The organism is Rhodococcus sp. 06-462-5 (assembly GCF_002258315.1).
Lineage (GTDB): Bacteria > Actinomycetota > Actinomycetes > Mycobacteriales > Mycobacteriaceae > Rhodococcoides.
In genome coordinates, this window is the sequence record NZ_NOYD01000037.1 from 1 (window position 1) to 57,671 (window position 57,671).

The 57,671-nt window shown below is 63.8% G+C and carries 43 protein-coding genes (1 of these 43 running past the window's edge); 18 read left to right on the plus strand and 25 right to left on the minus strand.

From position 1 onward, the window contains the following. Nucleotides 1–36: 36 nt before the first annotated feature. A complete protein-coding gene (locus tag CH251_RS16805; protein WP_218828311.1) occupies nt 37–8,637 on the plus strand; it encodes a non-ribosomal peptide synthetase in 8,601 nt (2,866 codons plus the stop codon). After that, entirely contained in the window at nt 8,634–8,870 is a 237-nt protein-coding gene (locus CH251_RS16810) for a phosphopantetheine-binding protein (protein WP_032403517.1), read from the plus strand. Before CH251_RS16805 ends, CH251_RS16810 begins: the two co-directional genes overlap by 4 nt. On the opposite strand, the gene CH251_RS16815 is transcribed toward CH251_RS16810, so the two are convergent. Further along, a complete protein-coding gene (locus CH251_RS16815) occupies nt 8,864–10,681 on the minus strand; it encodes a siderophore-interacting protein (protein ID WP_094614165.1) in 1,818 nt (605 codons plus the stop codon). The two genes, CH251_RS16810 and CH251_RS16815, sit on opposite strands and share 7 nt — an antisense overlap. A 129-nt stretch (nt 10,682–10,810) precedes the next feature. Here CH251_RS16815 and CH251_RS16820 point away from each other — a divergent pair, with 129 nt between their 5' ends. Both CH251_RS16820 and CH251_RS16825 read left to right on the plus strand, forming a co-directional pair. Beyond that, entirely contained in the window at nt 10,811–11,860 is a 1,050-nt protein-coding gene (locus CH251_RS16820; protein ID WP_094614166.1) for an iron chelate uptake ABC transporter family permease subunit, read from the plus strand. Nucleotides 11,861–11,862: 2 nt separating this feature from the next. Then, on the plus strand, nt 11,863–12,936 hold the full coding sequence (locus CH251_RS16825; protein WP_094614227.1) for an iron chelate uptake ABC transporter family permease subunit: 1,074 nt from the start codon (nt 11,863–11,865) through the stop codon (nt 12,934–12,936). A gap of 1,017 nt (nt 12,937–13,953) precedes the next feature. On the opposite strand, the gene CH251_RS16830 is transcribed toward CH251_RS16825, so the two are convergent. The 9 genes from CH251_RS16830 to CH251_RS16870 all read right to left on the minus strand — a co-directional run bounded on the left by CH251_RS16830 (nt 13,954) and on the right by CH251_RS16870 (nt 24,191). Then, nucleotides 13,954–15,231, minus strand: coding sequence for a diguanylate cyclase (locus CH251_RS16830; protein ID WP_094614167.1), 1,278 nt, complete (start codon nt 15,229–15,231; stop codon nt 13,954–13,956). Between the two features lie 665 nt (nt 15,232–15,896). After that, nucleotides 15,897–16,724 carry an alpha/beta fold hydrolase gene (locus CH251_RS16835; RefSeq protein WP_094614168.1) on the minus strand — a complete coding sequence of 276 codons (828 nt, stop codon included), beginning with the start codon at nt 16,722–16,724 and terminating at the stop codon, nt 15,897–15,899. A gap of 124 nt (nt 16,725–16,848) precedes the next feature. Beyond that, nucleotides 16,849–18,312 (minus strand): benzaldehyde dehydrogenase, encoded by a 1,464-nt coding sequence (locus CH251_RS16840; protein ID WP_094614169.1) that lies wholly within the window; start codon nt 18,310–18,312, stop codon nt 16,849–16,851. A gap of 50 nt (nt 18,313–18,362) precedes the next feature. Beyond that, nucleotides 18,363–19,871 carry a GMC family oxidoreductase gene (locus tag CH251_RS16845; RefSeq protein ID WP_094614170.1) on the minus strand — a complete coding sequence of 503 codons (1,509 nt, stop codon included), beginning with the start codon at nt 19,869–19,871 and terminating at the stop codon, nt 18,363–18,365. Nucleotides 19,872–20,031: 160 nt separating this feature from the next. Continuing rightward, the gene (locus CH251_RS16850) at nt 20,032–20,964 is read right to left on the minus strand and encodes a helix-turn-helix domain-containing protein (RefSeq protein ID WP_094614171.1); all 933 of its coding nucleotides are present in this window, start codon (nt 20,962–20,964) and stop codon (nt 20,032–20,034) included. A 3-nt stretch (nt 20,965–20,967) separates the two neighbouring features. Further along, complete coding sequence (gene catC, locus CH251_RS16855) at nt 20,968–21,252, minus strand: muconolactone Delta-isomerase (RefSeq protein ID WP_094614172.1); 285 nt, start codon at nt 21,250–21,252, stop codon at nt 20,968–20,970. A gap of 5 nt (nt 21,253–21,257) precedes the next feature. Further along, nucleotides 21,258–22,124 (minus strand): catechol 1,2-dioxygenase, encoded by an 867-nt coding sequence (gene catA / locus CH251_RS16860; protein WP_094614173.1) that lies wholly within the window; start codon nt 22,122–22,124, stop codon nt 21,258–21,260. Between the two features lie 40 nt (nt 22,125–22,164). After that, entirely contained in the window at nt 22,165–23,268 is a 1,104-nt protein-coding gene (locus CH251_RS16865; RefSeq protein WP_094614174.1) for a mandelate racemase/muconate lactonizing enzyme family protein, read from the minus strand. Next, the gene (locus tag CH251_RS16870; RefSeq protein WP_094614175.1) at nt 23,265–24,191 is read right to left on the minus strand and encodes a LysR family transcriptional regulator; all 927 of its coding nucleotides are present in this window, start codon (nt 24,189–24,191) and stop codon (nt 23,265–23,267) included. Before CH251_RS16870 ends, CH251_RS16865 begins: the two co-directional genes overlap by 4 nt. Nucleotides 24,192–24,399: 208 nt before the next feature. Here CH251_RS16870 and benA point away from each other — a divergent pair, with 208 nt between their 5' ends. The 7 genes from benA (at nt 24,400) to CH251_RS16905 (ending at nt 35,262) form a co-directional block, all read left to right on the plus strand. Next, entirely contained in the window at nt 24,400–25,785 is a 1,386-nt protein-coding gene (gene benA / locus CH251_RS16875; RefSeq protein WP_094614176.1) for a benzoate 1,2-dioxygenase large subunit, read from the plus strand. Between the two features lies 1 nt (nt 25,786). Next, nucleotides 25,787–26,326 (plus strand): benzoate 1,2-dioxygenase small subunit, encoded by a 540-nt coding sequence (benB, locus tag CH251_RS16880; RefSeq protein WP_094614177.1) that lies wholly within the window; start codon nt 25,787–25,789, stop codon nt 26,324–26,326. 31 nt (nt 26,327–26,357) lie between these two features. After that, on the plus strand, nt 26,358–29,075 hold the full coding sequence (benC, locus tag CH251_RS16885) for a benzoate 1,2-dioxygenase electron transfer component BenC (protein WP_094614178.1): 2,718 nt from the start codon (nt 26,358–26,360) through the stop codon (nt 29,073–29,075). Nucleotides 29,076–29,135: 60 nt separating this feature from the next. Continuing rightward, entirely contained in the window at nt 29,136–31,838 is a 2,703-nt protein-coding gene (locus CH251_RS16890; RefSeq protein ID WP_094614228.1) for a LuxR family transcriptional regulator, read from the plus strand. Between the two features lie 152 nt (nt 31,839–31,990). Then, nucleotides 31,991–33,340 (plus strand): aromatic acid/H+ symport family MFS transporter, encoded by a 1,350-nt coding sequence (locus CH251_RS16895; RefSeq protein WP_094614179.1) that lies wholly within the window; start codon nt 31,991–31,993, stop codon nt 33,338–33,340. Then, entirely contained in the window at nt 33,337–34,584 is a 1,248-nt protein-coding gene (locus CH251_RS16900) for a benzoate/H(+) symporter BenE family transporter (RefSeq protein ID WP_094614180.1), read from the plus strand. The genes CH251_RS16895 and CH251_RS16900 overlap by 4 nt, the downstream gene beginning before the upstream one ends. Before the next feature lie 255 nt (nt 34,585–34,839). Then, complete coding sequence (locus tag CH251_RS16905; RefSeq protein ID WP_094614181.1) at nt 34,840–35,262, plus strand: phosphate acetyltransferase; 423 nt, start codon at nt 34,840–34,842, stop codon at nt 35,260–35,262. Between the two features lie 56 nt (nt 35,263–35,318). Here the strand turns inward: CH251_RS16905 and hydA are convergent, their stop codons facing one another. Genes hydA through CH251_RS16925 form a run of 4 tightly spaced genes read right to left on the minus strand, consistent with a single transcriptional unit; the run spans nt 35,319 to nt 39,204 of the window. Further along, a complete protein-coding gene (gene hydA, locus CH251_RS16910; RefSeq protein WP_094614182.1) occupies nt 35,319–36,707 on the minus strand; it encodes a dihydropyrimidinase in 1,389 nt (462 codons plus the stop codon). Continuing rightward, complete coding sequence (locus CH251_RS16915) at nt 36,704–37,090, minus strand: gamma-glutamylcyclotransferase (RefSeq protein ID WP_094614183.1); 387 nt, start codon at nt 37,088–37,090, stop codon at nt 36,704–36,706. Before CH251_RS16915 ends, hydA begins: the two co-directional genes overlap by 4 nt. Before the next feature lie 13 nt (nt 37,091–37,103). Beyond that, nucleotides 37,104–38,252, minus strand: a complete 1,149-nt coding sequence (locus CH251_RS16920; RefSeq protein WP_094614184.1) for an FAD-binding oxidoreductase — start codon at nt 38,250–38,252, stop codon at nt 37,104–37,106. Then, nucleotides 38,242–39,204 (minus strand): dihydrodipicolinate synthase family protein, encoded by a 963-nt coding sequence (locus CH251_RS16925; protein WP_094614185.1) that lies wholly within the window; start codon nt 39,202–39,204, stop codon nt 38,242–38,244. The genes CH251_RS16920 and CH251_RS16925 overlap by 11 nt, the downstream gene beginning before the upstream one ends. A 172-nt stretch (nt 39,205–39,376) precedes the next feature. Here CH251_RS16925 and CH251_RS16930 point away from each other — a divergent pair, with 172 nt between their 5' ends. The 5 genes from CH251_RS16930 (at nt 39,377) to CH251_RS16950 (ending at nt 45,126) form a co-directional block, all read left to right on the plus strand. Beyond that, nucleotides 39,377–40,381 (plus strand): LacI family DNA-binding transcriptional regulator, encoded by a 1,005-nt coding sequence (locus tag CH251_RS16930; RefSeq protein ID WP_094614229.1) that lies wholly within the window; start codon nt 39,377–39,379, stop codon nt 40,379–40,381. Nucleotides 40,382–40,588: 207 nt separating this feature from the next. Continuing rightward, nucleotides 40,589–41,449, plus strand: a complete 861-nt coding sequence (locus CH251_RS16935) for an ABC transporter substrate-binding protein (protein ID WP_094614186.1) — start codon at nt 40,589–40,591, stop codon at nt 41,447–41,449. A gap of 27 nt (nt 41,450–41,476) precedes the next feature. Continuing rightward, the gene (locus CH251_RS16940) at nt 41,477–42,217 is read left to right on the plus strand and encodes an amino acid ABC transporter permease (protein ID WP_094614187.1); all 741 of its coding nucleotides are present in this window, start codon (nt 41,477–41,479) and stop codon (nt 42,215–42,217) included. Next, nucleotides 42,214–43,002 (plus strand): amino acid ABC transporter ATP-binding protein, encoded by a 789-nt coding sequence (locus CH251_RS16945; RefSeq protein ID WP_306436847.1) that lies wholly within the window; start codon nt 42,214–42,216, stop codon nt 43,000–43,002. Before CH251_RS16940 ends, CH251_RS16945 begins: the two co-directional genes overlap by 4 nt. 132 nt (nt 43,003–43,134) lie before the next feature. Continuing rightward, the gene (locus CH251_RS16950) at nt 43,135–45,126 is read left to right on the plus strand and encodes a TerD family protein (protein ID WP_094614188.1); all 1,992 of its coding nucleotides are present in this window, start codon (nt 43,135–43,137) and stop codon (nt 45,124–45,126) included. A 58-nt stretch (nt 45,127–45,184) separates the two neighbouring features. On the opposite strand, the gene CH251_RS16955 is transcribed toward CH251_RS16950, so the two are convergent. Then, complete coding sequence (locus CH251_RS16955; RefSeq protein WP_094614231.1) at nt 45,185–45,595, minus strand: RidA family protein; 411 nt, start codon at nt 45,593–45,595, stop codon at nt 45,185–45,187. Between the two features lie 111 nt (nt 45,596–45,706). Between CH251_RS16955 and CH251_RS16960 the strand changes: the two genes are divergently transcribed. Both CH251_RS16960 and CH251_RS16965 read left to right on the plus strand, forming a co-directional pair. Then, nucleotides 45,707–46,039, plus strand: a complete 333-nt coding sequence (locus CH251_RS16960; protein ID WP_256979138.1) for a helix-turn-helix domain-containing protein — start codon at nt 45,707–45,709, stop codon at nt 46,037–46,039. A 92-nt stretch (nt 46,040–46,131) separates the two neighbouring features. Further along, nucleotides 46,132–46,596 (plus strand): SRPBCC family protein, encoded by a 465-nt coding sequence (locus tag CH251_RS16965; RefSeq protein WP_094614190.1) that lies wholly within the window; start codon nt 46,132–46,134, stop codon nt 46,594–46,596. A gap of 21 nt (nt 46,597–46,617) precedes the next feature. Here CH251_RS16965 and CH251_RS16970 read toward each other — a convergent pair whose 3' ends face one another. The 10 genes from CH251_RS16970 to CH251_RS17010 form a co-directional block, all read right to left on the minus strand. Further along, nucleotides 46,618–47,124 carry a hypothetical protein gene (locus CH251_RS16970; protein ID WP_094614191.1) on the minus strand — a complete coding sequence of 169 codons (507 nt, stop codon included), beginning with the start codon at nt 47,122–47,124 and terminating at the stop codon, nt 46,618–46,620. A gap of 65 nt (nt 47,125–47,189) precedes the next feature. Next, nucleotides 47,190–49,037: a DEAD/DEAH box helicase gene (locus tag CH251_RS16975; RefSeq protein WP_094614232.1), complete on the minus strand. Its 1,848-nt coding sequence runs from the start codon at nt 49,035–49,037 to the stop codon at nt 47,190–47,192. A gap of 155 nt (nt 49,038–49,192) precedes the next feature. Continuing rightward, entirely contained in the window at nt 49,193–50,011 is an 819-nt protein-coding gene (locus tag CH251_RS16980; protein ID WP_094614192.1) for an Fpg/Nei family DNA glycosylase, read from the minus strand. 50 nt (nt 50,012–50,061) lie between these two features. Next, a complete protein-coding gene (locus CH251_RS16985; RefSeq protein ID WP_094614193.1) occupies nt 50,062–50,508 on the minus strand; it encodes a carboxymuconolactone decarboxylase family protein in 447 nt (148 codons plus the stop codon). 80 nt (nt 50,509–50,588) lie between these two features. Continuing rightward, the gene (locus CH251_RS16990) at nt 50,589–50,816 is read right to left on the minus strand and encodes a hypothetical protein (RefSeq protein WP_094614194.1); all 228 of its coding nucleotides are present in this window, start codon (nt 50,814–50,816) and stop codon (nt 50,589–50,591) included. 513 nt (nt 50,817–51,329) lie between these two features. Then, nucleotides 51,330–51,680, minus strand: coding sequence for a hypothetical protein (locus CH251_RS28290; RefSeq protein ID WP_179273399.1), 351 nt, complete (start codon nt 51,678–51,680; stop codon nt 51,330–51,332). Further along, the gene (locus tag CH251_RS16995) at nt 51,575–53,638 is read right to left on the minus strand and encodes an AMP-binding protein (RefSeq protein WP_094614233.1); all 2,064 of its coding nucleotides are present in this window, start codon (nt 53,636–53,638) and stop codon (nt 51,575–51,577) included. Before CH251_RS16995 ends, CH251_RS28290 begins: the two co-directional genes overlap by 106 nt. Before the next feature lie 186 nt (nt 53,639–53,824). Then, nucleotides 53,825–55,429, minus strand: coding sequence for a DASS family sodium-coupled anion symporter (locus CH251_RS17000; protein ID WP_094614195.1), 1,605 nt, complete (start codon nt 55,427–55,429; stop codon nt 53,825–53,827). Nucleotides 55,430–55,516: 87 nt separating this feature from the next. Continuing rightward, complete coding sequence (locus CH251_RS17005; RefSeq protein WP_094614196.1) at nt 55,517–56,983, minus strand: sodium:alanine symporter family protein; 1,467 nt, start codon at nt 56,981–56,983, stop codon at nt 55,517–55,519. Nucleotides 56,984–57,091: 108 nt separating this feature from the next. Continuing rightward, nucleotides 57,092–57,671: the final stretch of an NAD(P)/FAD-dependent oxidoreductase gene (locus CH251_RS17010; protein ID WP_094614234.1), read on the minus strand. The gene runs 755 nt beyond the window's last position; 580 of the gene's 1,335 nt are visible here — the last part of the coding sequence; the start codon falls outside the window, past its right edge; its stop codon occupies nt 57,092–57,094.

The following is a 57,671-nucleotide window of genomic DNA, read 5'->3' on the forward strand; positions in this document are numbered from 1 at the left end:
CGACTGTGGCCGAACGGTCCGGAGGACTACGCGGCATTGCCGCAGTTGAACGTCAAGGCCTTCGATTACGACTACGGCTTCGGGTCGATCGCCGGCCGCCAGGAAACGGTCACGAGTGGACCGGCCGGCCGACTGGACCTGATGGTGTATCGCGATCGGGTGCACGGGTTCGCGGTGGACCTGACATCGAGCGACACTGCGGCAACTCCCGAATCGGTCACCGACACCGCGGCTGCATTCGTCGACTTTCTCGGCAGACTGTCCGAGGACCCCGATGCGAGGGTGGCGACGTTCGATGCACTGAACGCCGACGACCGAATCAGGGCAGAGGAATGGTCGCGCGGTGTCGAGGTGCACGCGGATGACGCGACGCTGGATTCGCTCGTCCGCCTGCAGATGTCGAGAACGCCGGACGCAGTGGCGATCGTCGATCACACCGGTGCGGAGTTCAGTTTCTCCGAGATCGCCACCCGCGTCGAGGCGATGGCCGCGCAGTTGAGCGCCCGCGGTGTGACGCGAGGCGACCGCGTGGCAGTCATGCTCGCGCGTTCGGTGGATCTCGTGGTGACCCTGCTTGCCGTCGTGCGCACCGGTGCCGCGTACGTTCCGATCGACCCGGAACACCCGTCCGAACGCATCGGTCACATCCTCGACGACGCCTCGGCCGCGGCGACGGTCACGGACGTGGCTGGAGCGGACCACCCCGCCGTACTCGAAACCGTTGTCCTGGTCGATGCGCTGGATCCACCGGATTCGATCGTTGCTCCGGTGCCTCCGACACCGTCGGACATCGCATACGTCATTTTCACCTCCGGAACCACGGGACGACCCAAGGGGGTCATGGTCTCCCATCGCGCAATCGTCAACAGGTTGCTCTGGGGCGAGACGGTCCATCCGGTCGCCGGGGAGCGCGTCCTCGTCAAGACGCCCGCGACGTTCGATGTGTCGGTCCCGGAGATATTCGGACCCCTCGCCTTCGGCGGCACCCTGGTCCTGGCGACCGGCGACGGCCATCGCGACCCGAGGTATCTCAGCGACGCGATCCGCAGACACCGCGTCTCGCGGGTGAACTTCGTACCCGCCATGGCCCAGGCCTTCGTCGAGGCCGAGCTGGGCTCCCATGACACCCTCCGCTTGACTGCGCTTGCAGGAGAGGCATTTCCGACGTCTCTCGGCACTGCCCTCTCGGGCGTCGTATCCGGCGACATCGCCAACGTGTACGGCCCTACCGAAACCGGAGAGATCACCTTCCACCGTGTCGATCCGACAGCGATCGACAACTACGGTGCGACGGTCCCCATCGGCGCGCCCGTCGCGAACACTCGCGCCATCGTTCTCGACACGTGGCTGCGCCCGGTGCCCGCCGGTGTGGTCGGTGAACTGTACTTGGGTGGAGCCCAGCTTGCCGATGGATACATCGGACGCCCCGAGCTGACCGCAGCACGATTCGTCGCCGATCCGCGAACCGGCCTGCGGCTGTACCGCACCGGAGACCTGGTGCGGTGGAACGATTCCGGATCGCTGGAGTACATGGGCCGCACCGACGACCAGATCAAGATTCGCGGAATACGCATCGAACTCGACGACATTCGCGTCGCAATCGAACGCCACCCCGCCGTCTCCGCAGCCGTCGTCGTCGCTGTCGAGCATCCCGCAGGCGGGCACTACCTCGCCGCCTACCACACCGGCGCAGCCGTGGACGGCGATGATCTCCGCGACTTCGTGGGAACGCAGGTTCCGGACTACATGGTCCCCACGGTCTTCTCGGCCTTGGACTCGATCCCGACCACCGTCAACGGAAAGGTCGATCGCCGAGCCCTGCCTCGTCCCGACTTGGCGGCTGCGAGCACGCCGACCGGCCGCGCACCCCGGACGAACACCGAACATGCGCTGGCGCAGATCTTCTGCGAGGTACTGAACCTGCCGGGCGACATGACTCTGTCGGTGGACGACGACTTCTTCCGACTCGGTGGACACTCTCTGTCAGCGGCTCGCATGGCGGCACGAATCGGCGCGGCGACGGGCGGGGTGCTGACACTGCGTGATGTGTTCGGCGCACCGTCGCTCGGAGGGCTGGCAGCATGCGTCGACGCCGCCAGGAGTGGGGCCTGCGGAATGACCTCGGTGCGCAGCGAGTCCACCTCGACGTCGATGTCGGTCACCGACATCGAGCGGACCGACGCCGTGCCGGCGTCGTACGGGCAGCAGGCACTGTGGATCAGCGAGCACATCGACTCCGAGAGCTTCTATCGCACGGGTGAAATTCTGCGCGTCGTCGGGCAATTCGATGTCGCTGCGCTGCAACGAGCTGTCGCCGAGTTGGTACACCGGCACGAGATCCTCAGGACCACGTTCTCGCCGGACGAGAACGGCGAGCTCCTTCAGATCGTCCACCCGGTGCCGAGCCCGGTCCGGATCGTGGATGCGAGCCCATCCGAGACGACGTCGCTGATCGAACAGCTGCTCGACGAACAGCTCGATCTTGCAACAGATTTCGGTATGCGGTTCACCGTCGTCGCGTCGGGCGACTCCGGGTTCGTGGTGTTTCAACGCCACCACATGGTGACCGACGACAGGTCCAATTCCATCCTCCTGCGCGATCTCGGTGCGCTCTATCGACAAGAACTCGGCCTCGGCCGCGCCGATCTACCCGAGCTCGCAGTCCAGTACGGCGACTTCGCGCTGTGGAACCGCATCTCGCTCGGAACGGAAGCCGACCCGCATTCGCAGTACCGACGCGAACTCGACTACTGGAAGAACACCCTCGACGGATGCCCTGCCGAGACGCGTCTACCGATCGATGCCGACCGTTCCACGGTCACGACACGAACGCGACGGTCCGTCACACTCGCGTTGTCGGACAACGATTCCGCGGACGTCGCGACGTTCCTGAACACCTCGGCATCGACACCTCTGCAGGCGATCATCGTGGCGGCGGCGCTGGCCCTGTGGCACGAGGGTGCGGGAACGTCCATCCCGATCGGTTCGCCCATCGACCTCAGGGACGATCCTGCCCTGGCCGACCTGATCGGGTACTTCATCAACACGGTCGTCATCCGCACCGACCTCGACGAGTCAACAGGATTCGGGGCCGCGCTCCGACGTGCGCGCGAGCGGGTCCTCGATGCGCAGGAGCACAAGCACGTTCCGTTCGACAGCGTGGTCGATCACGTCCTGACCGGTAGGCGGTCGCAGGCTTCCCCTCTGTTCCAGGTCATGGCGGTGTACACCCCCGCCGATGCCGACACACCGGACACGGACCGGCGGTTCGAGATTCACGACCCCTGGGCGTCCGAGTCCGACTCCGAGGACGACACCGTCGCAGCCTTGTTCGATCTCGTCGTCGGCATCGAACAGCGACCGGACGGGCGATTCTCCATCGGGGTGGACGCCGTCGACGAGCTGTTCGAGGTGGCGACGGTCGGACGGCTCGCACACGAGATTCGCGCGTTTCTGGTGTGGGGCAGCCGATACCCGGACGCCCCCATTCCGGCGCTGTCTCGATTCGCTGCCACCGACGTTCCCTCCGCGGCCTTCCCGAGCACGACGCCGGGCGCAGTCCTCCGCACAGCCCTGCCGTCGGTCGACGCACGTCGAGGAGATCTACAGCGCATGAGCGTCGATCAGGTCGCCGTGTCGCTGTTCGGTCAGGACCACCACGACCGGCTACGCATCGAGAACACGGGGGACCAGGCCTGGCTGGTCGCGTCCGACGTGGCGGAGCCGCACTGGCTCGACGCGATCGCCGCGGTGATCGAGCAACTCGTCGACGGGTACGCGGACGGAATCACGTTGACGCTCAAAGCACGTGAGACACCGCCGCGTGACACCGATGCACCGGATGACCTGTCGCAGCTGCTCGACGACCCGTTCTGGGAGGACTGGGTCGACTCGCTCGCCGATCTCGATGTCGCCGATCCACGAGCCCGTGATTCCAGTGGTCCCACCCGAGGGGCGGCGAGCGCCCGGTGCCGAATCCTGGGCGATGTCGACGAGCCGTCGCGTACCCGTGCCGTTCTCCTGGCTGCGCTTGCTCGCGCGTACGCCGACCCCGATCCCGACGGCGCACTGATCGTCGAGTTCGAGGAGTCCTTCGGGGATGGGGCGTCGACGTTCCTCACTGCGATAGACGCGGACGTGCTGGCCCTCGCCGCCGAAGGCGACGCCGCGATCGTCGATCGGTTGGCGGCCGCCGCCGAATGGGACCCTCGGCGCAGGCACGAGTACGAGCTGATATCCGCAAGTCCCACTCACCGCCGGTTCTTCGACGACCTCCCCGATCCGGCGGTCACCGTGTCGGTACGCCGAACGGATTGCGAAGCAGTCGAATTGCCGAACCAGGCAGGAGCGAATCGGATCCACGTGAGTCTGTGGGTCGATCGCCGCACTGCAGACGACTGCGTTGCAGTGCGTGTACATGTCGGAGTCGGCGACCGACTCGAACTCGACGCCGAGCAGTTGGCTCGCGGCATCGCCGGAGTGCTCGAAGAATCCGGAGTTGCGCTCAGCGGGTTGAACTTCGAGAGCCGTCTCTCGGCTGCGCGCCTGGACCGGATATCGCTACCGCCGGCCGAGGTTGCGCGCATTGCGCAACGGTACGGGCCCGGTGTGGAGATACTGCCGCTGTCGCCGCTCCAGAGCGGCCTGCTCTATCACATCATTCGAGCCCGCGAAGCCGACGATCACAACGCCTACATCTCGCAGATCACCTACGACCTGACCGGTGACGTCGACCCGGACAGGATGAGGTCGGCCATCGCCACTGCCCTCGACCGCTATCCCAACGTGCGGGCGGGGTTCGTCTCCACGGCCGACGGTGAGGTTCAGGTCATCCCGTCGCGCACCGAGCTCCCGTATCGCGTGGTGACCGCGCGCGAGTGGGCGGAGGAACACGGAACGGCCGCCGAACTGCTCGACGCCGAACGCGACGCGCCGTTCGATCACGAACGGCCACCGCTGCTCCGATTCGTTCTGGTCGAACTCGATTCCGAGCTGTGGACACTGTGCATGACCACCGAACACATCCTGATGGACGGCTGGTCGCTCTATGCATTTCTCGGGGAAATCCTCGACATCTACACCGATCCCGGGTACGCGGACCGCGTCGCGCCTGCGTCGTTCCGCGACTACCTCGACTGGGTTGCGCACCGAGACCACGACGTTGCGGCATCGGCGTGGTCCGACTACCTGGCCGACCTGGCCGGACCGTCCATCGTGTGGCCGGGTGGAGGCGACCTCATCGGTAGTCGGGTGGATACCGCGGACATACACCTCGACCTCGACCCTGCCGTCGCACGCGCCGTACACGAGATCGCACGCGAGGTGGGGGTGACCGTCTCGACTGTTCTGCAGGCGTCATGGGCGCTGACTCTCGGCCGGCTGCTCGGGACGTTCGATGTGGTGATCGGCAACAACGTGTCGGGCAGGCCGCCGGAACTGGTCGATGCCGACCGCATCATCGGACTGTTGTTCAACACGTTGCCGTTTCGGGTGCGCTCGAGCCCGTTCGAGTCGGTGGCGACGATGCTGCAGCGCGTTCAAGCCGAGCAGCTCGACGTGATGGAGCACTCCTACGTCGCACTGAGCGACATTCAGGAACGCGCGGGATCGGGAGCGTTGTTCGACACGCTCTTCGTCGTCCAGAACTTCGGGTACGAGGACTCGGGCCCGGGGGAGGACGCGGAGATCGACGTCCAGTCCGGATCGTCCACCGACGCCACTCACTATCCGCTGACCTTCGCAGTCAGTCCGTCTGCGGACGACGGCAATCACGCTGTGCACGTGCGACTGTCGTACCGACGAGATGCGTTCGGCGACGACGAGGCCCAGCGCGTTCTCGGTCGGTACGTGTCGATCCTGACGAACATGGTCTCGGACACCGCCCGGCCGGTGAGCCGGATCCCGGCGTCGCTGCCCGGTGAGGAAGCGCTCGTCTGCGTCAGCGGTGAGAACCGTGTCGTGGTGGACGAGACGGTCAACGATCTTCTGCGCCGACAGGTGTCGCGGACGCCGCAGGCAACTGCTCTGGTGTCGGGGCACCGCGAGTACTCGTTCGCCGAGTTCTTCGCGCGGGTCAACCAGTACGCGCGGCTGCTGCTGGCACACGGTGTGCGGCCGGAACACCGGGTGGCTCTCCTGCTGCCGAGGGACGAGCGAATGGTGATTTCGATGTTCGCCGTGTTCGCAGTGGGCGCAGCCTACGTACCGATCGACGCCGAACACCCGGACGATCGGATCGACTACATGCTGGGCGCTGCGGAACCGACCGTCACTCTCGTCACCTCGCGAGACCGGTCACGGATCGGCCACGTCGCCGGGATCGTCGTCGATCTGGACGAGGTCGGCGTGATCGCCGACATCGACGGTCGAGACGCGGCGGCGATCACCGACCACGAACGCGGTGGGGCCATCCGGCCGGACAACCTTGCCTATCTCATCTTCACCTCCGGCTCGACCGGCAGGCCCAAAGGCGTTGCGGTCGGGTATCGGGGACTGACCAACATGTACGTCAACCACGTGGCCAAGATCTTCGACCGTGTCGTCGCGCACCAGGGTGGACGGACGATGCGGATCGCACACACCACCTCGTTCGCCTTCGACGCCTCCTGGGAGCAACTGTTCTGGATGCTCGACGGGCACACCGTCGACGTCATCGACGAGGAACTGCGACGCGAACCCGGTCGGCTTCTGGCGTACTACGATTCGGCTCGCGTCGACGGCTTCGACGTCACACCGTCCTACGGTCAGCTTCTGGTCGACGAGGGTCTACTGGACCGGGACCGACCGTCGGGACGCTCGGTGGACGCGGACGCGGCCGGTGTGGTGTTCGTATCGCTGGGCGGAGAGGCTGTGCCCGAACGACTCTGGCAGCAGTTGCGGAACGCACCGGGAGTCGAGGCCTACAACCTGTACGGCCCGACCGAATACACGATCAACGCTCTGGGAGCCGATCTGGCCGACAGTGAGACCTCCTCGGTGGGAACGCCGATCTGCAACACCCGTGCGTACATCCTCGACCACAGCCTGCAGCCGACGTTGCCGGGCGTGGCAGGCGAGCTCTACCTGGCCGGTTCCGGTGTGGCACGCGGTTATTGGGGTAGGCCCGACGCGTCGGCCGAGCGCTTCTGCGCATGTCCGTGGGAGATCGGAGCTCGGATGTATCGCACCGGGGATCTCGTGCGGCGTACCCCCGAGGGGACGATCGAATATCTCGGTCGCGCAGACGATCAGGTCAAGATTCGCGGGTATCGCATCGAACCGAGCGAGGTCGCCGATGTCCTTGCCGACGATCCGTCGGTCGCACGGGCAGCGGTCGTGGCGCGTCCCTCGCCGTCCGGGGCCGTAGCGCTGTACGGCTACGTGGTTCCTGCGCCGGGCACGGTGGTCGATCTCGAAGACGTGCGCGCTCGCGCGAGAGGCATTCTGCCCGACTACATGGTCCCCTCGGGACTGTCTGTGCTCGAGTCGATTCCGCTGACGGTCAACGGAAAGGTCGACGCGCGTGCGCTTCCCGAGATCGTCGGTGCGGACGACGTCCACGTCGCCCCTGACACCGCCGAAGAACTTCTCGTCGAGGCTGCGGTAGCGGATCTCTTGGGACTGGAACGGGTTTCGACCACCGCGAACTTCTTCGAGTCGGGCGGGAACTCACTGATCGCGATGCGTCTGATCGCGCGCTTGCATCGAGACACCGGCCGCGACCTCAGGGTGAAGGACATCTTCGCCCGGCAGACGATCGGCGAGATCGCGCGGCTGTTGGAGGAGGATTCGCGCGAGGTACCGCCGTCGGAGGCGATCACGGTGCCGTTGCGTCCTGGTACGAGCGGCAGAACCCTGTTCTGCATTCACGAGTACAACGGGTTCGCGACCATCTACTCGCAACTGCTCGACGGCGTACCGTCCGAGTGGGCGGTGGTGGGCATGCAGGATCCCGTCCACGGCGGAAGTCTGGTCGTCGCAGACGGTTTCGATGCCCTCTGCGACGTCTACGTCGATGCCGTCCTTGCTCGACAGCCCGACGGGCCGTACGACATCCTGGGCTGGTCCTACGGCGGACACCTGGCTCTCGGCGTCGTCCGGCGGTTGGTCGACCGAGGTCACGACGTCGCCACGTTGACTATCCTCGACGCCGTTCCCACCGTCGACGGAAGGCTGCTCGACGGATCGCTGCGTGACGACGACGAAATCATGCCCGAGGGTGTCTCCGCCTATGACATGGTGCACGACACCGACGTGCAGGACGAGTTCATGGCGCGATTCGCGCGGCGGGAAGAGGGCATCGGCAACATGTCGCCCGGGGAGATCGACACGCTCAGTCCCAGCCAGAAACGTACGTGGGCGACTGCGGGAATGCGGGCCGAATTCATGCAGAGACAACCTACTCGAGGTCGATTCGACGGGCCGACGCTCCTGGTCACCGCCAGCGCAGGCAAGCCCGTCGGGCACTCCGGTCGGGTGGCCGAGATGTGGCGTGATTTCGTACCGGAACTCGTTGTCGTCGATGTCGATTCGACACATTCGGGAATGCTCGACGACGCCCGCCCCCGACGAGAATGGCTGCCTGCGTTGAGCCGCCATCTCGTGACCGACCGCGCCATGGTGACCACCACGGCGACTTCCCAGGAAGAAGGACGATGATCGTTACCGAGGAACAAGCACTGACCGATATCGCGGAGATCCTCTACGTCGACGTGGCCGAGCTCGAACGCGACGTGGATCTGCGAGACCAGGGTATGGACTCGGTCCGCATCATGGCCCTCGTGCAACAGTGGCGGCAGGCGGGATTGCCGGAGGTGGACTTCATCGCACTCGCCGAGGACCAGCGGATAGAGCACTGGCTGACGGTGCTGAAGACACTGCAGAATCAGTAGTTCGGCGCGAGCCGGAACACCACTTCTCCCCAGCCGATCGTCACTCGTTCCAGCACCCGCAGATCGGCGCGTCCGAACAGGTCGTCGTACTCGGCGTTGGTTCTGCTTCCACCACCGGTGAGTGCGAAGTGGAGCAGATCGTCTTCGTACTCGTAGTCCTCGGCGGTGGCGTGTTCGAGCGGCGCCGCGAACACGAAGACGGACCCGCCGGCACCGACGCTTCGGCCGGCGCGGTCGAGTACGTGGACCGCGTCCTCGTCGGGCATCAGATCGAGTAGGTTCGCCAGCAGCACGCCGTCCGGTGAATCCGAGCGGGTCTCGAGCATGCTGGACGCTTCGAGAACCACGCGAGGCCGATCACCCTGCAGGAGGCGGATTCCGGCGAGTTCGCTCGGGTGCCCCGCGACGGTCACGGTGACGTCCGCGCGGGCGTCGACGAAGGCACCCGCGAAGCGCCCGGCTCCGCGTCCGGCGATCACCAGCGTGCGTACGTCGGAGAACAACTCGGATTTGGCCAGAGTGTCGGCGATGACGTCGGCTTCGTCCTCGTCGGCTTCGAGTGCTGCCGGTTCGGATCGAAGGAGTTCGCGGAAAGAGGTACCGAACCAGGACTCGTAGTCGCCCTTGCCCGTTCGGACCGCAGCGAGCAGTGCGAGTACTCCGAGCTCGCGGCGCGCGGGGATGCCGCCCAAGTCGAATTCGGTCGTGTGCCACTCGTCGGTGAGTTCGAGTCCGGCTGCGGTGAGGCGGTAGGTGTCGCCGTGGCCCGGTTCCAGAGCGCCGGCCGCGGCGAGGTAGCGCACCAGCTTGCCCAGCCCCTGTTCGTGTGTCTGCGTGGCGGCCGCCATGGCCGGGATCGTCAGTGGGCCTCGTTCGAGAGCGTCGAACAGTCCGACGGTGACGCCGACACGAACGGCGAACGGAGGCAACAGGTCAAGTCGGTCGTGAAGATCGTCGTGCTCGTGCTCGGACGGTTCCGAGTCGGCGACATCCGGCTCGTCCACGCTTCGGCGCCAGTATCCGACCACGTCGAGATGGTCCTTCGGTACGTTCCTGTTCTCACGCAACCATCGGCGGATCGGGGTGAGGGACGTCGCTTCTCCTGCGACCCAGACGAATACGGACCCGTCCCACCACGGCGCTGCGCGGATGGCGTCGAAGAGCAGCGGCGTCGAACCGGCAGGTGCGCCGTCGCGGCTCAGCCACGTCACCGTGATCCCGTTACGGACGGGCAGTTCCTGCCGATGCGCGGGCTCGGCGACCTCGACGAATACCTGTGCCCGCAGTCCTGCAGGACTTTCCTCGATCCATCTCCCGATCGCAGGCAACGCGGTCTCGTCTCCGGCGATCAGCGCCCAGTCGACACCCTCGGGGTAGCTTCTCGACATCTTGGGCCCCGCCACGTGCACTCGTTCGCCCGGTGTCGCCCGGTAGGCCCAGCTGGTGGCCGGTCCACTGCCGTGCCTGACGAAGTCGATGTCGGCTTCACCGGCGACCGGGTCCCAGCGTCTGATCGTGTAGGTGCGGGTGATCGATCGTGGATCGCGTGGCCACGCGAGAGCGCCGTCCCCCTGCGTGGGAACGAGCGGTTCGTCCAGATTTGGATGGCAGAACACGATCTTGAGGTTGTCGTCGAAGCCCGAGGATCGGAATTCGGCCACCGGATATCCACTGTCGGAGCGAAAGGCGCGGAGTTGCTCGCCGCCGAGGGTCACCCGTCGCATTCCGGGTGTGACGTCCTCGACGCGAAGGACCTCCAGAGCACGGGTGGTGATGGGGTGGACGTCGTTCGTCCTGGTGCTGCGCGCCACTGTTCCTCCGTCGATTGCCGCCTTAGTGAGGCCAGCCTAGCCTGATAGGCTCCCTCGGTCGGACGCCTCGTCCGGCAGCCGGGTAGCGATCGAGGCCCGGCCGAGGAGACCCACGGAAGGCCGATACCGGTGAGTGCACCTGCCGTCGACGCGACGCTTCCGGATACCGAAGTCGGTCGGACGAGTTCCGGTCGCCGAGCTCTCGGACTCGTGGTGTTCCTCGCGCTGCTGGCGGGTGCCGTCCTGGTCAGCTTCATGTTCGGCTCGAATCCGCTACCGCTCGGCGAGGTGTGGCGAGTCCTGTGGGACAGGGACAACTCGGAGGCGTCCAGCATCGTCTGGACGCTGCGTATGCCGCGCACCGTGATCGGGATCGTCGCAGGCGCGGCGTTCGCCGTGGCAGGCGCGCTGATTCAGGCCTTGACTCGAAACCCGTTGGCGGACTCCGGACTTCTCGGAGTGAACGCGGGTGCGATCTTCGCCGTCACCCTGGGCGTCGCCGTCTTCGGGGTGGCGTCGATCTCCGGGTACATCTGGTTCGCATTCGTCGGTGCGGCGGCGGCCACGGTGCTCGTGTTCTTCATCGGGGCGGCCGGGGGCGGTACCGCATCGCCGGTGCGGCTGATCCTGGCGGGCGTCGCCCTCGGTGCGGTGCTGCACGGCATCACGACGTTCATGCAGTTGATCGACCCCGACACGTTCGAGCGGATCCGGCGGTGGGGCGTCGGGTCGACGGCGGCGACGTCGCTGGAGCAGATGCGGACGGTGTTGCCGTTCCTGGTGCTCGGCTTCGTGCTCGCCGTCGCGATCAGCAGACAGCTCGACGCGGTCGCCCTCGGAGATGACCTCGCGTCGTCCCTCGGGGTCAAGGTGATGCGAGTTCGGATCGTTGGTCTGGTCGCCATGACGCTCCTGGCAGGTGGCGCCACGGCGTTGACCGGTGGACTGGCGTTCGTCGGATTGATGATCCCGCACATCGTGCGCTGGTTCGTCGGACCGAACCAGCGGTGGATCTTCGCGTATTCACTGATCGCGGGTCCGATCATGGTCCTGCTCGCGGACGTGATCGGGCGCGTACTCGGACGACCGGGCGAGATCGAGGCAGGCGTCATGTGCGCGGTGATCGGTGCCCCGGTCCTCATCGTCCTGGTGCGGCGCCGGAAAGCGAGTGGACTGTGACGATCGAGGCAGAGACGACGAAGTCGGAGATCGACTACGGCTACCCTGCCGTCACTGCACGAACGAAGCACTTCACCGGACGGTTCCAGGTCCGCGCGCTCGTCGTGTGCGCAGTTCTGGGGGTCCTGTCCGTGGTGTTGGCGATAGCCACGTTGGGGATGGGGCAGTACCCGATCGGTTTCGGGGAGGCGCTCGACATCCTGTTCGGCGGTGGGGGCGAGGAATTTCGCCGAATGATCGTGCTCGAGTGGCGGTTGCCGGTGATCCTCGCAGCGCTGGTCCTCGGTGCGCTTCTGGGCATCGGTGGAGCAATCTTCCAGTCGTTGACCCGAAATCCGTTGGGCAGCCCCGACATCATCGGATTCGACGCCGGGTCCTATACGGCGGTCGTGGTGGTGATGCTCGTGGTCAACACTCGCAACTACAGCGTGGTCGCAGCGGCCTCGCTGATCGGCGGACTGCTGACCGCCTTCGTCGTCTACCTGCTTGCATGGCGGGGCGGCGTTCAGGGTTTCCGGCTGATCATCGTCGGCATCGCCGTCTCGGCCATTCTCGGTTCGGTGAACTCGTACCTGATCACCCGCGCCAACGTGCGTGACGCGATCTCCGTCGGCTTCTGGGGGGCCGGGTCGATCGCGCGCGTTCGCTGGGACTGGTTGCTGCCGACGATCGGGGTTCTCGTCGTCGTCATCGTGTGTTGCGCACTTCTCTCGTCCTCTCTGAGACTCCTCGAACTCGGAGACGACGCAGCGAAAGCGTTGGGCGTCAACGTCAATCGCTCCAGGCTGCTGCTCATCGTGCTCGGTGTGTCGACCACTGCCGTCGTCACCGCGGTGGCGGGCCCCATCGGTTTCGTCGCGCTCGCGGCACCACAGTTGGCGCAGCGTCTGATCAGAAGTCCGGGAGTGTCGATGGCGTCGGCGGCGTTCATGGGAGCGGCGCTGCTGATGGTCGCGCACTTCGCCGCCCTGACGATCGAATCGTTCTATCGCGCAATTCCAGTGGGATTGGTGACCGTCTGCATCGGTGGAATCTACTTCATCTACCTACTCGTACGTGGCGCGCGGAGCTCGTGACCGATAGTTCGACAATACGAACGATGGCCTCGTCACACGCGTACAGACGATCGAGGTGTTTCCCAGATCGGACACCGGGTTCAGGTAGGTAGGGGATCGGACATCGTGGTCCGAGTGTGTCCAATCGACTGTTCCCGTTGACCCGACAGTGACACAAGTCGGTACGGATCGGTATCGAACGGTGAGTATCCGAATCTACGAAAACTGTTGTGAAGCATGAAAATATGGATTCGCGGGCGTCCGTCGGAATCATCCTCCGGAATTGAGATCCGTCGCTCGAGGAGTCGGACATGATCCGTCAGGTAGTCCGGGCTCGAAGCCCGATACCGCCTTGGGCGAGAGGGTCACACATTCGCGAGGTGTCCCTGGTGTCCGGGTGTCGAGCCGTCGAGGGGCGATCGTTCAGTCGCTTTTGCGTCGGTGGACGTTCGTGGAGTGTCGGGCGGCTCGCTGGATCCACGAAAAGCAATCCGTATTCGAGCGAGTCGCGAGCGCGTCACTACTCGGTGGATCTGGGGGTGGATTGACGTGGACCGGTTCGGACGAAGCCACCTGGTCAGGAGCTGTGCGGTGGGTCCGGGTGAGACCATCGAAAGTTTGTCGATCCAGCTTTCGGTCAAGGGGTCGCAGGTTCAATTCCTGTTAGCCCGACACATAGATCCAGTTCAGAGGCGGTTTCGGAGATCCGGAGGCACCTTTTTTCGTCTGCCTGCTGCGGGAGTGTCACTACTCGGTACTCACACGATCGAACGGAAGAAGGCCTGACCGCAGTGCCCCGCACAAGGACGAGGCCGCGGACGTCTGGATTTGCGGGGAGTCCGACGACTTCTTCCGATGTTTCGACGGTCAGCCCCGTGGAGGATGACGCTGCGATACAACGGAAGGCGTGGGGTCTGTACGACCCTTGGGTGGCGAGGCATTGCTTCGCCCATCCGGACATATCCACCTTGACTGCGATCCGATCACAGTGATCCGTTGAACAGGTGTCGGAGGGGTCTGATCCGTTTCCGTCAGCGGTCAGTGCTGAGGCTTTGTCGGGCGAGGGACGTCGATGTGGGAGATGTTGGTTTTGTGTTCGTACAGAGCGAGGTCGGCTCGGGTGAGCATGTCCTCGAGCGTCGACTCGCCCGCGTTGTGTGCGATTCCGACGCTCAATTCGATCGAGAGGGTGGAGTCGTTCAAGTCGATGGGTGCGCGGGCTGCACGGCGTAGTCGTCGGCTGAGTTGTTCGGGCTCGTTCGTCGTCTTCAGTGGTTCGTCGTCGTCGAACATCGCTATGACGAATTCGTCGCCCCCGATCCGGCCGAGGACGGTGTTGGAATTGCACAGGTCGGCAAGTCGGGCGGCGGTGATACGTAGAACGTGATCGCCGACGAGATGGCCGTGGGTGTCGTTGATGGTCTTGAAGTTGTCGACGTCGATGAACAATATTGCTGTGGGGAGCGATATTTCGGCGCTGACCCTCTCGATTCGTTCGAACAGTGCAGAGCGGTTCAGCACCCCTGTGAGGTCGTCGAGTCGGGATTTGGCGAGAAGTTCCCGGTATGCGTCGAGCAGTCGTGTGGCTCTGTGAACTGCATCGGTGACGTTGCGGAAACTGACTGCGACGACGTCCTCGACGTAGTTGGCGGTCACCTCCATGATCGTGTCGGGGCGAAAGAGTGCGGGTCCTTCGATGCTGACCTCTCCTCGGGTGAGCAACGCGTCGCGGTGAAGGTCGTCGAAGTACGAGCCCTGGGTAGCGGGGAGCGCGTCGTGCAGATGTCGTCCGATGAGCTGATCCCGGCCGATGCCGAGGTGCCGTTCGGTTTGTGTGTTGACGTAACGGATGATCATGTCGCGGTCGAGAATCGCGAAACCCAGCGAGACGGAGTCCAGAACTGTACCGAGGCGTTCGCTCGTACCGATATGCGGTCGGACCTGCGAAACTACTCCGGTCAGAACCGTCGGATGGCCATCGGGCGCGGTTTCTACGGCGACACTTCGAGTGAGAATGTGGCGAACGGTGCCGTCGGAGAGAACAACCCGGTAGATACACTCCGCACCGACGTCGGCGCTTGCGTCCTCGTAGAGTTGGACCAGCAGGTGCGCGTCTTCCGGGTGCACACGCTCGTGCCAGATTTCGATCGCCGGCCGGGGATCGAGGCCCGCATCGAAGATGTCGGCGGCACGGGCATCCCATTCGAGCCGTCCGGTGTCGATGAAATAGCGGGTGATGCCTATCGATGCATTCGGCGTCTCGATGCTCGAAACGTGATCGGGCGCCAGGTGGTCCTCTCGATGTCGATCGCCCACGACAGCACGTCCGTTCCAGCTGCAACTGATCCGATAGGGAGTCTGCTCCTTTCTTCCCGATCGCGCCCGAGCTTTCGAGCGATCGGCCTTAGCCAGAGCTCGGACGCTGGACACGGAGGTTGTAGCTTTGCCCGTTGAGCGGGGTGTCCCCGCTGTCTTGGTACGAGGCCGTGGTCGGGTCGGTCGTTCGATCACTTTTCGCAGCGGTGTACCGGTGTGTTGCGTGCGGGCCTTCGGTGGATCCGCATGTAGCAATCGGTGTTCCAGCGTGCCGCGAGCGTGTCACTACTCGGTTCGACCGAGGGCGGATTGACCTGGACCGATTCGGACGAGAACACCTGGTCAGCAGCTGTGTGTTGCGTCCGGGTGGGTCCATCGAAGTATGGTCGATCCAGCTGGGGGTCAAGAGGTCGCAAGTTCGATTCCTGTCAGCCCGACACAGTGCAGTGCGAAGGCGGTTCCGTAGAAAATTCGGAGCCGTATTTTTGTGGCCTCTCTCGACGATGCATTCGCTCGGTCCGAGCCGGCGGGCCGGATCCTGAAACGCGATGAGCTGTGTCGTCAACCGAGGCGTGGCTCCGGTGCTCAACAGTCGAGCGGAACCATCGTCCGGCAGTCTCGGAAAGGACTGCCGGCCAACGGTACCGATGATCCCTGCAGGAGTGTCAGTGACAGAGGAAGGTGTCGATCGCTGAGGCGACCGAACCTGAATCGACGAGATTCGCGAAGTGCGCTTGTCCGGTCAATTCCTGTTTCGATACGTCGCGGAGACTGGATTCCAGATGGTCGGAAGCCCCGACCAGGTGCGGTGGGCTGTGTTCGCCCACGAGGAGCAGAGTTCTGGTTGTAAGTTCGCCGTACAGGGACATCGCCGAGGCGCATGCGTCGATCTGTTCCAACTCCCGAGTCCAGGTCGGTGCCAAAGCAAGGAACTGTCTCCACAACGGTGTCGCGGCAATAGCTTCGGTCTCGGCCGCGGGTATGCGAATGAAATGCTCCATGGCGATTCGGATCGCCGCATCGTTGTCGGTTGCAGCGATCGCTGCAGCGTACGGGGCGAGATGTTCACCCGCGACCGGACCGTCCACCGGCAGTGGTGGTTCGTACAGCACGAGAGCTGCCGGCTCGGAACCACGTCGAGCGGCTTCGAGGGCGCATATCGCGCCGGAGGAGTGGCCGACCAGAGCCGGAACGGTACCGGTCGACTCGGTCACCCGGGCGAGGACGGCCGCGATGTCGGCGCCCTCGGTCCCGAGTGTGTACTCCGGTGCATCGCCGCTCAGGCCTCGTCCTCGGCGGTCGACAACGAAAAGCCGGTGGTGGACGGCGAGATGTGCGGCTACCTGTAACCACGACTGCGCTGTCGAGATGCTGCCGTGAACTATCACGACAGGTGAACCGGATCCGAGGCAATGTATTCCGATCGGCGTTCCGTCGGCCGACGTGACCGTCTCGGTCGTGACGTCGTCAACGAGTGAATCAGGTTGTGCCATGCGAACTCCTTGCTGTGATGTTGAAACCATGTTCATCGATGGCGGGCAGAGTCCACGGATGCCAGCGCCGACCCGGCCGTTGCAGGGCCTGACCGGGTCCGGACACGGCGTAGCTCGGCGTCGGTCAGAACGGGAACGGATGAGCGTGGTCGCGAACAGTGAGCCACTGCCACTGAGTGAACTCGTCCCAACTGCTCTGGGTACCGAATCGTGCACCATTGCCCGAGGCTCCGGTTCCACCGAACGGGGCATATGCGTCGTTGTTCAGTGTCTGGTCGTTCACGTGCACTATTCCTGTGGTCAGGCGGTCGGCGAGATGGCGACCGCGGTCGGCCGATCCGGTCTGGATTGCGGCCACGAGACCGTATTCGGTGTCGTTGGCGACAGCGACGGCCTCGTCCTCGTCGCGTACGACGACCACGGGAGCCACCGGACCGAAGATCTCTTCCCGGAACGCGGCCATCGACGAGGTGACCCCCGCGAGAACCGTAGGCTCGTAGAACAATTCGCGATGCTTTCCGCCGGCGCGAACCTCCGCCCCGGCCGCCACGGTCTCGGAGACGATACGGTCCACGTTCTTCAGCTGCGTCTCGTTGATCAACGGTCCGAGCGCGACCTGTTCGGTGAACGGGTCTCCCACCGGAAGGTTCTTCGCTCGTGCAGCAAGGCGATCGAGGTACTCGTCCGCAACGGACTCGACCACGATGTGCCTGCCGGCGGTCATGCAGACCTGTCCCTGATGCAAGAACGATCCCCACGCACCTGCTGAACTGGCGGCCTCGAGATCCGCGTCATCGAGCACGATGAGTGCGTTGTTGCCACCGAGTTCGAGAGAGACGCGTTTGAGCGTGCGTCCGGCAGCCTCACCCACTTTCCGACCGACAGCGGTGGAGCCGGTGAACGACACCATCCCGATGCCGGGATGTTCGGCAACCGCAGCCCCGGGCTCGGCGTCGCCCGGCAGCACGTGCAAGAGTCCCTCCGGCACTCCGGCCTCCTCGAAGAGACGGGCGAACAACACTCCACCCGATACCGCGGTCTGCACGTCCGGCTTGAGCACGACTGCATTTCCGAGGGCCAGTGCGGGAGCGACGGCGCGAATCGACAGGATCTGCGGAAAGTTCCACGGACTGATGACACCGACGACTCCGATAGGTACGCGACGGCCGACGCTGGAACGGCCGGCTTCGCTGGTGGGCAGCAGATGGCCGTAGGGCTGGGTGGGCAGAGCTGCCGCTTCCCACAGCTCGCTCAATACGAGCCCGACCTCGAACGCAGCCTTGCCCGGTACCGATCCACCCTCGCGGATGAGCCATTCCTCGAACTCGCCGCGGTGCGCCTCGAGCAGCTTCGCGATGTCCCGGATCACAGCAGCGCGCTCGTGGCCGGGGGTGGCTGCCCACGCCGGCTGCGCGGCCCGGGCCATGGCCACGGCATCATCGACGTCACCCGCATTCGCCAGCCCGATCTCGCCCAGACTCGCACCGGTTGCCGGTTCGGTGGTACTCGTTGTGCCGCCACCACCGGCACGCCAACCGCCGCTGTAGATCTGGCCGTGCCAGTTGGTACCCAACAGTGTGTTGCTCACGCTGATTCTCTTTCCCTCGGAAGTTTTTAGTTCTCGAAATACGTTGCCGATCAACCGATCAGGTCCGCGGCCTGCTCCGCAACCATCACCGTCGCGGCATTGGTGTTCACACACACGACTCTCGGTACGACGGACGCGTCGACCACGCGCAGGCCGTCGATGCCGTGCACCCGAAGGTCAGGCCCGACGACGGAATCAGGGCCGGTTCCCATCGCGCAAGTACCCACCGGGTGGTAGTAGGTCCCCGTGCCTCGGGAGACGTAATCCCGCAGTGCTGCGTCCGAATCGACCTGGGGGCCGGGAAGCACCTCCGTCAGACCCCACGCCGCGAAGGCGTCGGTCGCGGCGATGTTGCGGGCCACAGCAATAGCGTCGACCAGTCGGTCCACGTCCGACGTTGCGGTGAGGTACGCCGGATCGATCAGTGGCAGATCGTCCGGGTCGGCCGTCGCCAGCCGAACGCTGCCGCGACTGTCGGGCACGGTGGTGACACCGAACGTGATGCTGTTCTCCGGGGCGACCAGGGTCGGCTGGTGGAACGGCACGTGAATGAACATCAACTGCATGTCCGGACCGTCCAGCTCGTCATCGCTGCGCCACAGCATGGACACCTCGGCGTGATTCGTGGACGCGGGCGGAATCGGTTGCGCTGCTTCGTACACCACACTGCAGAGGGGGTGGTCGTGCAAGTTCCGCCCCACACCCGGTAGGTCGTGTACGACGGGAATGCCGAGCTCTTGCAGTTCCTCCGCCGGGCCGATTCCGGACAGCAGCAGCAACCGCGGCGAATCCACGGCACCCGCGCTCAGAATGACGTCCTGTCGGGCCGACGCCGTCATCGGCTCGCCGTCACGTCGGTATCTCACGGCAACGCAGCGGCCGTCCTCCACCACCAGGCGCTGCGCCCGCGATCCGGTCGACACGGTCAGGTTGGGTCGATGCGCCTCGACGGGTGTCAGGTAAGCCGATGCCACGCTGAGCCGGGCACCGTCCGAGATCGCCAGATCGTGCCAACCCGCACCTTCTTGCTCGGTGCCGTTGAAGTCGTCGGTGATCGGATGACCGGCCTCGGTGGCCGCATCGAGAAACGTCTGGGACACGGGATTCGGCGAGGACGACGGAGCCGGACGCAACGGGCCCTTGTCTCCGCGAACCTTCGGGTCCCCACCGACGACAGTCTCGGACTTCATGAAATACGGCAGCACTGCGTCGTACGACCACGATTCCCCCGCCGCCTCCGCCCAGGCGTCGAAGTCGTTTCGGTGTCCGCGCAGGTGGACCATCGCATTGATGGAGCTGCTCCCGCCGAGAGTATGACCGCGCGGCCAATTGTGCGCACCGCCGCCGGCCGCCGCCTGCGGAACCGTGTTGTAGGAGTAGTCGACGTTGCTACCCCAGAGCGACGGCCAGGCAGGGGGAACTGCGAGGTCCGGGTGATCGTCGCGGCCACCGCTTTCCAGCAGCAGCACTGTGACTTCGGGGTTTTCGCTCAGTCGCGACGCCAGTACGCAGCCGGCGGATCCGCCACCGACAATCACGTAGTCGAATGCATCGTCCATCTTGTTCGATCCTCTCACCAGTGACCGGCACCACACCGGTAGGCATTCAGTGTGCGGATCGAGGGGGCATCGCTGTTGTCGATTTCCGCCGCATTTCTTGCCGATTCACGCCTAGTATCGGCGGATCCGTTGCCGGACAGCTTCGTTCGTCGACCGAAGCTCAGCGAAGCGCGGTGCGTTCCGCGGACGGACTGATACCGAATCTGCGCTTGTACAGTCGACTGAAGTGTGCCGCGTCGGAGAAGCACCAACGCCCGGCAACAGCACCGACCGTGGACCTCGCCGCTCGGGCCGAGAGTAGATCTCGGCGGGCACCGTCGAGTCTCATCTCGCGGATAGTCGCTGTGACAGTGGCGATTTCGCCACCGAACAATCGGTCGAGACTGCGCGCCGACATGGCAAATGCCGCGGCAACGGAATGGTGACACAGGTCGGGGTCCAGGAGGTGCTGATCGATGTAGGTGAGGATGGCCAGCTTCCTGGCTTGCTCACCTGCTTCGTCGACATCGATGTCAGTACCCGAGGTGAGGGCACTGCTGATGAGGCTGAGCCCGGCGTCGGCGAAGCGCAGAGCCGAGCCGGAATCGACCGCGTCGTCGGCCGTTTGCGAGAGCGCTGCCCGGACGAAGGAGTCGAGTACCGCGCCCGGGCCGGAGCCGACGTCATGTGCTCGCTGCATCGTGGCATCGATCAATTTGTGCGGCAGCCGAAGCGCACTGGGCGGGAATGCCATCACCGCGCAACGCCAGTCGCCCTCCAGCCGCAGATCGTATGCTCGTCGGGTGTCGTAGATTCCGAGCTGCCCCGCACGAATGACCAGTTCGCGATCGCCCTGCCGCACGATCGCGCGACCCTGCAGTTGCACACACACCTTCACCGCATCGGTGGGTCGTCTGCGCACTGCCGAGCGGGACCGTCGCACCGTCTGCGGCGAGCCTGCGACCTCGAAGGCACCCAGCGCACCGACCGTGGTGCCCGCGATTCGTCCGGTCAACGGTCGGTCGTCGATGGCCTCGGGCACCAGTCCGGCAAACGCGTCGCCGAGTTCGTCCCGCCAGCGCTCGTCCCGCCACTGCTCACCGTGCCAGGTCATCGCTCACACCGCGGAAATGTCCGACGGATGCTTGGCCAGTGGGCTCACGTCGATACTCATGTACGGGAACAGCGGCAGATTCCACAGAATCTCGTGCAGTCGCTCGTTGTCCCGCACATCGAAGATACTGAGGTTCGAGTACTGACCTACGAGTCGCCAGATGCTCACCCACTCGCCGTCGCGCTGCAGCTGCTGCGAGTACGCCTTCTCTCTGGCGAGAGTGTCGGTTCGTACGTCCGCGTCGAGATCCTGCGGCAGCGCGACGTCCATCTTCACAGCAAACAGCATGTGTCTCAGTCCTTGTCGAGTACGAAGTCGTACGTCACTTCTTGGCCACCGTCGGCATCCTTCGGGTCCAGAATGAGTTCCGGCTTGACGGCGTTGGCGACGTCGTCGTCGTTGTGCGCGTCACCGGGGAAGTAGAGCTGAGTGGTGATCTGCTGGTAGCCGTCGGCGGCGACCTTGAGGTGCAGGTGCGCCGGCCGCCACGGGTGCCAGCCTGCGGCCGAGATGAGATTGCCGCACGCCCCGTCGGTCGGAATCTGGTAGGGCGCAGGTTTCATGGTGTGGATCCAGAATTGGCCCTGATCGTCGGTGGTCACGGTGCCGCGCAGATTCCATTCGGGGATTCCCGGCGCGAACTGCGAGTAGAAGCCGTCTGCGTCGGCGTGCCAGATTTCGATGACGGCATGCGGCAGCGGCGATCCGTCCACGGCCTTGACCTGGCCCTGGAACAGCAGCGGGGTTCCCTTCTCGCCGTCGCGGGTGGGCAGGATTGCGGCCGATCCGAGCTCGGGTGCGTCCGGAACGTAGTACGGGCCTTCGATGGTGCCCTTGCTGCCCTCGCGGGATTCGCCGGCCACTTCTTCGACCACGTGCTCGACCCAGACGTCGAGGAACAGTGGCCATTCACCGGTCTGACCGACGTTGATGAGCCATGCCTTGAGCGCGTTGTACTCGTCGTAGGTCACCTTGTGTTCGCGGACCGTCTCGTGGACCGCCGAAAGCACCTGGCGGGCAAGCAGACTGACGCGCTCGGGTGGAGTGTGGGCAGCGGCCTGCTTGTCGGAGGTGAAGCGCTGGGTGGCGTTCGCACCCGATGCGGCGGCGGTCGCCATCTCGCCGCTCAGGTTGTTCGTTTCTGCGTGATCGACACTCATGTCTGCTCCTTGTGTAAAAGTGTTGTTCGGGGGCTGAAAATCATTGGTCGGTTCGGTATTTCGCGAGTTTGTCCGGGTCGATGCGCACACCGAGTCCCGAGCCCGGCAGGACACTGAGCGTGCCGTCCCGAATTTCGAGGCTCTCGGTGAGAAGGTCGTCGCTCATGTCGAGGAAGTTGGACAGCTCGCCTGCCCGACGCGACGTCAGGTCGAACGCGGCACCGAATGCGACGGTGCACGCCGTCCCGAGTTGTCCGTCGATCTGGTTGCCCATCACCACGTCGACTCCGAGGCCCTCGCACAGGTGGTGGGTCCGCTGCGACGTCGTGAATCCGGTACGAGCGGTCTTGATGCTCACCGCGGTCGCGGAACCACCGAGAATTTCCCGGGTGACCTCGGCCGGTGTGGTCGCCGATTCGTCGGCCACGAAGGGGACGTCGAGTTGTTGGACCAGCCAACGGCGGCCGAGGACGTCGTCGGCCGGGCACAGTTCCTCGGCGAGGGTCAGTCCGAGGTCGGACATCTCTTTCATGGCGCGTGCAGATTCGGCAGCGGTCCAGCCACGATTGCCGTCGACATACAGTTCGGTGTCGGCACCGAGGCCCTCGCGGAGTGCGCGGACGACCGCGATGTCGAGGCCTATCGGTCGGCGGCCGACCTTGACCTTGAAGATGTCGATTCCGTACGTCTCCCGCATCTTGATGGCTTCGTCGACCATCGCTGCCGGCGTGTCGAACCCGAGCATGTGGCTCACTCGCATCCGGTCGGTGTATCCGCCGAGCAATTCGGTGACGGGGAGGTCGAGTGTCTGCCCCAGTGCGTCCCAGATCGCCATGTCAACCGCCGATTTGGCCACCGGATTGCCAACGGTGCGAGCCAGTTTCGCATGCACCACCTCGCGCTCGACGAGGGTGAGGCCGATGATCGCGGGGGCGAAGAGGGTCTCGATCACCGCAGCCACTCCGCGCTGGGTCTCGCCGTAGGTGAAGGGTCGGGGTGGAGCATCGGCGATACCGACGATGCCGTCGTCGGTGTGCACCCGAACCAACACGTGATCGGCCGCAGCGACCTCACCGCTGGCGAACTTCAGCGGTTTTCGGTACGGGATCGAATATGGGATCGCGTCGACGGCGACGATCTTCATGCAATGTCCTTCGGCTGGGAGGGGACGGATCGCTCGAGGCGGGGCAGAACGCCCGCGTCTTCGAGGGCACCGACGAGCGCATCGACGAGTGCAGAGGGCCTGTCTCGGCACCAGGCCAACGCCAGATCGATGGTGCTCGCGCCGGCGATGTCGCGGAACACAACACCGTTCAACTGCAGGGCACGAACGGATTCCGGAACCAACGCAACACCCAATCCCGCTGCGACGAGTGCCAGCAGGACCGAAGTATCCGGGGCCTCGTGTTCACGACGGGGGCTGAAACCTGCTGCGCGACAACTCGACACCACAGCTTCGTTGACGACCGAATGAGTGTCGGAGTACATCACGAAGTCCTCGTGGGCCAGATCGGCGACGTCGAGCGCCGGTTCGGTGGAGAACCGATGATCGACGGGCAGCGCGAGCACCATCGATTCCGTGGTGATGGTGCGCAACACCAGATCGTCGCCCGCAACAGGTGGTCGCAGCACAGCGACGTCGAGATGTTCCGAGCGCAGCCCGTCGACCTGCGCCGGGGTCAGCAGGTCGCCGTGAATTTCCAAGGCGATGCCGGGCAGCCTCTGTTTGATCGCTCGCGCAATCGGCGGTAGCTGGTCGAAGGCAGCGGTACCGGTGAAGCCGATGCGTACCAACCCGTATCGGCCCTCGGCGATCCTTCGGACTCCTCGCGCGCTCTGCTCGAGGTTGTCGAGGTTGCGGAGCGTTTCTCGGTAGAAGAACTCTCCCGCCGGAGTAAGGCTCACCTGGCGGGTTGTCCTGGCCAACAGCGTCACACCCAGCTCGGCCTCCAACTGGCGAACCGATTGCGACAACGCCGGCTGAGCCAGGTGCAGCCGCGTAGCGGCTTGCCCGAAGTGCCGAGTCTCGGCCACGGCCACGAAGTGGTACAGGTGCCGAAGTTCCATGACCGAGCCTTTCTGTTCGTCCAGGGGGTGACCCCGACCACACTAGAGGCCCAATCCATCGTTGACAAAGACCTATTTGCGGCCGATTGATAAGCCATAAATATCAATAGACCCCCAGGTTGGGCCTAGGCAAAGCCCTGGTGTGACGGCGACCACTCCCTGACACAGTCGCTTGTAATCGACTTCGAAGCGCCTGGAGGAACCCGATATGACCGACATGCTGGATCACGTACATAACACGATCGACAGAGCGGTGATCGACGATGTCGCGGCGGGCATCTACCGCGCCAACCGCAGCATCTTCACCGACGAGGAGGTTTTCGAGCTCGAGATGAAGCACATCTTCGAGGGCAATTGGATCTACCTGGCCCACGAAAGTCAGCTCCCGAACAACGGCGATTACTTCACGGTGCACATGGGTCGACAGCCCGTTGTCATCACCCGTGACAAGGACGGCGAGCTGCATTGCCTCATCAACGCCTGCGCCCATCGCGGTGCGATGCTGTGCCGACGCAAGACGGACAACCGCACCACGCTCACCTGTCCGTTCCACGGCTGGACGTTCCGAAACGACGGCACACTGCTGAAGGTCAAGGATCCCGACGGTGCCGGCTACCCCGACACGTTCGACGTCGACGGATCGCACAACCTCACCAAGGTGCCCCGCTTCGAGAGCTACCGCGGATTCCTCTTCGCGAGCCTGAACGACGACGTCTCGACCCTGTCCGAGCACCTCGGTGACACGACGAAGGTCATCGACATGCTCGTCGACCAGTCACCCGAGGGCCTTGAAGTCCTCCGTGGATCCTCGTCGTACACCTTCGACGGAAACTGGAAAGTGCAGGCGGAGAACGGGGCCGACGGCTATCACGTCAGTGCCGTGCATTGGAACTACGCCGCGACCACCTCGCGCCGCAACAACGGTGAATCGAAGAACACCACCAAGGCGCTCGACGCCGGGGGCTGGGGCAAGTCCGGCGGTGGCTACTGGTCCTACCCCAACGGCCATCTCTGCTTGTGGACCTGGGCGGCCAACCCCCAGGACCGCCCGCTGTGGGACCAGATGGACGCGTTGAAGGAGAAGTTCGGCGACGCGAAGGGCGAATTCATGGTGAAGGGTTCACGCAACCTGTGCCTGTACCCGAACGTCTATCTGATGGACCAGTTCAGCACACAGATCCGGCACTTCCGGCCGATCGCGCCGAACAAGACCGAGGTCACCATCTACTGCATCGCTCCCAAGGGTGAGAGCAAAGAGGCTCGCGCACATCGGATCCGGCAGTACGAGGACTTCTTCAACGCCTCCGGCATGGCGACACCCGACGACCTGGAGGAGTTCCGCTCGTGCCAACTGACGTTCCAGGCGACCAATGCGCCGTGGAACGACATGAGCCGCGGCGCGGAGCACTGGCTCACCGGACCCGACCCGGTGGCCGAGGCACTCGACATGCCCGGTGTCATCTCGGCGGGTGTCAAGAACGAAGACGAGGGCCTGTTCCCCGTCCAACACGGCTACTGGCGCAGAACCCTGCTCGCTGCCCTCGACAAGCAGCGCGAAGCCGACTCCGCACCCGTTGCAGCACAGGAGGTCTGACATGACTGCCACCGTCGACAACACCGATACCGACCGTGCCGCCTCGTCTCGGCTGATCACCCAGTCCTCCATCGAGCAATTCCTCTACCGCGAAGCGCGCTACCTCGACGATCGCGAGTTCGAGAAGTGGCTCACGTGCTACGCGGACGACGTCGAGTACTGGATGCCCTGCTGGGACGACAACGACCTGCTCACCGAGGATCCGCAGACCGACATTTCGCTGATCTACTACGAGAACAAAGGTGGGCTGGAGGATCGGGTGTTCCGCATCCGGACCGAACGGTCCAGTGCCACGTCGATACCCGAACCACGGACCAGTCACAACATCAGCAACGTCGAGGTCATCGAACGTCGGGGAGATATCGTCGACGTTCGATTCAACTGGCACACGATGTACTTCCGCTACAAGACCATCGATCCGTACTACGGAACATCGTTCTACACGGTCGACTTTTCCGGCGACTCGCCGCTCATCCGGCGCAAGACCGTGGTGCTGAAGAACGACTACATCCATCACGTCGTCGACATCTATCACTTCTGATCGATCTGCCGTAATCCCGAGGAGTTCCATCGTGAGTCATTCCGTCGCACTGTCTTTCGAGGACGGTGTCACCCGCTTCATCACCTGCGAGGACGAACAGACCGTCGCCGACGCCGCCTATCGCTCGCGGATCAACATCCCTCTCGATTGCCGGGACGGTGCGTGCGGAACCTGCAAGGCCTTGTGCGAATCGGGGGAGTACGACGGCGGTACCTACCTCGACGACGCGCTCTCGCAGTCCGAATCGGACGAGGGCTACTGCCTGCCCTGCAGCATGAAGCCCACCTCCGATCTCGTACTGCAGATCGCCAGCACATCGGCGGTGGCGAAAACCCAAGCGGCAACGCATGACACGGTCGTGACCGCCGTGGAGAAACTCTCTCCGACGACGGTCAGGCTCGCCGTCGAGGCACCGGCAGACCGAGCACTCGCCTTTCTTCCGGGCCAATACGTGAACATCACCGTCCCCGGGTCCGAGGAAACCAGGTCCTATTCCTTCAGTTGCGTGTCGGGATCCGACGAGCTGGAGTTCCTGGTCAAGCTCACCCCGGGTGGCCTGATGTCCACCTACCTGAACGACACGGCGGCCGTGGGGGACAAGATCTCGTTCACCGGCCCACACGGCAGTTTCTTTCTGCGCGAGGCTCAGCGGCCTGCGCTGCTGTTGGCCGGCGGGACCGGGCTGGCCCCGATCCTGTCGATTCTGCGTACCCTGGCGGCCGAATCGAGCAGTCGTCCAGTGCATCTCGTGTATGGAGTCAGCACCGACGACGACGTCGTCCAGCTGGACGAACTCGCCGATCTGGCAAGTGCGCTCGACTCGTTCACGTGGGATCACTGCGTCTCGGATCCCCGCACCACGGCTACGAACAAGGGGTACGTCACCGCCCTGTTGACCGACGCACACCTCAACGGCGGTGATATCGCGGTCTACCTCTGCGGTCCGCCTCCGATGGTCGAGGCCGTCCGAATGCACTTCACCGAGGCCGGAATCGAACCGACCGGCTTCTACTACGAGAAGTTCGCGCCGTCCTCGGCAGCTGTGAAGGAGAGTCTCGACGACACCGATTCTGCGACGGAGGTTCTGGCGAACGACGACCGGCAACCGACCATCGACGCGGCAGTCGCCACAGTCGATGCCGACGTCGTACCTGCAGCATCGGCCGACCTCGAACCCGCTCTCGACGGCAGGCGCATCTTCGGACGAGCGGTGTTCGGCAGTCGCGTAAGGGAACCTCTGCACGAGCGAAACACGGGCTTCTCGGCGTCCGACGAGGCGGAAACCATGCGCGCGATCGCAGGTCAGCGCGTCGCCGTGGCCGGCTCGACGGCCGACCGGGGCGGGTTGGACGAGAGCCTAGACCTGGCCCTGACCCCGGAGGCGCACTCCGTTGCAGCGCAACGTATCTGGCCGCCGCGAGATATTCAGCCGCTCGTCGTGCGGAGTTCCGAAGTTACCCCGGTGTCTGCCTCGAATTCGGGGTACGAGATCGGCGAGGAACATCCCTCCGTGCATGAGTCGGACGCGGTGTTCGAGGCCAGGCGCGCCCTCGAACTCGGTGCCCTCGAACTCGTGATCGGCCGACTGTCATCGCAGCAGATCTCCGGCTACCGATTGCTGGCGGAGACCACCACCCGCTACGTCGACGGAGATCGGTTCGTCGACGCCGCCGCCTACACCGAGACCAACGCTGCCTTCCACGATTACCTCTTCACCCAGACGGGCAACGAGCACCTGCTGCAGGCTTATCGGGCCCTCGGGGTCAAAGCGGCGATGGAGGACGTGCTGCGTAACGCGACCTGGTGTGATCCGCTCTGCGCTCAGGACCACTTGGACATCGTCGACGCGTTCGAGGCCGAGGACCGTGCGCGCGCACGGACGCTGATCGCCGATCACGCCGACCGCTCGAAGGCGACGATGAAACGCGCCATGCACGAATCCCGGTCGAACAAACGCCCCAAGTTCGTCAGCCCGGGTCGGTTCGCAGGCAAGGTCGTGCTGATCACCGGCGCGGCTCAGGGCATCGGGGAATGCGTCGCCCGGCGCATCGGTGCCGAAGGCGGATCGCTGATCCTGGCCGACCGGTCCGAGTTGGTGGAATCGCTCACCGAGGAATTTCGGCGAGACGGCGTCGAGGCTGCCCCCGTGATCGCAGACCTCGAAACATGGGACGGCGCTTCGGCGGTGGTCGACGCCGCACTCGCCGCGCACGGTCGCATCGACGTGTCCATTCACGTTGTCGGCGGCACCATCTGGGCCAAACCGCTCGCCGAGTACCCGCCCGAGCAGATCGAGAAGGAAATTTCCCGCTCGCTCTTTCCGACGCTGTGGTCCTGCCGAGCCGTGATCCCACACATGATCGAACGTGGTGCCGGCACCATCGTCAACGTCTCCTCGGTCGCGACCCGCGGCATCCACCGGGTCCCCTACGCAGCAGCGAAGGGCGGCGTCAACGCGATCACTGCGACTCTGGCACTCGAGGCGGCACCGCATGGTGTTCGTGTGGTGGCCACCGCTCCAGGCGGAACCGACGCACCGGCACGGCGCGTTGCTCGCGGGCCCGCGCCCTCCAGCGACCAGGAGAAGGACTGGTACCAGGCCATCGTCGACCAAACGGTGGAGTCCTCGCTGCTCAAACGCTACGGAACACTCGACGAGCAGGCCGCGGCGATCTGCTTCCTCGCCTCCGACGAGGCGTCGTACATCACCGGCACCGTGCTCCCGGTGGCCGGCGGCGATCCGGGCTGAGTCATGACGGTGTTGGTTCGATTGCCGGACGCACTCCGGCTCCGCGGATACGGTGGCGTCATGTCACCTTCACCGTTGATCGGCCGCGGTGAACTGGTGGACGTCCTGTTCCGGGCAGTCGGTGCGTCCGCGACTGAGTCGACTTTCGCGGTGCTGACCGGACCGCCTGGCATCGGCGCGTCGTCGATTCTCCGGCAGCTGGAACGGACGGTCGGTACCGAGGTGCAGCGCACGGTGGTGCGCCGCATCGGTGCGGTGCCGTGGGAAACGCAGGTGCCGTTCGCCCTCGTCAGGCAGTTCGTCCCAGATATCGACATAGAGGGGGCCGAGCCGGTCGATTGGGGAAACCGAGTCGCCGACGCGTTGCCGCCGGACTGTGTGACAGTCCTGCTGATCGACGACGCACACGACTGCGATGCGGACTCGCTCCGTGCACTCGCCTCCGCCGTTCGGCATCATCGGTACGGGAAATTGGCGGTGGTGTGTACTCGAAAGCCGTTGCCCGAAGGCAGTATCGAATCGCATCGGGTTCTCGACCGCGCCGCAGACCTGTCGCTGGCGGTACCGGCACTGACAGTGGCGGCCGTGGCCGAAATTGCTGCGCTGCAGGGGGTCATTCTGTCGCCGTCCTCGGCTGCGCACCTTGCGCGACACACCGGCGGACGCCCTCGGTACGTACTGGCGTTGCTGAACGAGGTGCCTGGCGAGACCTGGAAGGGTGTTCGCCCCGAGTTGCCGGCACCTGCTTTCGTGGCGGCCGAGGTTCGGACGACGCTCGGGCTGTGTACCGACGAGGCCCGACACCTGATCACAGCCGTCGCAGTTCTCGAATGCGGCCGACCGTTGACGACGGTGTGCCAGGTCGCCGGCATCGAAGACCCCTGGCCTGCTGTCGATCTCGCGGAGGAGCTCGCACTGGTGAACGTCCGGCGCAGCTCGGCAGCCACCATCCTCGAGCCTCCCGATCCGACGGTGCGCGCCGCGGTGCTCTCGACGATGAGCAGAGTCGAGCGAGCACAACTGCACCGAGCCGCTGCAGCAGCCGAGGCCGACCCGGCCGATCAGCTCGCGCATCTGGTCGAAGCGTCGCCACTGCCCGACCCGCTGGTATCGGACCGATTGGACACTCTCGCCGCCTCTCGGGCAAGTAGGGGTGAATGGGCAACGGCAGCAGGACTTTACCTCTTGTCCAGTCGGTCGACACAGGAGCCGGCCGAGCGAGAGGATCGATTGGTTCGCGCGGTGGACGCCTTGATCGGTGCGGGGGACATGCGCACGGCCTCGGATTACATTGCCGAGATCGAAAGTTTTCGCGAGACCCCGACTCGCAATGCCGTTCTCGGGTACCTGGCCATCCTGCGGGGCCGCCCCAACGAAGCCGAAGCTCGGCTCACTCGGGCATGGCAGCTGGTCCGGACGCGACACGACCCCGAGGTCGCCGCCGTGATCTGTCATCGGCAGGTATTGCACAATCTGGCGCGCTGCGACGGTGCCAACCTCGTTCGGTGGGCCGATCGCGCAGTGGAACTCGTCGGAGCCGACCACGCAACCGCGGTGGAGGCACAGTCCATTCGAGGTCTCGGTTTGGCGGGCACGGGCCTTGTCGCAGAAGCGCTGAGCAGTTACCGAGACCTGTGGGGTCACGCCAGTACCGGGGCAGTCGGGCAACGTGTGCAGATGGGCGCAGGCTGGCTGCACTTCGCAACGGACCGCATCGATCTCGCGCGCTCCGAGCTCGAAGCCGCAGCACCGACGGACTTCCTCGGCGGTTCGACGCGAATCTCGTTGTGGGCTCATGGTTGGCTGGCGCGCACCTATTTCGTCACCGGCGAGTGGGATGCTGCGCTGCGCTTGGTCGGAGCTGGTTCCGATCTGGCCGACCGCTCCGGTGCCGCGTTGATCCTTCCTCTGCTCCAGTGGACCGCAACGCAGATCCACGCGCTCCGCGGAGATTGGGAGGCCGCTGCGGCCAGTGCGCATCGAGGCAATTCCGGCGCGCGCGATTACGCGATCATGCGGGTGCCGACGGCTCTCGGCCGTGCTGCCATCGCGGAGGCTCGAGCCGACTATGCCGGCGTCCTACGCGCTCTTGCACCGTTGACCGAGCAGTGGGCTCACGCCGATGTGTCCGAACCTGGTTTCTGGGCTTGGCCCGATGTGTATGCCAACGCGTTGATAGTCGAGAGCCGACTCGACGAGGCCGACGAGTTTCTGACTCCGCACGAGGCCAGAGTGCGAGACCGTGGTCATCGCTCCGCACACGCGCGTCTTGCCTGCGCGCGGGGCCGCCTGCACGGCGCGATCGGCGACCTCGACTCTGCGCGAGCCTCATTCGAGGATGCGCTGGCATCGCTCGCGCCGCTACCTCTGACATACGATCGCGCCCGGGTCAATTATGCCTACGGTCAGACCCTGCGCAGGGCAGGTAAGCGACGCGAGGCCGATGCAGTCGTCAGCGCCGCCCGAGAGGGCTATCTCGCGCTGGGTGCCGATACGTACGTTCGGCGGTGCGACCGTGAGCTGAAAGCGGGTGGCGTGCACGCGGTCCTGAAGAACCGGGCCCACGACGCGTTGACTCCGCAGGAGGATGCCGTCTCGAGCCTGGTCGCCACGGGAATGACCAATCGCGAGGTCGCCGCCGAATTGTTCTTGTCGGTCAAGACTGTTCAGTTTCATCTGACCAGGGTGTACGCCAAGATGGGTATCCGTTCGAGAGCCGAATTGGCGGCCGCCCGAGCGACCGATGAAACCTCGGCAACATGATTGGAAGACAACAACTTTCGTAATGCCGAGGTAGGCGCTAGGCAAAGCCCTGGTGTGACTCGGCGCACAGTCTGGAACAGTGAAACTACCCGCTCGGCCGTCAGCGCCGATGCAGTCTCGACGCGGTACCCCCTGACCGAAAAGGATCCCCGATGAATGCCCCGGACTCCACCACCAACTCCAGTTGGGCCAGTGACCGACACCGCCGAAGTGTGTTGTGGATCGTTGCACTGTCAACGGCAGCAATTGTTTTCGACGGCTACGACCTCGTCGTCTACGGTACCGTGCTGCCGACTCTGCTCGCCGATTCCGCTCAGCTGGGCGCGCTCGATCCGGAAACTGCCGGCGCACTGGGTTCCTACGCCCTGATCGGAGTCATGGTCGGTGCCTTGACGGCCGGTGCTTTCGGTGATCGGATCGGTCGTCGCAGAACGATGTTGACGTGCATCGTCTGGTTCTCGGTGGGGATGGGGGCAACTGCCCTCGCACAGAACATCACGATGTTCGGCCTACTTCGGTTCCTGACCGGCATCGGAGTCGGTGGCCTCGTCGCCACTGTCGGTGCCATGATCGCCGAGTTCGCACCGCCCGGACGACGAAACCTGTTCAACGCCATCGTCTACAGCGGCATCCCAGCAGGCGGTGTGCTGGCATCGCTGGCTGCGATCACCCTGCAGGATTCGATCGGGTGGCGCGGACTGTTCTGGATCGGAGCTCTCCCGCTGTTCGTGCTGCTGCCGCTGGCCGTGCTTCGGATGCCGGAGTCCCCACGATGGCTGTTGGCACACGGACGCGTCGCCGACGCCCAACAGATCTGTGATCGAACCGGTATTCCGATGCCCGAGGTCGAGCCTGCTGTCGCCGGGGATCGGGTCGGGTTTGCCGCGCTGGCTCGTAAACCCCTTCTACGTCCGACAGCCCTTCTGGGTCTGATGAGCTTCTCCGGCCTACTGCTGACCTACGGCCTCAACACCTGGCTTCCACAGATCATGTCCGAGGCGGGATACAACGCGAAGGGCTCACTGTCATTCCTGTTGGTGCTCAACGGCGGTGCCATCATCGGCGGACTGATCGCCTCCCGTGTCGCCGATCGCACCGGACCGCAACGGGTCATCGCAGTCACCTTCTGCCTCGCCGCACTGTCGTTGGTTCTGCTGACACTGAACTTCCCGCTCGGTGTCCTGCTCGTCGCCGTTGCCGGTGCCGGCATCGGTGCCATCGGCACCCAGGTCCTGATCTACGGATTCGTCTCGAACTACTATCCCACCACCGCCCGCGCAGCAGGTGTTGCGTGGTGCGCCGGATTCGGCCGGCTCGGCGGCATACTGGGCCCGCTACTCGGCGGAATATTGCTCGGAGCCGGCATCGCGTCGTCCACGGCGTTCTACATCTTCGCCGTCGTAGCGCTGCTCGGAGCGCTCGTCACAACCGCTGTCCCCGCGGTTCGGGTACTGCGAAGGTCCGATCGTGCGTCTACCGAACCGGTGAAAGTGGCTGAATGACAGATATATTCGAGAGACTGGCTTCCAGCGAACTGCCGGAGCGGCGCCCGCCGAGTCTGCGTGTCCTGCGCGCCGACTTCGGCGGGCAGTACTTCGGCGCAGGTGCAACCGGTGTGCTGTTCAGCGCGACCGGTCCGGTTGCGGTCATCATGGGCGCTGCAGCCGCCGGCTCGCTCACCGCCGCGCAGACCGCGTCGTGGGTCTTCGGTGTGTTTGTGCTCAACGGAATTCTCACCGTGGTGGCGAGCTGGGCGTACCGGATGCCGCTGAGTTTCTTCTGGACTATTCCGGGCACCGTTCTGGTCGGCCAGTCGCTGGCATCGCTGACCTGGCCGGAAGTCGTCGGGGCCTACCTCGCCACCGGGATGCTCATCATCGTGCTGGGAGCTACCGGCGTGGTCTCGAAACTGATGGCCTTCCTGCCGCACAGCGTGGTGATGGCCATGGTTGCCGGTGCGTTTCTGTCGTTCGGAACCGGACTGGTGCAGTCGGTTTCGTCCAATGTGCTCGTCGCCGGTAGCATGGTCGTGGCGTGGTTGGCGCTGACCCGATCCGATACCTGGTCCAAACGGGTGCCCCCGGTCCTCGCCGCACTGGTTGCCGGGCTCGTTGCTCTCGCAGCATCCGGCGGGTACACCAGACTGAGTGGCCCCGCGGCCGAGCTGCCCCTCGTCGGTCTGCCCGAACTCGTTGCGCCGTCGTTCAGCGGGGCGGCAATGGCTCAGTTGGTGATACCTCTCGCCATCACCGTGGTCGCGGTACAGAACGGACAGGGCGCTGCAGTACTGAACTCTGCGGGCCACCGGCCGCCGATGACTGTCGTCACCATCGCCTGCGGTGTCTGGTCACTTCTGGTTGCGCCACTGGGCGCGGTGTCGACATGTCTTGCCGGTCCGACCAATGCCTTGCTCGTTGCCGTGGGTGAACGATCGCGGCAGTACACCGCAGGAATTACCTGCGGCGCATTGGCCATCGTGGTGGGTCTACTCGCTCCGCTGCTGGTGCGAGGACTGGCCGTGGTACCCGCAACCTTCATCGCCGCTCTCGCAGGATTGGCCATGCTCGAGGCTCTACGCGGCGCATTCACTGCTGCGTTCTCCGACTCGACCGGGCTACCTGTGCTAGCACCCCTGATTACCTTGCTGGTCACCATCTCCGGTACCGATGTCGGAGGACTCGGCGCACCGTTCTGGGGACTGGTTGCGGGGGTTGCGGTGACGTACCTACTCGACCGTCGACACTAGGCGTCGCCGGCGGCTACGAATGCTGCACGAACTGACGGAGCCGAGCAGTTGGGGCGGAGTCACTTCGGCTCTGGATACGCCGGGCGCAGACCGATTCCGTTCAGGCAGGAAGAAGTGTCACGACTGCGCGGCGACTGTCGGTAGGCATCTGGATTGTGCGGTAGGGCCAGGTTGACCCACCGAACTGTGCAGATGTCGATATTCTTTCGTCGGGTGCTGGTCCGAGAGATCGCTGTTCTAGGGCATCATGGGCATATGAGCGATCCCGAATACCTCGCCACTTTGCTTTCTGCGATCGATGCGGAGATCGCGCGGATCTCTGCCGCCGAATCGGGCTCCGACGAACTGGCGTCGGCTATCGACGACGCGGCCGATGCCGTCTTTCGGTTGCGTGAGAAGGTCAAGGCCGGCTACTCCGGTAAGAAGGCCTACTACCTCGCGGCGTCGACCGATCCGAAGGGAATCAGGGTCGAGGGAATTTCTGCCCTGCACGGCAAGCGTGCCCACGAATTGGCCCGAGACGGTGGTTGGATGCACGCCGATTCCAGCACCGTCCTCGATGCTCTCGATGACGACCGAATGAGTCGGTACCACGCCATCGCCGGGCGCGGGGTCGCACAGACGTTTCGAGACGCACGTGAATACCTGGCGGCGGCAGTAGCTCTCGCCGACAAGTAGTCCGAAGTAGCACCACGTCTAGGCAGCTGAACCCGTCGACGGTAGGAGTCCGGGCCTCACATGCTGAAGGCTCCACCGAAGTCGAGTGGTGTTGCTTCGAGGTGGCGTCCGCGGGGAGTGGCGTCGACGAGTTCGCCGTCGTGGACGACAATCTCGCCGCCCACGATCACGGTGACCGGCTTTCCTCGAAGTCGGTGTCCCTCGTACGGGGTGTAGTCGGTCGCCATGTGCAGTGTTTCGGTGGTCACCGTCCATTCCAGTTCGGGATCCCATATCGCGACGTCGGCGTCGGACCCCGGCATCAGCGATCCCTTGCGTGGATACAGGCCATTGGTGCGCGCTGGATTCGCCGCGGTCAACTCCACGAATCTGCTTGCCGTCAGACCCAATCCGTCTACGTAGTGCGAGTAGATCACCGGGAGACGCGTCTCGACTCCGGGCAGTCCGTTGGGCATATGCCGCACGTCGTGGCTGTGCACCTGCTTCTGTGCGGTGTCGTAGCAGCAATGGTCGGAACCGATGGTGGTGATGTGCCCGGTGAACAGGTGACGCCCGAGTTCCTCGACCACCTCGGCCGAGCGCAGCGGTGGGCAGCAGACGAATCGTTCCGGTTGCTCACCCTCATAGGCCGAGTCGTCGAGGATCAGATGGTGGGCGACCGATTCGGTGAAAGCAACAAGTCCTCGCTTGCGAGCGTCCGCGACCAGTTCGACGGCAGCCGGGGTGGACTGATGCACGAAGTAGACCGGTGCACTCTGTGATTCGGCGATCGCGAGAATTGCTGCGACCGAGGCGGTCTCGGCGAGCTCCGGCCGCGTTTGCGACATGTGTGCGGCATCGACACCGTCCGATGCCGCCGCGAGGTTCTGCGCGTCGGTCACGATCGCGTCGGATTCGCAGTGGATGATGACCATTCCGCCGAGATCGCGAGTGGTCTGCATCGTGTTGAGGATGGTGTGTTCGTTGGCCATCGTCTCACCGGCGTAGGTGGTGAACATCTTGACAGTTCGGATGCCGGCGTCGGCCAGCGTCTTCAGTTGGTCGGCGGTGGTGTCGGTCCACTCGACGACGCAGGCGTGCAGGGCCGAATCACACAGTCCGCTGGATGCTTTCGCACGCTGTACCTCGGCGGCGTCCAGTGGTTGTTGACCGGGACGGGGGATGGCGAAGTCGATGATCGTGGTGGTGCCGCCGAAGACGGCCGCCGTCGTGCACTCGAGATACGAGTCGAGCGAGGTGAATTCGCCGGAGGTGAATCCGACGTGGCAGTGCGGATCGACTCCTCCCGGCATGACCAGTTTCCCGGTTGCGTCGATGACCTCCGCTGCTGCTTCGACCTCGCTGCCGGGGGTGAGCACCGCAACGACTCTGCCGTCGTCGATGAGCAGGTCTGCCTTCGCGGTCCAATGGGATTCGACGACCGTTCCGCCGCGCACGACCTTCATCGGGTGCTCGCAAGGTAGGTCAGCCATCCGCCGCGGTCGCTGATGTCGGTGACACCCGTGGCCGTCAGGTGGCTCTCACGCATTCGCATCGACAGGGAGCCCGAGCCATCCGCCAACTCGATGACCCCGAGTTCGAGTTCACTCGGCTCCCTGGGAAGGAGCTCGTCGCGCAATACGTCGTACTCGACCTCGTACAGCTCGCCCGGTACCACGAATCCATCGGTTGCGACCGGGTGCAAACCGGGAAACTCGTCGCGCACGGAGAAAAATCGGTATTTCGGTGCGGTATCGACTTTCCCCACGAGTCGCGCCTTGTGCAATGCGTCGTTCAGAGTGCCGCCGGACATCGCCTGTCCGTTGACGAACATCGTGACCAGTGCCATGCGAAGCCTTCTTTCAGTGAGTCCGGAGCCGGACGAGTCGGTTCGGAGAGAACGCTGATACGTCGACGTCGGGTTCGGTGCCGTGTACCAGGTCCGAGAGAATGTGCCCCCACAACGGGGCGAACGTGAAGGAGTAGGTGCCGCCTGCCACGAAGAGGCCTGGGGCTCCGTCCAGTTCGCCGATGACCGGCATCTCGTCGGGCGTCGTGACGACCGGGCCGGTCCAGGTATCGAGTAGCGGGCTCTCGCCGAGCGCGGGCAGAAGCCGTCGAACCTGCTCGAGATTCCCTGTGGTGCTGTCGGATCTGCTGGGGGCCGTCTCTGTGTCGTGGAACGTACCCGCGGGCCAACCGCCGCCGAGGACGAGGCGTCCCGCACGGTCCTGCTTGATCGACATTCCTTCTCCGACGTGCTGTACGAGCACTTCGAGCGTCCGGGGCGCGGCTTTCAGCGCGTGCATTTGCAACGACGTCGGGACGAGTTCGAGCGATATCCCCGCCATCGCGGCGATCGGTGCCATCCACGGACCGGCTACGTCGATCACGGCGGGGGCGAACCAGCTTTGTTCACCCGCACGCACGTTCCACACGCCATCGTTACGGGTCAATCCGGTCACCGGCGTCGACGGATGGATTGTGGCACCCTCGGCGACGGCCTGCCGCAGCATCGCGGGCCCCGCCAGATCGGGTTCGGCGAATCCGTCCCAGGGACACCAGGTTGCGGCCTGAATGCTCGAGCCGAGCAGCGGTAGCGCCTGCCGCGCTTCGTCACCGCTCAGTACCTCCGTCGGAATCCCCGCATCGCGTTCCCATCGGTGCTTCGTGATGAGGGCGTGGACCTGCTCTTCGGTTTCGGCCACCATGAAGCCGCCGCACCGGTTCAGTCCGAGGCCGGGCACTGTCTCGTCCATGGTGTTCCACAGAGTGCTCGTTGACTTCTGCAACGGAAGTAGCTGTTCGACGTCGACGGCTGTGCCCTGCCCGGGCCTGCGGGTGTGAATCGTCTGGATGTGCAGGTTGCCCGCGGTCGTACCCGAGCCGGCGGTGTTGGGCAGGGTGCGATCGAGGACAGCGACGCGGGATCCCGCGCGGGTGAGGGCGAGAGCCGTTGCTGCGCCTACGATTCCGGCTCCGATGACAACGACGTCGACTTCAGTTCGCATGCACAGCTCCAGCAGTCGTGTACGCATCGTCGATTCCGGATTCGACGATGACGGATTGCAGCGCGGCAATCGTGTCGGCGTCGGTGACCGGAAGCAGTGGTTCTCGCACAGTGCCTCCTGGTTGACCGAGAAGGTTCATCACGGCCTTCAACTGGGGGATGGGGGAGGCGTACACGCCGCTGTAGTCCGGGGCGATGAGCCGGCCCGAGAACGCGCGATAACGATCGACCCAGATGCGCGCTGTGTCGGCGTCCCGTGCAGCGACGGCCTCGTAGAACGGCACCGCGAAGGGTGCACCCACCCCACCGCCGTCGATGTTGCCGTCCCCGCCCAGCTCGAGCAGTGTGGCAAGGCCGCGTCGATGCAGAAAGCTGCCGAATACGCGGACGCGGTCGGACACGGCCTCGACGGTGTCGAGCATGGCGAGCCAATCGCCGGTGCTGTCCTTGATCGCGACGACGTTCTCCAGGTCGGCCAGCCGCGAGAACAAGCCGGGCGAGTCACCCATGTCGACGGCGACGCCGCGCGGCCAGTTGTAGACCATGAACGGCAATGATGTTGCGGTGCTGACACTTCGGTAGTACCGAAATGTTTCCTCCGCCGAGGTGTGTACGTACGGCGGGGGCGTTGCCAGTATGCCGTCCGCGCCGACGGAAGCAGCGTGCCTCGCCAGCGCGGAGGACTGCGCGGCTGTGTACGCGCTGACACCGATCACGACAGGGAAGCGGCCTGCTACGGCATCGATCGATGCTTCCGCGACGGTCTTTCGTTCGTTGTCGCTCTGACTGAACCATTCGCCTGTGCTGCCGTTCACGAGGACACCGTGAACTCCCGTCTGCGCGTAGAGGTTCATCAGGTCGAAAATTGCCTCGGTGTCGACTTCACCCGACTGCGTGAACGGTGTGGGAGCAGCGGGCCAGTAACCGGACCACGCGACATCATCGCGATTCATAGGAGTGCCTTTCGGGCTCGGGACGATCGACGCCGCGTCGTACCCGCATTTATGGGATCGATTGCATAGACTGCCTTCGGGGTGGTCGAGCCGTCAAGCCGGAAACGTACTCGTAACGCGACCACGGTCGAATATGTCTGTCCGAGGCGTGAAGCAAGAGAACGGAGAACCGATGGCGGTCACCTTGATCGACGTTGCGAGCGCTGCTGGGGTTTCGCGCAGCACGGCATCACGCGCGTTGAGTGGATCGTCGCTGATCTCAGCGGAGACACGGGCAGCGGTGGAGGATGCGGCCCGGGTTCTCGGGTATCGGCCGAACAGGGCTGCGAGCGCGCTGCGCTCCAACCGGTCGCATTTGATCGGTCTGGTCATGAACAACCTGCTCAACGCGACCTTTCACACTGTCGCCGAGGTCGTCCAAAAGAGGGCAGCCGCCAGCGGATTTCAGGTCCTGCTCTGCATCACCGATGCCGATCCGGCGCGCGAGGACGACGTACTGGCAATGCTGGGCGAGCACGGCGTCGATGGAACCATCGTGATCGGCAGCGGTCGAAGTGCGGCGGCGTCGAATGCGCTTCTGGAGCAGGGCCGAGCGGTGGTCAACCTGATCCGTTCGGTGAAGGGGAGCTCTGCGTCGACGGTGCTGGCAGACGACGTAACGGGTGCTCGCGACGCGACAGCGCACCTGATCGAACTCGGGCACAGTCGTATCGGGTATGTCGGTGGAAACGAGGATGCGACGTCCGGACGTGAGCGCTACGAGGGCTATCGACTGGCGCTGGCGGACGCAGGTATTCCGGTCGACGAGACGATCGTCCGGAAAGGCCCGTTCACCACCGAATTCGGCGCCGAAGCGATCAATTCGCTACTGGATGCACCCCAGGCGATGACTGCTCTCTACGCGGCCAACCACGAGGCTGTCTTCGGCATCCTGCCCACGCTCGTCGGCAGAGGGGTGTCGGTGCCGGACGAGTTGTCGCTGATCTGCCACGAGGACATGCCGTGGCTCGCGATGTGGCGGCCGGCAATCACAGTCGTCGACAACGGTGCCGCTCAGTTGGCGAATGTGGCAATGGACCTGCTGTTCCAGCAGATCAAGGACTCGCTCGAACCCGATGGGCGCACGTATCGAATCGGTGCTCGTCTGGTGGAGCGGTCGTCGTGTGCCGCACTGTGATCGGTGAGCGCGATCACCTGCGAACGGTTAACAGTTGATGTACCGCGTGTCGGCAGTGTTAACCGCGTTGACGCCTCCGAATTCGTCTGCGACGCTTGATGCAATCGATCCCAAAGGATCGACTCTTCTCGAATCACCCCCCTCATCGTCGCTGCCGCCCCGTCCTCGAACGTGTAGTGCTGCAGTCGATATCGAAAGGCTCGCTCAATGCGCAAGTTAACAGGACTCGCCGCTATCGCTGTCGTGGTTGCCGGCCTCACTGCCTGTAGTTCCTCGGACGATTCCGTAGCCGCGCCGACGGACTGCACACCCACGCTCGGTGCTTCGGACCTTGCCGAAGAAGGCGTACTGACGATGGCCACCAACGCGACTCTTCCGCCGATGCAGTACGTCGATCCGAACGGGGACGTGATCGGCATGCGCGTCGACCTCGGTAAGGAGATCGCCAAGCGCCTGTGTCTGACGCCGAAGTTCGTCAACATCGAGTTCGAGGCACAGATTCCCGGTGTGCAGGCCGGTCGATGGGACATGATCGACACCGGCATGTTCTACACGCCTGCACGTGCCGAGACCATCGATCTCGTTCCGTACGAGGTGCAGGCAGTCTCGATCTCGGTGCCGTCGGGCAACCCCGAATCGATCTCCAGCGTGGACGACCTGGCGGGCAAGACCATCGGGGTCGAAGCGCCCGGATACGAATTCGACACGCTGACCGCCATGGCCGAGCAATTTGCGGCCGAAGGAAAGCCGGCGCTGACGGTGCAGACGTTCAAGACCAATGCCGATGCTTATCAAGCGCTTTCGGCGGGACAGCTCGACGGCACCTCCATCGTCGAGTCGGTCACGTCGTTCTACCAGGAAGACGGACGCTTCGAGACAGCCGTCGGTGGAATCAACGAGGCACCCCTGGCAATGGGATTCGCCAAGGGCAGCAAATCCTCCGCTGAGGTGGCGCGCGTGCTGTCGGAGATGAGGAGCGATGGCTATCTGCCCGAGCTGTTCGAGCAGTACGACGTCACCGGATACGACGGCGATATTGCCGTCAGCACAGGTCCTCTCGACAGCTGATCCGATCAACGCAAGAAAGGCACCCCCATGTGGTCCTGGGACGCATTCTTCTCCATTCTGACGAGCACTCAGCTGCTCGAAGGCGCGTGGGTCACGATCTGGCTCACCGTGGTCAGCATGATCCTCGGACTCGCTCTCGCAGTGGTGGTGGCCTCCGCGCGATCATCCAAGCTCGTGCCCCTGCGAATAGTCGCCGGGTTCTACGTGTGGCTGATGCGCGGCACGCCTCTGCTGGTGCAGCTGGTGATCATCTACACCGGACTGCCTCAGGTCGGTATCAAACTGGGTGTGATCGAGGCGGCACTCGTGGGCTTGGTTCTCAACGAAGCCGCATACCTGTCGGAAATAGTCCGTTCCGGACTGCTGTCGGTTCCTACCGGACAGACCGAAGCGGCACGAGCCCTCGGCATGTCGCCCACGAAGGTCTTCCGCGTGGTGGTTCTTCCGCAGGCGCTGAGGGTGATGATTCCTCCACTCGGCAACAGCTTCAACGGGTTGCTCAAGACCACAACTCTGGTGTCGGTCATCTCCGTACAGGAATTGCTGCGACGGACCCAGTTCCTGGTGCAGGTGAATTTCCGAGTGCTGGAAGGGCTGTGCGCCGCAGCGTTGTACTTCCTGGTGCTGACGACTCTGTGGGGGTTGATTCAGAAGATGATCGAGGTACGAGTAGGGCGTGGATACGACCGCAATTACCGCCGTAAGGGCGGACCGTCGAGTCCGAAGCTCGACGACAGCGCGATGAAAGCCGAGGCCGTGAACCGATGACCAGTCCGACGTCTGAGACCACGAAGGCCACGACGATGGTCGAGGTCAGGAACATGACCAAGGCCTACAACGATCTCGTCGTCCTCGACGACATCGATTTCACGGTGGACAAAGGGGAAGTGGTCCTGCTGCTCGGGCCGTCGGGAAGTGGAAAGAGCACCTTGCTGCGCACGCTCAACTGTCTCGAGACCATCGAATCCGGGACCGTCCGAGTATGCGGCGAGATGATGGGCTTCTCGGAAGGGGCCAAGCGAACGCCGCTGTCGGAGGCGCAGATCGCCAAGCAGCGGCACCACACAGGAATGGTGTTCCAGAGCTTCAACCTGTTTCCCATGATGACGGCGCTGGACAACGTCGCATCGGGCCCACGTCATGTCCTCGGCACCCAGAAGGACAAGGCGCGCAGGCAAGCTCAGGAACTACTCGACCTCGTCGGACTTGCAGACAAGGGAGAGAACTATCCGTCACAACTGTCCGGTGGTCAGCAGCAACGCGTGGCGATCGCACGAGCGTTGGCAATGAAGCCCGAAGTGATGTTGTTCGACGAGCCCACCTCTGCCCTCGATCCCGAGATGGTCAACGAGGTGCTCGACGTCATGCTTCGACTCCGCGACGAGGGTATGACGATGGTGGTGGTGAGCCACGAAATGGGCTTCGCGAAAGCGGCCGCAGACCGAGTTGTTTTCATGAGCGACGGGAAGATCGTGGAAGAAGCACCTCCCGGCGAGTTCTTCTACAATCCAAAAAATGCTCGTACACAACAGTTCTTGAGTCGTATCCTCTGACCGGCGTAAGCGGGGCCAACCATGCGTGCCGTAGGTCGAATGAATGAATGTCGGGCGTCTACGACTCACACCGTCACGCTGTGAATAGGGTGAACAGTCGGAGTCCGATTTGTCCGACAGGAGCGTGTCAGCGTGAGTTCACCCATTCTCGTCAAGGGCCAGAACATTTCCCTGCCGGAAGACGTGACCGAACTGGATGTCATCGTGTCCTGGGTGGACCCGGAGCGAGATCTCGATGCGTCTGCACTGCTGGTGAATTCGAGCGGGCGCGTTCGGTCCGATGCAGACTTCGTCTTCTACAACCAGCCGGAGTCTTCGGACGCGACCGTACGCTACCGCGGGAGCAGTAGCACCGACGAAGGCAAACAGGAACGAGTGTCGATCCATCTCGATTCTCTCGCAGCCGAAGTCGAGAAGGTGGTCATTGCGGGTAGCTCCGACGATGTTCCGTTGGGTGACTTCGGGAAACTGTCGATGCAGGTGCGGGATCAAACCGGTTCGGTGCTCGGGGAGTTCCTCACCGCCGATGCGTCGTCGGAGCGAGCGTTGGTGTTCGGGGAGGTCTACCGACGGAACGGTGCATGGAAACTACGCGCGGTCGGGCAGGGCTGGGAATCCGGGTTGGGTGGTTTGGCACAGGACTTCGGTGTCGACGTCGACGACACCGAGCCCGAAGCGTCGGCGCACGGTGTTGTCGTTGTGGAGGTCGCTGACTCGCATGTGCAGGCAGTCGACACGACCGGTGAGATCGTCGACGTTTCGGTTGTCGACGTCGAACCGCCGAAACGCGGGGTTCGCACCAAGAAGCCGGTTGCCAAGAAGGTCACGCCGCCGCAGTTCACCCTGGCAGGGGGAGAAGGCTGGCAGACGGCTCGCCTGTTCTCCGTTGCTGGTGTCGGATCCGGTGAGGAGCAGGAGAAGAGGGCCACCTCGGCGCTGATCGCGACGATGCAGGCGGTTCGTCCGTTCGCTCGCGCAATCTGCGCACATGCCGGCGCGCCGTCCGGTCCATTCGAGGGCTACCTCGAAGTGCAGTTCGCCAAGGGTGAGGGCAAGGTCATCCCCGACGGTGTGTTTCGGGTATCGCGTGCGGGCCAAGTGTGGACCGCGTTGCTGGAAGTGAAAACCGGCACCGGCAAGCTACAGAAAGAGCAGCTCGAGAACTACCTCGATGTCGCGAAACGACACAGATACGAGACCGTGCTGAGCTTGTCCAACGACATACCGGCTTCCGCCGGTGAGCTCCCGGTGCAGGTGAACAAGGCCAAGCTGAACAAGGTATCGCTGCGGCATATCTCGTGGTCCGAGGTCATTCACGAAGCCCGAATGTTGTTGTCGCACGGCGACCTTGCAGATTCACTGCAGGTATGGATTCTGAGCGAATTCGTCCGGTATCTGACGCACCCGAAGTCCGGCGCGACGGAGTTCGTCGACATGGGTCGCCACTGGGTTGCAGTTCGCGACTCCGTCGCCGCCGGAACCCTCCGCTCCAGTGATGTCAAGGCCTTGTCCGTGGCGAACACGTGGGCGTCGCTGTCCAGGCACCTGGCGTTGCGAATGACTGCCGATCTCGGTGTTGCGGTGAGGCATCACCTTCCGAGGAAGTTCAGCGGAGATCCCCAGGCGCGCAACGAGCACATCGTCGAGCAGCTCGTTGCCTCCGGGTACCTCTCGGCCACGTTGCGCATTCCTGATGCCGCCGGAGATGTCACAGTCGAAGCGGACCTGCGTACCAACAAGATTCAGTGCAGAACCGCTATCGACGCGCCTACGGATGGGACCGCGCTTCGACGAGCGGCATGGCTGCTCAAGCAATTGAAGAACGCTCCCGCCGACATCCTGGTCGAAGCCGTGTTCTCAGACCCAGGCGAAATATCCTGCGAGAACTTGGCGACCGTGCGAGCGGATACCAAATCGTTGACCGCAGGCCGGACCAGCGAACTGCAGTACTTCACGCTGACGTCACCGACCAAGATGGGTAGCAAGCGCTCGGGATCTGCGGCCAGCTTCATCGGTAGCGTGACCGACGGTCTCGACGCCTTCTACCGCGACGTCGTGCAACCGCTGAAGCCATGGGTCCCGTCGGCCCCGGAATCGTCGTCCCATGATATCGCGGACGACTGAGCGCCCGACTGCACGAGTAGCCCACGACGTCTCCATGAATCGGGGCCCGCAGTGAAATTCAGTCGAGGATTGCGGTCGCCTCGACCTCTACGAGTACGTCCGGTTCGAAGAGGTAGTCGACGCCGATGAGCGAGGCGGGCGGCATGGGAGTCGGAAGTCCGATAGCGACGGCGACCTGTTCGACACCTGTCATGAACTCGGCGATCTTCTCCGGTGCCCAATGGGTGACATAGAACGTCAACCGCACTACGTCGCCGAATGTCGCGCCCGCACCTGCCAACCCGATGGCAGTATTTCTCAGCGCCTGTGCAACCTGACCCGCAAGGTTGCCAGGGGCCATCGGGGTACCGTCGGCGAGGCGTGCGATCTGGCCGCTGACGTATACGTGGCGCGTACCGGTACCTACGGCGACATGGTGGTACGGCACGTGCTGAGTCATGCCTTCCGGACTGGAATAGGTGACGGACATCGACTTCTCCTCGGTTGTTGCGGCTAGGTATAAAATTGATACCTGGTACACGAAAGTCACTTCAAGGAGACGTGGTTTCATGACCGATACCTCGGCCTCGACGAACTCACCATCAGCGCACCCCACCGCGAGCTGCTCGATCAGGTACTCGACAAATGGTCGCTGGCCGTACTCAACGAACTCTGCGAACACCCCTCCCGCTTCAACGAACTGCGTCGCGCGATTCCGAGCGTGACACAGAAATCGCTCACCGCGACATTGCGCAAACTCGAACGAAACGGAATTGTCGAAAGGGTCCTGCTCAGTTCGCGTCCTGTCGCCGTCGAGTACCGAATCACGCGTCTGGGGAAAACGCTTCGGACGCCGATCGACGTCATCTTGCAATGGGCTACCGACCATATGCCGGAGATCGAACGAGCTCGCCAGGACTTCGACCTAGCATGACGACGGTCCGAGTCGGCAACTCGATATGCAGTGTCACTCGAACTCCAGATGGCCGAAGATTGAAGGTGGCCGATTGTGGGCAAGCGGTAGTCATGACAGAGAACACCAAGGTCACAGTCGAACGCACCATCGAAGCGCCCGTCGACGCAGTATTCGACGTCCTCTCCAATCCCGAGCGGCATCAGGCCCTCGACGGATCGGGCTTCGTACGCAGCGTGGACCACGCCGATCGCATTCAGAAGGTCGGCGAGAAGTTCACGATGAACATGCAGGGCGATCACATGGGTGGCGAGTACCAAACCGACAACCACGTGACCGGCTACATCAAGGACAAGCTGGTCGCATGGAAGACGGCCCCCGCCGGCAACGAGCCTCCCGGATGGGAGTGGCTGTGGGAGCTCGAATCTCAGGGCCCCAACGAGACGCTGGTCCGCCACACCTACGACTGGTCCAAGGTCACGGACAAGAAGTTGCTCCAGCAGATCAAGTTCCCGCTGGTGACCGAAGATCAGCTGAACGACACGCTCGCTCGACTGGCAGTCGAAGCGACGTCCTGAGTTCAGGCCGCAGGTCTCAGGTCAACCGAAGAACGCTGTGCCGTCGAGATTGTCGATCGGCATCCAGCGTCGAGGAACGTCCTTCGACGTAATCGCTGCCGCCAGATCGACTCCACGGACGGCCAATGCCGACGTCGGCATCTGATCGACGATCAGACTGATGGCGTAAGTAGCGGCCGTCACGTGGAGGCATGGCTCGATTCTTCCGGAGCAGGTGCAGGACGTTTCGGTGGCCTCGGGGACCGGCGACAATTTGCTCGCTATGAGTTCGGCGTGGACTTCGTCGGGGAGGTCACCGCTGGTTACACCGCCGCGCGTGTGGCGGGCAACAATGCGCAGCACCGACTTTCGTTCTCTCTCCGAATATCGGGGGAGTGAGAGCACGGCCGTCTCGATCTTCTTGCCCGCGGACACGACGCATCGAAATTCACCGATTCTGTTGTGGTCCAAGGCCACTGCCTCGTTGCGCACCAGGCTGCGTGCTCGCGGCAGTGTCGGGTTCGGCCGCGTGACAGCGATTGGTTCCACGCGCCGAATCCAGTCTTTTCCCCACGGCGTCGACCCGAATGCCGCGGGCGGTGGCGTGGTGGCCATCAGTGCGACACCGCCCTCAGCGACAGCGTCTCGCGCAACGTCGAGTCGTCGAGCGCCGCCAGAGCCGACTCGTTGTTGCCCTCGGTCAAACCAGCTATCGCCTTCTTCCGCCTGTGGAGTGACGCGATGTGCTCCTCGAGTGTTCCTTCCGTCGTGAGTGCCATGACCGTCACCTGTGACTTCTGTCCGATGCGGTGCACCCGGTCGGTAGCTTGTGCCTCGACCGCGGGGTTCCACCATCGGTCGTAGTGGATCACCGTGCTGGCGCGGGTGAGATTGAGGCCGTACCCCGCCGCCCTCAGACTGAGAACCATGACAGGGGATCGGTCGCTGTTCTGGAATTCGTCGACCATCTTGTCGCGCTTGTCCACGTCGAGTCCGCCGTGGAAAAACGGAATCGGGGCTCCGGTGAGGCCTTCGAGATGCTTTGCCAGGATCTCTCCGGTCCGACGGTACTGAGTGAACACGAGCGCAGCCTGAGAGGATTCGGCAAGCTCTTCGATGATCTCGGTGAGCCTGTCGAGTTTGCCGGAGCGATCGGCCAATCGAGCCAAGTCTTCGTTGACAAGCCCAGGATGGTTGCAGATCAGTTTGAGCTGGGTGAGTAGTGCCAGCACTGCTGTCCCTCGTGCGCGGTACGAGCCGAATCCGGTATCGAATGCTTCCTCGACGGCCGAGTTGTACAGTGACGCTTGCTCGTTCGAGATCGGACACAGTACATCGATGTGATGCTTGGGCGGAAGATCTGTCGCAACCTCGGCTTTCGTCCGCCGAAGAACGACCGGCGCGATCGCGTTCGACAGTTGTGCGAGTGCGGCCGCCGAGCCTCCCTGCTCGATGGGTGCCGAGAATCGTCGGGTGAACCGAGCTCGTGTTCCGAGCAGTCCGGGATTTGTGAGATCGATCAAGGCCCAGAGTTCGTCCATGCGGTTCTCGACGGGAGTGCCGGTCAAGGCGATGCGTGTGGTGGAATTCAGTCGACGCGCAGCGCGAGCAATCTTGGTCCGCGAGTTCTTCATCACGTGCGCCTCATCGAAGAACACAGTGCTCCAGGATATTTCGCTCAATCGATCTGTGTCGGTTCGCAGGGTGGGGTATCCGGTGACTGTCACCCAACCCGCGTCGGCGCAGTGCTCGAGGGTGCGGGACGGTCCGCGGTACACGTTGACGACCAATTCGCCGTCGGAGAAGTTCTCGATCTCACGGCGCCAGTTGCTGATCAGCGACGTCGGGCAGACGACCAGGAAGCTGCCCTCGCCTCGCCGCGCTCCGACGATCATGTGCGAAATGGCCTGAAGCGTTTTGCCCAGTCCCATCTCGTCGGCGAGGATTCCACCGCCTCCCACCTCGTGAACGGTCGGTATCCAGGCCGCACCGTGTACTTGATAAGGCCTGGGTGTGAAGGCCGACTCATGCTCGATCAGATGGTTCTGCATGTGCAGGCTGGCGCGGAGTGCGTCAGCGGCACCGTGTGCTGTGAACACGCTGGACCCGCCGGCGTTGGGAACCGCGTGCGCCGCAGGCGGGAGTGCGTCGACGAGCACTCGAGGAACTCCGCTCATGTCGGGGTTGTGCTCGACGTGGTTCAGGATCGCCAACCATCCGCGTGCCGACGTGCCTTCCGCAGAGTTGGTTGCGGTTCGGAGCGCGTCACCGTTTGCTGCCACGAGTCGCGCGTCCACAGTGCGCACGGCAACGGTTCCGTCCGCGCCGGGAACCGCAAGCTCGACGGGAGTGGACTCTCCGGCAGGCGTCGCCCCCGGTGTGCTGTGCCAGACGGCGAAACAATGACGGTGCGGCAGATAGGTGACGTGCGTAGCTGAGTCTGTGTCGGCGGTCGAAAGCATGCACCCTCCGGCGAAGTTCGTTGCCTCGGCTGGGTCCGAGGCTGCCAACACCGTACGCCGTCCGGTTGCTTTTCGCTCCATCCGATCGCGTTTGACAATTCCGAAAATTACTGTCCTACAGCGCTATCGAGCACCGTCTCGCGCGATGGATCGGATCAGGATTGCTCGCGAGAACACCACCACGTCGTGCGACCGCCCACCGTTCCGCGGGCCATCGGCGCACCACATCGAGGGCACGCCGCATCTGCTCTTCGGAACGGAATGATCTCCCCGGTGTGTACGCCACCCTTCTTTATCGCCGATCGAATCGCGCGGCGCAGAACAACGCGGAGTTCGTCCAGTTCCTCCGTCGTGAGCGTCTTGGCGCGCCTGGACGGGGATTGCTCGCTCTGCCACAGCACCTCGTCGGCCAGTAGATTGCCGACCCCGGCAATGGCCGACTGATCGAGTAACCGAGCCTTGAGAGGTGCACCGTTGGAACCGATTCGGTGACGGAAGTCGTCGCGGGTGATCTCCGCGGCATCCGGGCCGAGAGCGTCGATGTCGGGTTCGAGTCGAACCCGGCCGAGCCGGCGCTTGTCGAAGAGTCGAAGCTGCCCACCGTCGTCGAACGTCATGGAGAACCGCGTCCACTCGGGCTTGTCGGTCGGGCGCTCACCGACATGGGGATCGCCCCCTCCGTGCTGCGAGGTGCGCTCACCGTCGGGAGCGGTCACGATGACGCGTCCACCCATGCCGAGGTGAATGCCCAGGGTCGGGCCGCTCGAGCCGTCGGCCGTGACGGTTTCGCACCACATCGCCTTGCCTCGTCGACGCGCCTCCGTGAGCTTGCCGCCTGTCAGTGCACGGGCAATATCGCCTGGCATGTGCGGTCGGCACTCGAACGTGTCGGTGTCGTCGATGTCGACGATGACGCGATCGAGCGCTTTTTCGACGACCTGTCGGGCGTTTTCCACTTCGGGTAGTTCCGGCATGGATCCGGTGTACCCAATTCGCGGGCGCTATGCGCGGGTGCCGTCATCGGTCATTCATTCGACGCGTTCATGTCACATTCAGGCACCAGTGGACCCAGTTCGGCGTCGAGGACCTTTTGCACGACGCGCATCGCCGCCAGCGCGGCCGGTGCTCCGCAGTAGCCCGCTGTATGAATCACCGTCTCGGTGATCTCCGTTCTGGTGAGGCCGTTGCGCAGCGCACCTCGTACGTGTCCTGCGAGTTCCTCGTGGGCGCGCAACGCGATGAGGATTCCGAGGTTGAGCAGGCTCCGGCTGCGGTGATCGAGACCGGGACGCGTCCACACGCCGCCCCACACGGTGTCGGTGACGAAGTCTTGCAGTGCAGCGGAGTCAGTGCTGGAGGCAGTGGCGAACGCTTTGTCGACGTACTCTTCGCCCATCACGTTCCGGCGGACCTCGAGCCCGTCCTCGAATCGCGGACCCCTGTTCCGATTGGCCGCCTCGTCGTCGATCATGGTGTTCCCTCTCCGTCGTCTGCGCTGTCGACAGATCATGGCAGGGGGTTCAGTGGAACAGAAGGCGGAGGGGAGCTCGGCTAGGGTTCGATCTGTTCTGTATTCGTGCGGGGATCCCCGTGATCGTGTGGGGCGATCCCACTTTCGCGCGGCGCGCCCATGTAGGCCGATCCTCCGACAGCACTGTCGATTCCGTGGAAACGGCCGCGCCGCATGCGCGAGCGAAGTATGCGGGCGATGACAACGAAGACACCCAGAACGACGGCGAACCCGGCGATCACGGCAATCAGCGCCAACGATGTTTCCATGACAGTCTCCGATCCTCGCCGTCGTAAACCCGACCGGTCTGTCGATTATCGGGCATGGGAGCGACTCGGGTGATGGAACCAGGACGCATGTGTCTGTCGATCTGCTCAGCGCGGAGAAACCGGCCCACCGTCACGGTCGTCGTGCGAAGGCCGTCTGTCGTCGGAGACGTGTTCTGCGCGAGTTGCTTCGAGGAACAGCTGAAGAAAGGAAGAATGCGCGCCTCGTTCCTGCGCCGTACTTTCCTCTCGGGGGCCTTCCGATGCCTTCGACATAGCGATTCGCACTCCTCCCGTGTCGGCGAACAACAGTCTCAGATTCTGAATAGTCAAGCAACTGAGACAGTAGGTACAAACCGTGGCACTAAGTGAACGATCGGAGGGAGGTGGCGATCGATCAACCCCTGACGGTGTGAATGGCGGCGAGCGTGCCCAGAAGCTGCAACGCGTCGGCGAAGGGGCTGCTCGGTTCGGCGTGACAGGCAACCAGGGTCTGGCCAACGGTGCCCGAAATTGTCAGTTTCTCGTGCCGAAGGTCGAGGGGCCGACCTCGGGGTGATCGAGGAGGCTGCTGCCGCCCGTTCTGAGGTGTACGTCCTGGCGCGCCCACAGCCGCTTGAACTCCGCGCTCGCGATCGACAGCTCGCCGACCAGGGCGGTGAGAACCTCGTCGTCGAGATGTGTCGCCGAGACGGCCCGAATTGCGGCCGCGGCGTCGAGAGTGGCCGGAGGTGCGTCGCAGCCGTGCTGTCGAGTAGGGGTTACATCCCAGCGGCGGTGGGCGGCTCGATCAGCATCCTCTTGATCACCTTGCCGGTCGCGGTTCTGGGCAGTTCGTCGAGGAACGTGATGTCGCGAGGAACACAGAAGCGGCTCAACCGATTTCGAATATAGGCGCGCACCATGTCCGCGTCGAGGCCTGCCGATCCGCGGCCGACGACGAATGCGGCCAAGCGCTGCCCGTATTCGGGGTCGGGCACACCGACGACCGCAACTTCGCCGACCTGGGGAAGATTGGCGATGGCATCCTCGACGGGGCCGGGAAAGACGTTCTCGCCTCCGGAGATGATCATCTCGTCGTCCCTGCCGCAGACGAACAGCCTTCCGTTGCAGTCGATGTACCCGAGATCGCCGGTGTCCATCAGGGCAGCTCCGCGGGCGGACGCCGTCGACGGCGGTTCGGCGTTGGTGTAGCCGTCGAACAACATGTCGTTGCCGACGAATATTCGGCCGAGAGTTCCCACCGGAACGGCAGAACCGTTCGCGTCGAGCACGGCGACCGTCGTACCCAGAGGGGGGCGCCCGGCGGTGGCGGGGGCTGCGCGCAGGTCTTCGGGGGTCGCGATCGTGGCCCACGAGACCTCGGTGGAACCGTAGAAGTTGTAGAGGACGTCACCGAAGACGTCCATGAAACGGCTGACGGTCGATCCGGTCAATGCCGACCCACTGCATGCGACAACTCGCAGGCTCGAGGTGTCGTACCGTGATCGAACCTCGTCGGGCAGGTCGAGTATTCGCTGCAGCATGATCGGAACCGCGATCAACGAGGTACATCTGTGCGCCTGAATCGCCCGCAGGCAGTCCTCCGGATCGAATCGGTCCTGGAGAACCACCGTTGCGCGCAGGGGAGTACTGATCTGCAGTGCCGCCAGCCCCCAGCTGTGGAACATCGGTGCCGCGATCAACATCCTCTCGTTCATCCGAAGGGGCATGCGAGACAGCATGGCCGCCACGGTTCCGAAGCCCTTCGGTGTAGGACGAACTGCCCCTTTCGGTGACCCGCTGGTCCCGGAGGTCAACACGACGACCGACCCGGGTCGATCCGGCCTCGTGAAGGTGGCCGACGGCGCTGCGACGAAGTGTTCGAGGGTGCGCCGACGCGGAACGGCGGTATGGGACGACAGGCTCACACGGGCCACGTCGTCGGGCAGGTAGCGCACCATCGAATCGAACTCGTCGTCGACGAACAGTATTCGGAGCTGGTGGCGGGCGGCGATCGTCTCGATCTGGCGGGCAGCGAGGCCGGTGTTGAGAAGGACCACCTCGACCCCGAGCATGCCGCAGGCGACGGTGCACTCGATCATCGCCGAGTGGTTGCGGGCCAGAATTCCGACGGTGCTTCCTGGACTGATTCCGGACGCGTCGAGACCCGCCGCGATGCGGTGCGATCGATGGTGGATCTCAGCGAAGGTCCGGGTGCCTCGGTCGTCTATCAGGGCGATCTCGTTCGGGGACTTCGCTGCAGCCGCCGCGAAGCCACCGCCCAGGGTGAAGCCCCATTTGGCCAGCGAGTTCAGTTGCTTGTACGCACGGTCGGGACGTGCAGCACGAATGACGCCGGTTCCCACCATCGTCTTCATGATCGCCAGCGGCAGCGACCGCGAATCCCCGGAGTTGGTCACGATCGATGTCGAGGTCCCGGAAAGGGAGTTCTCCAGTCGGCGCAGACCACCCATCACCCAATCGATTACGGCACGGTTGTGTTCGGGTTGGGGCGAGTAGGACCCCCCGAGCCCGGCTCGGAACACTGTGACATCGATCTTCGTCTCGCCGGCCGAGCGCGCAGTGAGAGTGAATCTGACGAATCCGCCGGATTCGACATGCTCGATGGTGATGATCGGCCGGTTGCGTCTGTTCACCACCAGGTCCAGTGCGTGCTCGACACCATTGACTCCGCACAGATAGCCGGCCGTGGATTCACGGAGCATGCAGTAGTCGAGCCCGGGGAAGTAGCGCGGAAACAATTCGACCGCGCTCAAGACCCCGCATACCTGCTCGATGTCGTGTGCAAAGACCGTGCTGCAGTCGATGACATCCGAGACCATGCCCCACCCCCGTGCCTTGCCGAGCCGACAGCAATGCCGACGCAGCACCGACCAGGGGATGGCGGCGCGCACCTGGAACGGGTCATCCGCCTGGATGAAGTCGTCATCGTAAACCCGGCGCACGGTTGTGTGGGCGAAATCGGCCGAAGTCGATCTCGAATCGTTCGACTTCTTCTGTACAGACCGTCAGAACTGAATACCGAGCGACCATGCGAACACCGTGTACGCGGCGATGGTGATCAGTGAGATAGCGATCAGATTGAGCCAGAAGCCGCCTCGCATCATCTGGCCGATCGTGATGTAGCCACTGGCGTAGGACACCGCGTTCGGTGGAGTCGCCACAGGCAGCATGAACGCACAGGTGGCCGCAAGCGCTACCGGGACGGTCAGAACCAGAATATCGATGTTCATGCCCATCGCGACGCCACCTGCGACCGGAAGGAACGTTGCTGCCGTCGCGGTATTGCTGGTGATCTCGGTCAGGAAGATGATCGCGGCCGTGGCGACGACGACCAACAAGACCACCGGAATGGTGTCGAGGCCACCTGCGACGCTGCCGATCCAGTCCGTCAGGCCACTCGACTCGAACTGGGCCGACAGGGCAAGCCCGCCGCCGAACAGCAGCAACACGCCCCAGGGCAGCTTGACGGCGGTCTCCCAGTCGATCAGACGGACGCCCTTCTTGCTTCCGCCGGGTAGCAGGAACAGGAGCAGTGCTGCTGTCATGGCTATCCCGGTATCGGAGATCGGGGCATCGTCGAAGATCAGCGGAACAGCCACCCACGACACGGCTGCCAGGCAGAAGATGATCGCGACCCGGATCTCACCCTGCGACATCCTGCCCAGGGCGTCGAGTTCACCTCTGATCAGCTGCTTGCCACCGGGTATGTCGTCGATCTCCGGCTTGAACATCACGTGGGTCAACAGGAACCAGGCGATCACGAGCAGGATCACGGCGAGCGGAACACCGGCGATCATCCATTGGAGGAACCCGATCGTGATTCCCTGCCCCTCCAGGTAACCCACCAACAGAGTGTTGGGTGGAGTGCCGATTATGGTTCCGAGCGAGCCGATCGACGCCGCATAGGCGATGCCGAGCATCAGAGCGGTCCCGAAGTTGCTCTTGATGACGGCCTGGGTGATGGTTTCGTCGTCGGGGGCGGAGTCGCCGCCGGTGCCCGGCACCGCTCCGGCCTTCTTGCCGATGTCGAGAACCAGAACCAGCACCGATACACCGATCGGGATCATCATGACGGCGGTGGCCGTATTGGACACCCACATCGACAGAAAGCCTGTCGCGATCATGAACCCGGCGATCACCATCGTCGGTTTGGTGCCCATGGCGTTGACGGTCAACAGGGCTATCCGTCGGTGCAGATTCCACCGTTGCATGGCCAGCGCCAGGAGGAACCCGCCCATGAACAGGAAGATGATGTTGTTGCCGTAGGAGGCTCCGACATCGTTGACGGCGACATCGGAATCGAGGACCGGAAAGATGACGAGGGGCAGCAGCGCGGTTGCCGGGATGGGCACCGCCTCCGTCATCCACCAGATACCCATCAAGACGGCGGTGCCTGCGGTCAGACGCGCTGGATGCGCTACGTCATCAGGGAGAACCAGGTACACGAGAATGGCCAACAGGATGCCTGCGCCGAGGCCGACCCATTGACGCTTGCGGCGACCGGGCTGCACCTCGTCCTCTCGTTCTCCGGCCGACCTCTGATCCACCTCGTCGAAGGCGTGGCCTTCGGATGAGCGCCCGGCCTTCTCCTCGTCGCCGACCTGCGTCATGGAACCTCCTCGGTGTGGACGTTTCATCACCCTAACGCGTGAAATGTCCGGAAGGTCCGAATCGGGCAGCGTCGACGCCTGCCTCGCCTACCGCGCGATGTCGGGCTTGTTCACCGCCGGATCGTTGTCGAGCACCGGATCCCACACGTCGCCGGGTAGGTCGCCCGGCAGATAGCTGTTGCCGCGTCCGACGAATTTGTCGTCACGGCCTTCGCGGCGCATGGCCTCGAAGTCCGCCAGTGCACCGAAGGCCCATTTACCCAGCAGCGCAATGGCTACCAGGTTCACCGTTGCCATCGCAGCCATGGCGACGTCCGCCAACGCCCACACCGTCGTCAGCGCGGACAGGGAGCCGAAGCCTATTGCTGCAAGGACGATGGTGCGTAACAGGTTCAGCAGTTTGCCCTCGACTCCGAGGAAGTTGAGGTTGATCTCGGCGTACGAATAGTTGCCGAGGATCGACGAGAACGCGAACACGAAAATCAAGAACGTCAGCGGAATCGTCGTCCACGTTCCCAGCTGAGCGGAGATCGAGTCCTGAGTCAGAACGGCACCCGCCACCCCGCTCGGGTTCTCGATGTCGTACACACCCGAGACCAGGATGATGAACGCCGTCGCGCTGCAGATGACGATGGTGTCGAAGAAGACACCGAGCGACTGGATCAGACCCTGCTTCACCGGATGGGACACCGTCGCTGTCGCAGCGGCGTTGGGTGCGCTACCCATGCCCGCCTCGTTGGAGAACAGGCCGCGTTTGACTCCGTTGAGCATGGCGGCGAGTATTCCGCCGGTCGTCCCGCCGACCGCCTCGTTCAGGCCGAATGCGCTGGAGACGATCTGACCGAACACCGTCGGGATCTCACCGATGTTCATCGCCACGATCACCAGTGCGAGCAACACGTAGACCAGCGCCATGGCGGGGAGCATGTACTCGGCCACCCGCGCGATTCGCCGGACACCACCGAAGAGGATCGGAGCCGAGAGCACCACCAGGAACACCGCGATCCAACCTGCATCGATGTTCATCGTGGACGAGAACGACTCGGTGATCGTATTTGCCTGAACCATGTTGAACGCGAAGCCGAAAGCGAAGATCAGCAGGCACGCGAAGACGATTCCCCAACGACGCGAACCCAGACCCAACTGAATGTAGTAGGCCGGGCCACCGCGGAAGCTTCCATCGGGATTGCGCACCTTGTACATCTGCGCCAGAGTCGCCTCGACGAACGCAGTCGCCATGCCGACCACCGCGACCAGCCACATCCAGAAAATCGCGCCCGGTCCACCGAGAGTGATGGCGATGGCGACGCCGGCGATGTTTCCCGTACCCACCCGGGATGCCAGGCCGACGCAGAATGCCTGGAACGCGGAAATTCCGCCCTCGGCGTTCGATCGAGATCCGCCGATCGACTTGAACATCGACGGCAGCAAGCGAACCTGGACGAACTTGGTGCGGACGGTGAAGTACAGCCCGACGCCGATCAACAAGTAGATGAGAAAAACGCTGTAGAGACGATCTGCCAAGAAGTCGATTATCGAACTGACGGTATCCACGGTGCCATCCTGAAGTGCTCGGTGTGGGTGCGTCGACAGCACATTACTCGCAGATGACCGAAAGTTTGCACCGAACATAGACGCACGGGTGGAGTTCGGAGAACTCTGTCAGTCTTCGGTAGCACCCCAGATGTCTCGGAAGGGAACCGGACGCCCCAGAATCCGTTCTGCTGCACGGTGTCCCGACTTCAACGCCGCGGTGACCGTTGCCGGATCATCGGTCCAGGTCGCTTCACCGGCGAGATGAAGAACATCGCCGATCGGAGTGGCCAGGTCGTCGTGATCGCGCGTACGTGAACCCACCGTCATGTACGAGTACGAGCCGTAGGAGAACGGATCGTCCTGCCAGCGAGTGACATACACGCTGTCCGGTGTAGCGACACGGTCGCCGTACAGGCCACGCAGTGCCTCGAGAACCGAGTCCGCGATGCGGTCGTCGGACCAGTGCCGGATCTGCTGCGCGCACGCGCCCGCTGCGAACGTCAGAAGCGTCGGACGCCCCGGCGGCATGGTGACGTCGTACCAGGAGTGCCACCAGCGCCCGGCTTCGCCCTGCTGTCGTACGACGTAGACGTTCTCGTCCCAGAACTTGGTGGGGAACCGGATGAACACCTTCTCGAAGGCATTCATCTCCAATCGTTCCAGGGCACCCGAAACGGGTTCCGGTAGAGGAGGTTCCACCGTGAAC

Excerpts from the sequence above, each read along its gene's own strand:
- CH251_RS16810 (WP_032403517.1), top strand. The coding sequence starts at position 8,634 with ATGATCGTTACCGAGGAACAAGCACTGACCGATATCGCGGAGATCCTC.
- CH251_RS16955 (WP_094614231.1), bottom strand. The coding sequence starts at position 45,595 with ATGTCCGTCACCTATTCCAGTCCGGAAGGCATGACTCAGCACGTGCCG.
- CH251_RS16890 (WP_094614228.1), top strand. The coding sequence starts at position 29,136 with ATGTCACCTTCACCGTTGATCGGCCGCGGTGAACTGGTGGACGTCCTG.
- CH251_RS16865 (WP_094614174.1), bottom strand. The coding sequence starts at position 23,268 with ATGAAGATCGTCGCCGTCGACGCGATCCCATATTCGATCCCGTACCGA.
- CH251_RS16990 (WP_094614194.1), bottom strand. The coding sequence starts at position 50,816 with ATGGAAACATCGTTGGCGCTGATTGCCGTGATCGCCGGGTTCGCCGTC.
- CH251_RS16980 (WP_094614192.1), bottom strand. The coding sequence starts at position 50,011 with ATGCCGGAACTACCCGAAGTGGAAAACGCCCGACAGGTCGTCGAAAAA.
- CH251_RS16920 (WP_094614184.1), bottom strand. The coding sequence starts at position 38,252 with ATGCGAACTGAAGTCGACGTCGTTGTCATCGGAGCCGGAATCGTAGGC.
- catA (WP_094614173.1), bottom strand. The coding sequence starts at position 22,124 with ATGAGTGTCGATCACGCAGAAACGAACAACCTGAGCGGCGAGATGGCG.
- CH251_RS16945 (WP_306436847.1), top strand. The coding sequence starts at position 42,214 with ATGACCAGTCCGACGTCTGAGACCACGAAGGCCACGACGATGGTCGAG.
- CH251_RS16965 (WP_094614190.1), top strand. The coding sequence starts at position 46,132 with ATGACAGAGAACACCAAGGTCACAGTCGAACGCACCATCGAAGCGCCC.
- CH251_RS16895 (WP_094614179.1), top strand. The coding sequence starts at position 31,991 with ATGAATGCCCCGGACTCCACCACCAACTCCAGTTGGGCCAGTGACCGA.
- benA (WP_094614176.1), top strand. The coding sequence starts at position 24,400 with ATGACCGACATGCTGGATCACGTACATAACACGATCGACAGAGCGGTG.
- CH251_RS16925 (WP_094614185.1), bottom strand. The coding sequence starts at position 39,204 with ATGAATCGCGATGATGTCGCGTGGTCCGGTTACTGGCCCGCTGCTCCC.
- CH251_RS16985 (WP_094614193.1), bottom strand. The coding sequence starts at position 50,508 with ATGATCGACGACGAGGCGGCCAATCGGAACAGGGGTCCGCGATTCGAG.
- CH251_RS16835 (WP_094614168.1), bottom strand. The coding sequence starts at position 16,724 with ATGGCACAACCTGATTCACTCGTTGACGACGTCACGACCGAGACGGTC.
- hydA (WP_094614182.1), bottom strand. The coding sequence starts at position 36,707 with ATGAAGGTCGTGCGCGGCGGAACGGTCGTCGAATCCCATTGGACCGCG.
- CH251_RS16935 (WP_094614186.1), top strand. The coding sequence starts at position 40,589 with ATGCGCAAGTTAACAGGACTCGCCGCTATCGCTGTCGTGGTTGCCGGC.
- CH251_RS17000 (WP_094614195.1), bottom strand. The coding sequence starts at position 55,429 with ATGACGCAGGTCGGCGACGAGGAGAAGGCCGGGCGCTCATCCGAAGGC.
- CH251_RS16975 (WP_094614232.1), bottom strand. The coding sequence starts at position 49,037 with ATGCTTTCGACCGCCGACACAGACTCAGCTACGCACGTCACCTATCTG.
- CH251_RS16850 (WP_094614171.1), bottom strand. The coding sequence starts at position 20,964 with ATGACCTGGCACGGTGAGCAGTGGCGGGACGAGCGCTGGCGGGACGAA.
- CH251_RS16845 (WP_094614170.1), bottom strand. The coding sequence starts at position 19,871 with ATGGACGATGCATTCGACTACGTGATTGTCGGTGGCGGATCCGCCGGC.
- CH251_RS16940 (WP_094614187.1), top strand. The coding sequence starts at position 41,477 with ATGTGGTCCTGGGACGCATTCTTCTCCATTCTGACGAGCACTCAGCTG.
- catC (WP_094614172.1), bottom strand. The coding sequence starts at position 21,252 with ATGCTGTTTGCTGTGAAGATGGACGTCGCGCTGCCGCAGGATCTCGAC.
- CH251_RS16930 (WP_094614229.1), top strand. The coding sequence starts at position 39,377 with ATGGCGGTCACCTTGATCGACGTTGCGAGCGCTGCTGGGGTTTCGCGC.
- CH251_RS16915 (WP_094614183.1), bottom strand. The coding sequence starts at position 37,090 with ATGGCACTGGTCACGATGTTCGTCAACGGACAGGCGATGTCCGGCGGC.
- CH251_RS16995 (WP_094614233.1), bottom strand. The coding sequence starts at position 53,638 with ATGGTCTCGGATGTCATCGACTGCAGCACGGTCTTTGCACACGACATC.
- benB (WP_094614177.1), top strand. The coding sequence starts at position 25,787 with ATGACTGCCACCGTCGACAACACCGATACCGACCGTGCCGCCTCGTCT.
- CH251_RS16900 (WP_094614180.1), top strand. The coding sequence starts at position 33,337 with ATGACAGATATATTCGAGAGACTGGCTTCCAGCGAACTGCCGGAGCGG.
- CH251_RS16870 (WP_094614175.1), bottom strand. The coding sequence starts at position 24,191 with ATGGAACTTCGGCACCTGTACCACTTCGTGGCCGTGGCCGAGACTCGG.
- CH251_RS16905 (WP_094614181.1), top strand. The coding sequence starts at position 34,840 with ATGAGCGATCCCGAATACCTCGCCACTTTGCTTTCTGCGATCGATGCG.